The organism is Pseudomonas sp. GW821-FHT07G10 (genome assembly GCF_059418545.1).
Genome location: NZ_JBWKQB010000008.1, coordinates 1 through 57671, shown reverse-complemented (window position 1 = coordinate 57671; position 57671 = coordinate 1). Strand labels below are relative to the sequence as shown.

The 57671-nt window shown below is 59.8% G+C and carries 51 protein-coding genes and 4 pseudogenes (1 of these 55 running past the window's edge); 28 read left to right on the top strand and 27 right to left on the bottom strand.

Annotated features, from left to right (window positions below):
- On the bottom strand, positions 1 to 117 hold the 5' portion of the coding sequence (locus AC07O1_RS11900; RefSeq protein ID WP_495088892.1) for a DODA-type extradiol aromatic ring-opening family dioxygenase. The gene continues 726 nt to the left of window position 1, outside the view; the window shows 117 of its 843 coding nt (coding positions 1-117); it begins with the start codon at positions 115 to 117; its stop codon lies beyond the left edge, outside the window.
- A 70-nt stretch (positions 118 to 187) separates the two neighbouring features.
- Positions 188 to 277 (bottom strand): annotated as a pseudogene (locus AC07O1_RS11895) (NAD(P)-binding domain-containing protein); the annotation flags it as partial.
- A 109-nt stretch (positions 278 to 386) separates the two neighbouring features.
- Here AC07O1_RS11895 and AC07O1_RS11890 point away from each other — a divergent pair.
- The 4 genes from AC07O1_RS11890 (at position 387) to AC07O1_RS11875 (ending at position 4463) form a co-directional block, all read left to right on the top strand.
- Complete coding sequence (locus AC07O1_RS11890; RefSeq protein WP_495088891.1) at positions 387 to 1286, top strand: LysR family transcriptional regulator; 900 nt, start codon at positions 387 to 389, stop codon at positions 1284 to 1286.
- A 159-nt stretch (positions 1287 to 1445) separates the two neighbouring features.
- Positions 1446 to 1766 (top strand): chromate resistance protein ChrB domain-containing protein, encoded by a 321-nt coding sequence (locus AC07O1_RS11885; protein ID WP_494992884.1) that lies wholly within the window; start codon positions 1446 to 1448, stop codon positions 1764 to 1766.
- Complete coding sequence (locus AC07O1_RS11880) at positions 1763 to 2974, top strand: MFS transporter (protein WP_495088890.1); 1212 nt, start codon at positions 1763 to 1765, stop codon at positions 2972 to 2974. The genes AC07O1_RS11885 and AC07O1_RS11880 overlap by 4 nt, the downstream gene beginning before the upstream one ends.
- A gap of 229 nt (positions 2975 to 3203) precedes the next feature.
- Positions 3204 to 4463, top strand: coding sequence for an SH3 domain-containing protein (locus tag AC07O1_RS11875; RefSeq protein WP_495088889.1), 1260 nt, complete (start codon positions 3204 to 3206; stop codon positions 4461 to 4463).
- A gap of 172 nt (positions 4464 to 4635) precedes the next feature.
- On the opposite strand, the gene AC07O1_RS11870 is transcribed toward AC07O1_RS11875, so the two are convergent.
- The 4 genes and pseudogenes from AC07O1_RS11870 to AC07O1_RS11855 all read right to left on the bottom strand — a co-directional run bounded on the left by AC07O1_RS11870 (position 4636) and on the right by AC07O1_RS11855 (position 7348).
- Positions 4636 to 4953, bottom strand: a complete 318-nt coding sequence (locus AC07O1_RS11870) for a DUF7693 family protein (protein WP_495088888.1) — start codon at positions 4951 to 4953, stop codon at positions 4636 to 4638.
- Positions 4954 to 5115: 162 nt separating this feature from the next.
- Positions 5116 to 5318 (bottom strand): annotated as a pseudogene (locus tag AC07O1_RS11865) (IS3 family transposase); the annotation flags it as partial.
- Between the two features lie 194 nt (positions 5319 to 5512).
- Positions 5513 to 6271 (bottom strand): SDR family oxidoreductase, encoded by a 759-nt coding sequence (locus tag AC07O1_RS11860; protein ID WP_495012855.1) that lies wholly within the window; start codon positions 6269 to 6271, stop codon positions 5513 to 5515.
- 141 nt (positions 6272 to 6412) lie between these two features.
- Positions 6413 to 7348 (bottom strand): LysR family transcriptional regulator, encoded by a 936-nt coding sequence (locus AC07O1_RS11855; protein ID WP_495088887.1) that lies wholly within the window; start codon positions 7346 to 7348, stop codon positions 6413 to 6415.
- A 202-nt stretch (positions 7349 to 7550) separates the two neighbouring features.
- Here AC07O1_RS11855 and AC07O1_RS11850 point away from each other — a divergent pair, with 202 nt between their 5' ends.
- Positions 7551 to 7733 (top strand): hypothetical protein, encoded by a 183-nt coding sequence (locus AC07O1_RS11850; protein WP_495088886.1) that lies wholly within the window; start codon positions 7551 to 7553, stop codon positions 7731 to 7733.
- Between the two features lie 77 nt (positions 7734 to 7810).
- On the opposite strand, the gene AC07O1_RS11845 is transcribed toward AC07O1_RS11850, so the two are convergent.
- Positions 7811 to 9022: an MFS transporter gene (locus tag AC07O1_RS11845; protein ID WP_495088885.1), complete on the bottom strand. Its 1212-nt coding sequence runs from the start codon at positions 9020 to 9022 to the stop codon at positions 7811 to 7813.
- Between the two features lie 205 nt (positions 9023 to 9227).
- The gene (locus AC07O1_RS11840; protein ID WP_495088884.1) at positions 9228 to 10334 is read right to left on the bottom strand and encodes an alkene reductase; all 1107 of its coding nucleotides are present in this window, start codon (positions 10332 to 10334) and stop codon (positions 9228 to 9230) included.
- Between the two features lie 452 nt (positions 10335 to 10786).
- Between AC07O1_RS11840 and AC07O1_RS11835 the strand changes: the two genes are divergently transcribed.
- Entirely contained in the window at positions 10787 to 11674 is an 888-nt protein-coding gene (locus tag AC07O1_RS11835) for a LysR family transcriptional regulator (RefSeq protein WP_495088971.1), read from the top strand.
- Position 11675: 1 nt separating this feature from the next.
- Here the strand turns inward: AC07O1_RS11835 and AC07O1_RS11830 are convergent, their stop codons facing one another.
- Positions 11676 to 12896: an MFS transporter gene (locus tag AC07O1_RS11830; protein ID WP_495088883.1), complete on the bottom strand. Its 1221-nt coding sequence runs from the start codon at positions 12894 to 12896 to the stop codon at positions 11676 to 11678.
- Between the two features lie 227 nt (positions 12897 to 13123).
- Between AC07O1_RS11830 and AC07O1_RS11825 the strand changes: the two genes are divergently transcribed.
- Positions 13124 to 14236 carry a Gfo/Idh/MocA family protein gene (locus AC07O1_RS11825; protein ID WP_495088882.1) on the top strand — a complete coding sequence of 371 codons (1113 nt, stop codon included), beginning with the start codon at positions 13124 to 13126 and terminating at the stop codon, positions 14234 to 14236.
- A gap of 65 nt (positions 14237 to 14301) precedes the next feature.
- Here AC07O1_RS11825 and ahr read toward each other — a convergent pair whose 3' ends face one another.
- Positions 14302 to 15333 carry an NADPH-dependent aldehyde reductase Ahr gene (ahr, locus tag AC07O1_RS11820; protein WP_495088881.1) on the bottom strand — a complete coding sequence of 344 codons (1032 nt, stop codon included), beginning with the start codon at positions 15331 to 15333 and terminating at the stop codon, positions 14302 to 14304.
- 282 nt (positions 15334 to 15615) lie between these two features.
- Here ahr and AC07O1_RS11815 point away from each other — a divergent pair.
- Positions 15616 to 15807: pseudogene (locus tag AC07O1_RS11815) on the top strand (HvfA family oxazolone/thioamide-modified RiPP metallophore); the annotation flags it as partial.
- A 78-nt stretch (positions 15808 to 15885) separates the two neighbouring features.
- Here AC07O1_RS11815 and AC07O1_RS11810 read toward each other — a convergent pair.
- From AC07O1_RS11810 to idi, 8 genes are all read right to left on the bottom strand, one after another.
- Positions 15886 to 16914 carry a D-cysteine desulfhydrase family protein gene (locus tag AC07O1_RS11810; protein ID WP_495088880.1) on the bottom strand — a complete coding sequence of 343 codons (1029 nt, stop codon included), beginning with the start codon at positions 16912 to 16914 and terminating at the stop codon, positions 15886 to 15888.
- 42 nt (positions 16915 to 16956) lie between these two features.
- The gene (locus AC07O1_RS11805; RefSeq protein ID WP_495088879.1) at positions 16957 to 17430 is read right to left on the bottom strand and encodes a MaoC family dehydratase; all 474 of its coding nucleotides are present in this window, start codon (positions 17428 to 17430) and stop codon (positions 16957 to 16959) included.
- Positions 17431 to 17663: 233 nt separating this feature from the next.
- Positions 17664 to 17984: an EamA family transporter gene (locus AC07O1_RS11800; RefSeq protein ID WP_494992892.1), complete on the bottom strand. Its 321-nt coding sequence runs from the start codon at positions 17982 to 17984 to the stop codon at positions 17664 to 17666.
- A gap of 122 nt (positions 17985 to 18106) precedes the next feature.
- Positions 18107 to 20038, bottom strand: coding sequence for a 1-deoxy-D-xylulose-5-phosphate synthase (gene dxs / locus AC07O1_RS11795; RefSeq protein WP_495088878.1), 1932 nt, complete (start codon positions 20036 to 20038; stop codon positions 18107 to 18109).
- Between the two features lie 52 nt (positions 20039 to 20090).
- Complete coding sequence (ispA, locus tag AC07O1_RS11790; RefSeq protein WP_494992894.1) at positions 20091 to 20978, bottom strand: (2E,6E)-farnesyl diphosphate synthase; 888 nt, start codon at positions 20976 to 20978, stop codon at positions 20091 to 20093.
- A 287-nt stretch (positions 20979 to 21265) separates the two neighbouring features.
- Positions 21266 to 22393, bottom strand: coding sequence for a glycosyltransferase (locus tag AC07O1_RS11785; RefSeq protein WP_495088877.1), 1128 nt, complete (start codon positions 22391 to 22393; stop codon positions 21266 to 21268).
- Positions 22393 to 23526: an adenosyl-hopene transferase HpnH gene (gene hpnH / locus AC07O1_RS11780; protein WP_495088876.1), complete on the bottom strand. Its 1134-nt coding sequence runs from the start codon at positions 23524 to 23526 to the stop codon at positions 22393 to 22395. Before hpnH ends, AC07O1_RS11785 begins: the two co-directional genes overlap by 1 nt.
- A 42-nt stretch (positions 23527 to 23568) precedes the next feature.
- A complete protein-coding gene (idi, locus tag AC07O1_RS11775) occupies positions 23569 to 24222 on the bottom strand; it encodes an isopentenyl-diphosphate Delta-isomerase (RefSeq protein WP_494992897.1) in 654 nt (217 codons plus the stop codon).
- A 61-nt stretch (positions 24223 to 24283) separates the two neighbouring features.
- Here idi and hpnI point away from each other — a divergent pair, with 61 nt between their 5' ends.
- The 5 genes from hpnI to AC07O1_RS11750 all read left to right on the top strand — a co-directional run bounded on the left by hpnI (position 24284) and on the right by AC07O1_RS11750 (position 29712).
- Complete coding sequence (hpnI, locus tag AC07O1_RS11770) at positions 24284 to 25444, top strand: bacteriohopanetetrol glucosamine biosynthesis glycosyltransferase HpnI (RefSeq protein WP_494992898.1); 1161 nt, start codon at positions 24284 to 24286, stop codon at positions 25442 to 25444.
- Between the two features lie 74 nt (positions 25445 to 25518).
- On the top strand, positions 25519 to 26946 hold the full coding sequence (gene hpnJ / locus AC07O1_RS11765; RefSeq protein ID WP_494992899.1) for a hopanoid biosynthesis associated radical SAM protein HpnJ: 1428 nt from the start codon (positions 25519 to 25521) through the stop codon (positions 26944 to 26946).
- Positions 26947 to 26951: 5 nt separating this feature from the next.
- Complete coding sequence (gene hpnK / locus AC07O1_RS11760; RefSeq protein ID WP_495012904.1) at positions 26952 to 27776, top strand: hopanoid biosynthesis-associated protein HpnK; 825 nt, start codon at positions 26952 to 26954, stop codon at positions 27774 to 27776.
- Positions 27773 to 28774, top strand: coding sequence for a lysylphosphatidylglycerol synthase domain-containing protein (locus tag AC07O1_RS11755; protein ID WP_494992900.1), 1002 nt, complete (start codon positions 27773 to 27775; stop codon positions 28772 to 28774). The genes hpnK and AC07O1_RS11755 overlap by 4 nt, the downstream gene beginning before the upstream one ends.
- Positions 28775 to 28818: 44 nt before the next feature.
- Positions 28819 to 29712, top strand: a complete 894-nt coding sequence (locus tag AC07O1_RS11750) for a ferritin-like domain-containing protein (RefSeq protein WP_495088875.1) — start codon at positions 28819 to 28821, stop codon at positions 29710 to 29712.
- 3 nt (positions 29713 to 29715) lie between these two features.
- On the opposite strand, the gene hpnA is transcribed toward AC07O1_RS11750, so the two are convergent.
- Positions 29716 to 30768 (bottom strand): hopanoid-associated sugar epimerase, encoded by a 1053-nt coding sequence (gene hpnA / locus AC07O1_RS11745; protein ID WP_495088874.1) that lies wholly within the window; start codon positions 30766 to 30768, stop codon positions 29716 to 29718.
- A gap of 252 nt (positions 30769 to 31020) precedes the next feature.
- Between hpnA and AC07O1_RS11740 the strand changes: the two genes are divergently transcribed.
- The 5 genes from AC07O1_RS11740 (at position 31021) to AC07O1_RS11720 (ending at position 38415) form a co-directional block, all read left to right on the top strand.
- On the top strand, positions 31021 to 32193 hold the full coding sequence (locus AC07O1_RS11740) for a phytoene/squalene synthase family protein (protein ID WP_495088873.1): 1173 nt from the start codon (positions 31021 to 31023) through the stop codon (positions 32191 to 32193).
- Positions 32190 to 34169: a squalene--hopene cyclase gene (gene shc / locus AC07O1_RS11735; RefSeq protein ID WP_495088872.1), complete on the top strand. Its 1980-nt coding sequence runs from the start codon at positions 32190 to 32192 to the stop codon at positions 34167 to 34169. Before AC07O1_RS11740 ends, shc begins: the two co-directional genes overlap by 4 nt.
- Entirely contained in the window at positions 34166 to 34924 is a 759-nt protein-coding gene (locus tag AC07O1_RS11730; protein WP_495088871.1) for a phosphorylase family protein, read from the top strand. Before shc ends, AC07O1_RS11730 begins: the two co-directional genes overlap by 4 nt.
- Positions 34925 to 34973: 49 nt before the next feature.
- Complete coding sequence (locus tag AC07O1_RS11725; protein WP_495088870.1) at positions 34974 to 37583, top strand: MMPL family transporter; 2610 nt, start codon at positions 34974 to 34976, stop codon at positions 37581 to 37583.
- A gap of 130 nt (positions 37584 to 37713) precedes the next feature.
- On the top strand, positions 37714 to 38415 hold the full coding sequence (locus AC07O1_RS11720) for an MlaA family lipoprotein (protein WP_495088869.1): 702 nt from the start codon (positions 37714 to 37716) through the stop codon (positions 38413 to 38415).
- Between the two features lie 3 nt (positions 38416 to 38418).
- Here AC07O1_RS11720 and AC07O1_RS11715 read toward each other — a convergent pair whose 3' ends face one another.
- Together AC07O1_RS11715 and AC07O1_RS11710 are read right to left on the bottom strand one after the other, a co-directional pair.
- Positions 38419 to 38685 (bottom strand): hypothetical protein, encoded by a 267-nt coding sequence (locus tag AC07O1_RS11715; RefSeq protein WP_495088868.1) that lies wholly within the window; start codon positions 38683 to 38685, stop codon positions 38419 to 38421.
- Positions 38686 to 38925: 240 nt separating this feature from the next.
- A complete protein-coding gene (locus tag AC07O1_RS11710; protein WP_495088867.1) occupies positions 38926 to 39585 on the bottom strand; it encodes an MliC family protein in 660 nt (219 codons plus the stop codon).
- 274 nt (positions 39586 to 39859) lie between these two features.
- Here AC07O1_RS11710 and AC07O1_RS11705 point away from each other — a divergent pair.
- Positions 39860 to 39970 (top strand): annotated as a pseudogene (locus AC07O1_RS11705) (hypothetical protein); the annotation flags it as partial.
- Positions 39971 to 40033: 63 nt separating this feature from the next.
- On the top strand, positions 40034 to 40612 hold the full coding sequence (gfa, locus tag AC07O1_RS11700) for an S-(hydroxymethyl)glutathione synthase (RefSeq protein ID WP_495012869.1): 579 nt from the start codon (positions 40034 to 40036) through the stop codon (positions 40610 to 40612).
- 420 nt (positions 40613 to 41032) lie between these two features.
- Here gfa and AC07O1_RS11695 read toward each other — a convergent pair whose 3' ends face one another.
- The 5 genes from AC07O1_RS11695 to AC07O1_RS11675 all read right to left on the bottom strand — a co-directional run bounded on the left by AC07O1_RS11695 (position 41033) and on the right by AC07O1_RS11675 (position 48226).
- Positions 41033 to 41275, bottom strand: a complete 243-nt coding sequence (locus AC07O1_RS11695; RefSeq protein ID WP_494992912.1) for a hypothetical protein — start codon at positions 41273 to 41275, stop codon at positions 41033 to 41035.
- 765 nt (positions 41276 to 42040) lie between these two features.
- Positions 42041 to 43240, bottom strand: a complete 1200-nt coding sequence (fdhA, locus tag AC07O1_RS11690) for a formaldehyde dehydrogenase, glutathione-independent (RefSeq protein WP_494992913.1) — start codon at positions 43238 to 43240, stop codon at positions 42041 to 42043.
- Positions 43241 to 43900: 660 nt separating this feature from the next.
- Positions 43901 to 45481 (bottom strand): aldehyde dehydrogenase (NADP(+)), encoded by a 1581-nt coding sequence (locus tag AC07O1_RS11685; RefSeq protein ID WP_495088866.1) that lies wholly within the window; start codon positions 45479 to 45481, stop codon positions 43901 to 43903.
- 72 nt (positions 45482 to 45553) lie between these two features.
- Positions 45554 to 47101: a UxaA family hydrolase gene (locus tag AC07O1_RS11680; RefSeq protein ID WP_495088865.1), complete on the bottom strand. Its 1548-nt coding sequence runs from the start codon at positions 47099 to 47101 to the stop codon at positions 45554 to 45556.
- A gap of 165 nt (positions 47102 to 47266) precedes the next feature.
- Positions 47267 to 48226, bottom strand: a complete 960-nt coding sequence (locus AC07O1_RS11675; RefSeq protein ID WP_495088864.1) for a LysR family transcriptional regulator — start codon at positions 48224 to 48226, stop codon at positions 47267 to 47269.
- Positions 48227 to 48346: 120 nt separating this feature from the next.
- Between AC07O1_RS11675 and AC07O1_RS11670 the strand changes: the two genes are divergently transcribed.
- The 8 genes from AC07O1_RS11670 to AC07O1_RS11635 all read left to right on the top strand — a co-directional run bounded on the left by AC07O1_RS11670 (position 48347) and on the right by AC07O1_RS11635 (position 57271).
- Positions 48347 to 49543, top strand: coding sequence for a fumarylacetoacetate hydrolase family protein (locus AC07O1_RS11670; RefSeq protein WP_495088863.1), 1197 nt, complete (start codon positions 48347 to 48349; stop codon positions 49541 to 49543).
- A 67-nt stretch (positions 49544 to 49610) separates the two neighbouring features.
- Positions 49611 to 50978: an MFS transporter gene (locus AC07O1_RS11665; protein WP_495088862.1), complete on the top strand. Its 1368-nt coding sequence runs from the start codon at positions 49611 to 49613 to the stop codon at positions 50976 to 50978.
- A 375-nt stretch (positions 50979 to 51353) separates the two neighbouring features.
- Entirely contained in the window at positions 51354 to 52778 is a 1425-nt protein-coding gene (locus tag AC07O1_RS11660) for an APC family permease (protein ID WP_495088861.1), read from the top strand.
- 61 nt (positions 52779 to 52839) lie between these two features.
- Positions 52840 to 53796 carry an agmatinase gene (gene speB, locus AC07O1_RS11655; protein WP_495088860.1) on the top strand — a complete coding sequence of 319 codons (957 nt, stop codon included), beginning with the start codon at positions 52840 to 52842 and terminating at the stop codon, positions 53794 to 53796.
- Positions 53797 to 53809: 13 nt separating this feature from the next.
- Positions 53810 to 54640, top strand: coding sequence for a polysaccharide deacetylase family protein (locus AC07O1_RS11650; RefSeq protein WP_495088859.1), 831 nt, complete (start codon positions 53810 to 53812; stop codon positions 54638 to 54640).
- 9 nt (positions 54641 to 54649) lie between these two features.
- Positions 54650 to 55573 (top strand): NAD-dependent epimerase/dehydratase family protein, encoded by a 924-nt coding sequence (locus AC07O1_RS11645; protein WP_495088858.1) that lies wholly within the window; start codon positions 54650 to 54652, stop codon positions 55571 to 55573.
- Positions 55574 to 55597: 24 nt separating this feature from the next.
- Positions 55598 to 56323 (top strand): SDR family NAD(P)-dependent oxidoreductase, encoded by a 726-nt coding sequence (locus tag AC07O1_RS11640; RefSeq protein WP_495088857.1) that lies wholly within the window; start codon positions 55598 to 55600, stop codon positions 56321 to 56323.
- A gap of 36 nt (positions 56324 to 56359) precedes the next feature.
- Positions 56360 to 57271, top strand: a complete 912-nt coding sequence (locus tag AC07O1_RS11635) for a LysR family transcriptional regulator (protein ID WP_495088856.1) — start codon at positions 56360 to 56362, stop codon at positions 57269 to 57271.
- Positions 57272 to 57431: 160 nt separating this feature from the next.
- On the opposite strand, the gene AC07O1_RS11630 is transcribed toward AC07O1_RS11635, so the two are convergent.
- A complete protein-coding gene (locus tag AC07O1_RS11630; protein ID WP_494991706.1) occupies positions 57432 to 57641 on the bottom strand; it encodes a co-regulatory protein PtrA N-terminal domain-containing protein in 210 nt (69 codons plus the stop codon).
- Positions 57642 to 57671: the final 30 nt, after the last annotated feature.

The following is a 57671-nucleotide window of genomic DNA, read 5'->3' as shown; positions in this document are numbered from 1 at the left end:
ATCAGGTCGCGGCAGTTCGCGACCGAGCTCGGCCAGACGTTGACCCGCCAGACCGGGCTCGATGGCAAACATCGGAGCACCATGAGACACAAATAACAGGGGGAACGAAGTGTTCATGGTAGGGACTCCGAAATGATTACTTGTTAAGCCAGACCGGGGCGATGGAAGTGCCCAGGCCTGCGCCATAGCCGAGGATGCGAACGATATGTCCAGCAATGGACAACTGTTTTGCGAACGCCGAACCCATGTTCCCGGTACCAATTACTGTGATTTTCATAGCTACCTCGTTTGCGTTGATTTGCGTTTCGATGGGCTAAGTTTATAGGTTGAAAATTTGAGATAAATAAGGCCGAATGTGATTAATAGTTCCACTTAGTGAGACAGTTATGGATCGGGCGTTGGAGATGCAGGTCTTCTGCATGGTCGTCGACAAGGGCAGCTTCGTAGGGGCCGCTGAGCCGCTGGAGATGTCCAAGGCGGCCATTTCGCGCTATGTGAGTGGTCTCGAAGAGCGCTTGGGTGCGCGGTTACTGCACCGCACGACTCGCCGGCTTTCGTTGACAGAGGAGGGGCGGCAGTTCTACCACCAGGCGCGCGAGGTGTTGGCGCTGATGGATCAGGCGGAGGAGGCTGTTTCGTCGGCAGCGCCGGAGCCCAGTGGGGTGCTCAGGGTGAACGCCCCGGTCAGTTTTGGTGTGCTGCACCTGGCTCCGGTATGGGCTGACTTCATGAAGGCCTACCCCAAAGTCGAACTGGACATCAGCTTGAATGACCGGCTGGTAGATCTTGTAGAGGAGGGGTTCGATGCCGCTGTTCGCATTGCGCGTATGGAAAATTCTTCTCTGGTCGGGCGGCGTTTGGCCAGCACTCGGATGTGCCTGTGTGCCTCACCCGCGTATTTGGCTAGCCATGCTCCAGTCCGCACGTTGTCTGATCTGACAGAGCACGGCGTGATTGCCTATACAAACTTTGCCAGCGGAAATGAATGGCAATTCCAGGGCCCTGATGGCGGTGAAAGCGTGCGTACACGCTCGGTTGTTCGCTGCAACAATGGCGATACCTGTCGCAGCATTGCGTTAGCGGGGGGAGGGATTTCTTTGCAGCCCAGCTTCATGGTGGCCGATGATTTGCGCTCTGGCGACCTGGTAGAGATTCTGCCCGAGTACAAGTCCGTCGAATTGGGGATCTACGTGGTGTATCCCTCTCGCAAGCACCTGCCACCCAAGGTTCGTGTACTCATAAATTTTTTGGCGGAACGATTTGCCCGTCCTCATTGGGAGCAGTGACAGGCATGGCGATGCTAGCGCTGTTCCGCTTCAAATTGGGCATGATGATCACCCTGGCGGGCTGCTGTGCGGCTGGAATCATCCATTTCGCCAGGGTGCTCCAATGATCTCCAGACGGTGTCCAGTCAACCCGCAGCGTAACGAAAGAGAGGTTAATTCATGAAATGGATTACCCGTGAGCGGCCGAAAATTGACCGCAATGCTTACCCCTGGCTGATTGCACGCTTCATTGATCCGGTGCCGGAGTTTTTGTATGTGCCTGCCAATGATGTCGTCAAAGTAGCGGCCGAGATAGGCGCGACACCCTACGACATTCAGGTGAATCAGATGAAATCCATGATCATTGCAACCAGCCTTATCTGTGCCGCGTCCCATGCTCTCGCCGCAACGGAAAGTCTGGACGCAAACGTTGAGGGGCAGGCGCCTACCGGCTGGATCTGCGGCGCGGTCGGAAAAAGCCCTGCACGCTGGGTCAAGTGAACTCGCCGGTTCTTTCCCGTCTGCTATGCGTGCGAGGCTTGCGGGCATTCGCCGACGGTTACGTCAGCTTGCTGCTGCCACTTTATCTGCTGGCATTGGGCATGCAGCCGCTTGAAGTTGGGATGATCGCCACCGGCACGCTGTTAGGCTCAGGTGTATTGACGCTCCTGGTTGGCCTCTATGCTCATCGTTTTACCTACCGCCTGTTGTTGTTAATGGCCGCGCTGCTCATGACGGGAACCGGTTTTGGCTTTGCGGCTGTCACCGATTTCTGGCCTTTGCTGGTGATTGCCATAGTCGGGACATTGAATCCGTCCAGCGGCGACGTCAGCGTATTCTTGCCGCTAGAGCACGCTGTGCTTTCCGGTTTGGTAGACGAACGCCGGCGAACGGCGGTGTTTGCCCGCTATAGTCTGATCGCTGCGTTGGCTGCCGCATTTGGTGCGCTGTTCGCTGGTGCGCCTGATTGGATAGTCGCGACATCCGGGCTCGACAGGAAAAAAGCGCTACAAGCGATGTTTATCCTTTACGGCTTATTGGGACTGGCATCGGCGCTGATTTATTCCACGCTACCTCAGGAGATCGGCACAGACGAGCACAAGGCGCAGGCTGCACCATTACAAAAATCGAAGCGGGTCGTTTATACCCTTGCGGCCTTGTTCAGCCTGGATGCGTTCGGGGGTGGCTTTGTGGTGCAATCGATGATTGCGTTGTGGCTTTTCGAGAAGTTTCAGCTTTCCACCACGGTCGCTGGCGAGATTTTTTTCTGGACCGGAGTATTGACGGCGTTTTCATATCTGGCGGCAAACCGCATTGCCGATCGGTTTGGACTCGTGAATACGATGGTGTTTACGCACTTACCCTCTAGCCTGTTCTTGATCCTCATTCCACTGATGCCGACATTGAGCCTGGCAATTATCTTGCTGCTTGCGCGCAGCGCGTTGTCGCAAATGGATGTGCCGACTCGTAGCTCCTACATCATGGCAATCGTGCCGCCAGGGGAGCGCGCAGCTGCGGCCAGTATCACGACGGTCCCACGTAGCCTGGCGTCAGCTTTGAGCCCGCTGCTTGCTGGTTATTTGCTGGGCTTATCGACCTTTGGTTGGCCATTGGTGATCGCGGGCGGTTTGAAGATCACCTACGACTTACTGCTGCTTGGTATGTTTCGGAATGTACGACCACCAGAAGAAAGCGGCCAGAAGCGCTAGATAGGGGGGGGCGTGCCGAGATAAGGGGGAAATTCATTCATTTTGTTCATAACGTGTTGTTTTTTATAAGATTGTTCTCTCGGTTATATTCCTGATCAGAACTGGAGCTGCTTACTCTACAGCGCGTTTTATTGCGGTGTCCGACCTGGACAAGAGCGAGCTCGAAGCCTTCGGTCAACTGGTTGAAAAAGGGATGTAGAATGATTTCTCTGTACAGAGGGCCCGAGACATGAAATCGATTATCTACTTGATCATTGGAGTGCTTGCGTGCCTGTTCACTCCCGTGACCTTTGCTCAGGACCAGTTTGCCTACACCATTTCCAACAGCATCCTCAGGACCGGCCCGGACCTCGCCTATCCGCCCATCCTGACCGTACCTCGGGGCTCGATGGTGACGATCTATGGCTGCCTCGGCGACTGGCAGTGGTGCGATGTCAGCTGGCAGGGCGAACGCGGTTGGATAGCGGGCAACTTACTTGAGTACGATTACTACGGGCAGCGCGCGGTAATACCCTACTATGGCGCCCAGATAGGTATGCCCATTCTGATCTTCGGCTTCGACAGCTACTGGAACCGCCACTACCACAATCGGGACTGGTTCCGCCATCGTGCTCGCTGGCGTCACATTCACATGCATTCACGGCTACAGCAGCCGCAACAGAGACTGCTTCAACAGCAGCACCAGGCTGGACAGCTACCGCCTCAGCCGCAGCTAATGCCTCAGCCGCAGCTACAACCGCAGATGCTGCCGCAACAGAGACTGCCTCAACAGCAGCGCAAGGCTGGACAGCTACCGCCTCAGCCGCAGCTAATGCCTCAGCCGCAGCTACAACCGCAGCCGCTGCCGCAACAGAGACTGCCTCAACGGCAGCGCGAGTCGGGACAGCTACCGCCTCAGCCGCAGCTAATGCCTCAGCCGCAGCTACAACCGCAGCCGCAGCCGCAACAGAGACTGCCTCAACGGCAGCGCGAGTCGGGACAGCTACCGCATCAGCCGCAGCTAATGCCTCAGCCGCAGCTACAACCGCAGCCGCAGCCGCAGCCGCAACAGAGACTGCCCCAACAGCAGCGCGAGTCGGGACAGCTGCCGCATCATCTGCAGCAACAACCGCAGTCGCAGCCGCAACAGAGACTGCCTCAACAGCAGCACGAGGCTGGACAGCTGCCGCATCAGCTGCAGCAACAACCGCAGTCGCAGCCGCAACAGAGACTGCCCCAACAGCAGCACGAGGCTGGACAGATACTGCATCAGCCGCAGCTACAACCGCTGTCGCAGCCGCAACAGAGACTGCCTCAACAGCAGCATGAGGCTGGACAGCTAATGCATCAGCCGCAGCTACAACCGCAGCCGCTGCCGCAACAAAGACCGCCTCAACAGCAGCACGAGGCGGGACAGCTAATGCATCAGCCGCAGCAGCAACCGCAGCCGCAGCCGCAGCCGCAGCCGCAACAGAAATCGCAACGACAGCAGCAAGGGCCCCAGCAATGAAAATGGGGCGTCATCCATCGCTCGAACAAAGAGGGCCGGTTGCGTGCGAGCCCTCTTTGTCGATGCGGCCTCGCTTGTTTTCGGGAGACAGTCGTGCGAATGGGGCATCAACCCGAAGGTTAGATACGTGGTCGATGAGCTGATTCAATTAGGTGAGCATTGGCAGTAACGGTCAGAGCGCATTTAACAGCTGCTCAAGCTGCTCACGTTCCCAGCCACTCAATAGGTCGACAGGATCAGTGCCGTAGCGCTGCCAGGTTTCAAGAGTCCCGACTCGACCGTCTGGTGCCCTGCAATGCTCGCAGTAGTCCAACGCGTCGCAATCGTTGAAAAGCGTGAGATGCCAGCCGTCGACCTCAACGAACGTGGGGCCGGTGCAGATTTCATTCCAAGACTGACTGCAGGCTCTTTTCATGGAGCGCGTGCCAAGCGCAACGTCTCTTAGCACCTGGTAGACCTCGCGAGCATTGAGAGGGGAGGTTGTGTTCAAAATAGTCTTTCCTGCGGATATTCCATTGTTCGCCGCCTTTCCCGTTCACCCTATGCCGCTACTGCGGACGCTACAACGTCCTGCGAGGGTTTGAGCCGAGATAGCTTTACGCGTCAAGCCTCCACGCGGACTGCCACAAGCAGGCCAACACACCTGTAGTGGTCAGCTAATCCTGGACACGACGTTAAGTTTTTCCCCGGCCTGAGCTGGCGCCAGCCCACCGTTGAATTGATGGGGCCGAATCCAATTGTACCGATGCATCACTGACGGCTGCCATATTGCGAACCCTGATCCGGGTGAAACAGCTGCTCCTGAGGCCGCCCTCGCTGCTCGTAAGCCATATCCAGCGCCTTGATGAGCAGATCCGGATTGGAGATGAAGTGCCGGCCATCGGCGCTGCCTTCAGCGATGAGCCGGTTACCGCGTTTCGGCGTCCATCCCGACATTGGCGATCAGCGTCCCCCTGAAGATGGAGCGCAAGTGCCGGAGCATCGCGCCACCAGCGAGATGCTCCAGTGGTGTGTCAGCGTGGGCCTGGCCAGTTCTGACATCGTCGCGGTCAGCCCAAAGCCGGCCCGGCTGCGATCATGTCGTTGAACTGATTGACCCACGCATGCTCGTTCGGGCCGGGGTTGGCACGCATAGCCTCGGCTGGAGAGACGAGGATTTCGTCCACGCCGCTCTCGAACTGCTTGATCGCTTCAGTAATGAACTGGTCGAGAGAAATAGCGCGCTCTTCCTCGCTGCTATTGAGCAGCTCGGTGCGTACCCAAGGCGGCGCGATTTCGACCAGTTGGATGCCATGTCCGCGCAGCAGGTAGCGCTGTGACAACGTGTAGGAATGGAGCGCTGCCTTGGTCGCTGAATAGACCGCCGTCACCGCCATCGGCACGAAGCCGAGAACGGAGGAGACGTTGACGATCACCGCATCGGGCTGCGCCTTTAGATGCTCGACCAGTGCCGAGGTCATGCGGATCGGGCCGAGCAGGTTAGTGGTGACGGTCGACAGTGCGAGTGCATCGTCCACCGGCCCGTCCGCGTGATCCAGCAGCATGATGCCGGCATTGTTGATTAGCACATTCACGTCCGGGTAATTGGAAATGAGCTTCTGTGCTGCCGCCTGGATGCTGTGCGGGTCGGTAATGTCGAGTTCAATGGCGGCCATGCCGGGATTGGCGTCGAGCGTCTCCTGCAGCCGCTCCATACGCCGGCCAGAAATGATCACCTGATTGCCGAGTTTGTGGAAGGCTTCGGCCAAGCCTCGGCCAATGCCGGAGCCGCCGCCGGTGATGAAGATAGTATTGCCGGTCATACGCATGACACTTCTCCTCGATTGATGAAGTCAGGGGCGTCCAGCGCGCCGCTCGGGTGAAAAGGTCGACCGATGCGTCGTGCAGGATGACGGCACTAAATTGGCAGGTGCGGCGGGATCAGAGTAGCCACTCTGGCTTGCTATCTTCTATGTATGGGATGCATAGGTATTGCCGCGATGTGTTCCGAGCGTGTCGCAGCCCTCGCCAAGAAGGCTGGATACAAGATGCTCGATCAAGGCACGGCCGGCACTCCGGGTACGCGAGCCATGGGGGAAGTAGGCATGGACAGGTACGGATTCGGTCTCCCAATCGGTGAGCAGTGTGACGAGTTCACCACTTTCAAGCTCACGCCGGCACGCCCAGGCCGTTGTCGACGTGATCCCCAACCCAGCGGCTGCGGCGGCGACAGCTCCCTCATTTTCGTCGGTCGAGAAGTGAGCCTCGAGCTGAATCGTCCTGGTCTCTCCATTGCGCGTGAACATCCAGCCGCTCGGGACAGTCGAGGCTGGACCTGCAATGATTCGATGTGATTGCAGGTCCTCCGGTGTAGTCGGCTCTCCAGCGGCGCGCAAGTAGGAGGGTGAGGCGAGAATGAGCCTGGAGATGGTCATGATCTGACGGCTTGTTGCACTGGAATCCAATAGCCGCCCCAGCCTTATCGCAACATCGATATTTTCGCGGACCAGATCTTGCCAGTGATCGGCAAGCAGGACCTGGATATGCAGGTTGGGATGTATTGCCGCGAACGGAGCTATGCGCGGAATGATTTCCCTGACGCCGATGCTCGTTGGCATGCTGATCCGGACGACGCCACGCAGCTCTCCTCCTGCGCGAACGCTCTGCTCAGCTTCTTCCACCGCCGCAAGGATGGGCTCCATGCGCGACAGAAAATCCGCCCCCGCCTCAGTGGGTACCACTGCGCGTGTCGATCTCGCCAAAAGCAGGGTGCCGAGATCGGCTTCGAGTTCGGCAACAATCCTGGAGACCTGGGATTGAGACAGACCCATTTCGCGTGCAGCGGCCGAAAAACTGCCCAGTCGCGCCACCCTTGTGAAAAGCCTGTAGGTGAAAAGGTCCTTCATATGTTTAGACCTCCCATCAGCCAGAATGCACCTTGGGCCCGCCAGGCTCCGTTGCTGAGGTGAGTCAGGTTTCTGGACAGCTGGGGCACTATGGCCCCAGTTGCCAGCGGTGCGGATTGTCATGCCGCTTCGGTATGGAAAGGATAGTCCGTGTAACCCACCTCGGTGCCACCGAAGAAAGTCTCACGGTCGTACGGGTGCCATGCTGCGGTGCCGTGTTAAGCACTACCACCAAATCCACTTCTGGATGGTTCACCAGCGCTTCTACGGAATCGAGCGCAAAGCGGATGCCGTGGCGCTGCGCCAGTTGGGCGGCTTTGACTGGGTCGAGACTGTGGACTGCCGTCAGTTCGTCGTCGGGAAGCAGCTTGAGGCTGGTAAGTGACCGTACTCCGCCCAATTACCGACGCTAATGAGTCCCACTCGAATTTTAGATGGCATGATCATGCAAAGCCCCTGAGCTTAATTTGAAGGGTAAAGTTGCGGTGCTGGTCGGCGGCCGGAGGTATAGGCCAAGGTCAAGGCCGCCGCCGCGCAGAGGGCACTGACAAAGCCTAGGTTGGCCAACGAGCTGTAGCGCAAAGTCAGGGAGCCGAGACCCGCACCCAGTGAGAAACCGAGGTACATAAAGGAGGCATTGAGCGACAACACCACCGGCGCGCTCGCAACGCCCGCCACACCGACCAGAGTGGTTTGCTGGGCAGGATAAAAAGCCCAGTGCGCCACGCCCCAGGCAGCGATGGCGAGGACAATCGGCACAACCACAAACTGTTTGCCGACAAAGTGCGGCGCCAGTGACAAGACGATGAAGGCGGTAGTGGATGTCGCCAACGCCGGCAGGATCACTGCGCGCGGACCTTTGCGGTCTACCGCTGGGCCGCTGATGGCCAGGCCGATTGCGGCTGAAACACCCCAGCCAAACAGCACGAAACCTATCGCCGGACCATTTATGAGGGTGGTGGCTTCCAAAAGCGGAGCGAGGTAGGTGTAAGTGGTGTAGCTAGCCATCGCCCACAACGTAGTGATCAGCAGCGTACGCAATACTGCTGGCTGAGCCGCGGTTGAAACGCGTTGGCGGAGGCTGGCAGTGGCGAGTCCGGTTCCTATCTCGCGTGGAAGGCCTATTAACAAACCGGCAACGGCCAACGCGGAAATGATCGCGACGCTGCCGAACGTGGCGCGCCAGCCCATTGCCGCACCCAGCACGGTGCCCGCCGGAACACCGAGGGCGATGGCGAGCGACAGGCCGCCGTTGACGATGGCGATGGCGCGGCCACGCTGCTCGGGTGGAACGACCACGCTGGCCAGCGCATTCGCACCGGGTACATACACTGCCGCCGCGAGTGCTAACACCACCCGCGCGGCCATTAACGACCAATAGCCACTGGCCGTGAAGGCCAGCAGATTGGCCACCGCAAATAACGCCATGGCACCGATCAGCAGCCTGCGCCGATTCAGATTCCCCGTCAGCGCAGCCAGCACTGGAGAGCTCAGTGCATAGGCCAGTGCAAATACAGTGACCAACTGGCCCGCCACGCCGACGCTAACGTCAAGATCCTTCGCCATACCGGGAAGCAGGCCCGCAATCATGAAACTTTCGGTACCGACGGCAAACGTGCCTAAGGCCAGCCAATACAGCGGCCGTTTGCTTTTGATGAATGGGGTTGAGTTCATGGTATTCCAGCTGTGGAAATGTGATGGAACCCAGTGTAGGGATAGAGAGGGTCGGGAAAAATGCGTTAGAGGTCCGAACATTTCGGACGTAGAAGTCCGTAATCGGGCATCTCGGTCCGTCGATTGCGTGTACAAACCAAGAAGCCCCCGCGAGGGGGCTTCGTTTGGTCTCTGCGCTACAGCATTTTGCGTTCGGCGAAAGACGTTACGCAGTCGCTTCTTCTTTATAGAACTCGTAGTCGGTGTAGCCCACCTCGGTACCGCCAAAGAAGGTTGGACGGTCATAAGCGTTCAGCGGCAGATTGTGGCGCAGGCGTTCCGGCAAGTCCGGGTTGGCGATGAAGTGGCGACCGAAGGCCACCAGATCGGCGTCACCCGCTTGAAGAATGGCTTCTGCGTTTTCACCGTTGAAGCCACCGGCAGCGATGATCACGCCTTTGTAGTGTTTGCGCATCAACTGGGCAGCTACGGGGGCAGGGTTGGCATTTTCGTCCTCGATGTTGCCCAGGATGCGCGGCTCGATCAGGTGCAGGTAAGCAAGGTTCAGCGGCGCCAGTTGTTGCGCTACGTAGGTAAACAGGCCTTCTGGATCGCTGTCGCCCATGTCACCCCAGGTGCCGCTCGGGCCGACACGTACCGCCACGCGATCACTGCCCCACACTGAAATCAGCGCGTTGGTCACTTCCAGCAGGAAGCGTGCGCGGTTTTCGAACGAGCCGCCGTAAATGTCGGTGCGCTTGTTGCTGTTGTCCTGCAGGAACTGATCGACCAGATAACCGTTGGCGCCATGCAGTTCCACGCCGTCAAAACCGGCTTTCACGCCGCGTTCGGCAGCGGTGCGGAAGCTTTCTACCAGGTCTGCGATCTCTTCAATGGTCAGGGCGCGGTTCGGGGTATTGGGTACCCAACCTTCGGTGGTGTAAGCAACGCCGCCGTGCAGGACTTCTGATGGGCCGACTGGGATGCTGCCTTCAGGCTGCACGTCGACATTGGATTGGCGACCAGCATGATAGAGCTGCAGGAAGATCTTGCCGCCTTTGGCGTGTACGGTGTCAGTGACGTGTTTCCAGCCAGCGATCTGGCTGTCCTCGAACAGGCCAGGTGCGCCGAGATAACCGTTGCCGTTTGGCGCGGCGATGGTGGCTTCACCGATCAGGAAACCGCCTTCGGAAGTGCGCTGGGCGTAGTACTCGGCCATCAACGGGCCAGGGCGAGCGCCTTCTTCGGCACGCATGCGGGTCAGCGGTGCCAATACGACACGGTGGGCGAAGGTGAATGGGCCGACTTTAACTGGGGAGTGAAGTTTGGACATGATTGCCTCGATCTGAAGTGTAAGGGGAAGAGCCATTGAATATCTGCCCGGGTCGATAGCCATGTGGACTTTCGGGGTTGGGGCGCTTGGCGCTAGTAAATGCGATTTACCCCGGTGGATAAATGGGCCATGTTTCCCAACACTTCGGACTTTTCGGCTGTAATGCATGTCGATCATGAAGATCGAACCGTGGGATTGAGCTTGCTCGCGATTGAGGGGGAGGGCGGCCACAGCGTCGATGGGTGAAAGAACGCGATAGCGCGGCAATACCGTTATCATTGCCGTTCGCCGCAGGGAAGCGCTTAGTGCTGTACTCACGACCAACCCATTCAGGGAGGAGTGGGGCAGTCGGTCCGCGATGGCGGTGCCTCGGTTTCAACCCCCCTTTGCAAATCCACCACCCATCTCTACTCTGCGTTAACCCTCCTTCAGCATCGAGCATACCTCCCATGATGGACAACCTCAGCGGTATCACGGCCTTTATCCAGGTGGCCGAAACCCGCAGCTTCACCGAAGCAGGGCGTCTGCTGGAAATATCTTCCTCGGCCGTTGGCAAAAGCGTGGCGCGCATGGAAGAGCGTCTCGGCGTGCGCTTGTTCCATCGCAGCACCCGCAGCGTCACCCTGACCACCGAAGGAGAGCTGTTTCTGGACCGTTGCAAACGCATCCTCAGTGAAGTGGAAGCGGCGGAAATGGAGCTGCTGGAGTTGTCTGCCACACCGCGTGGCAAGGTGCGCATCAGCGTACCGATCCAGAACGTTCTGATCATGCCGGTGCTGGCCGGGTTCATGCGTGCCTATCCGGACATCGAGCTGGACGTGGATATGTCCGACCGCATGGTGGACGTGATCGAGGAGGGGTTCGATGCGGTGATCCGCACGGGTGCGCCGCAGGATTCGCGGCTGATGGCGCGCAAGCTCGGTGGCTATCAGTTGCAGTTGGTGGCGTCGCCGGCGTACCTGGAACGCAATGGCGACCCTGCACATCCGGACGATTTGATCCGTCACACTTGCCTGCTGCACAAATTTCCGGCCACCGGGATGATCGAGCGCTGGCCGCTGCGCGTGGACGACACGCACATCGAGCCGAACCTGGCGCGTGCATTGACCTGCACCACGATGGATCCGCTGACGTACCTGGCGATTGATGGGGTGGGGATTGCCTGCTTGCCGGATTTTTCAATCCGTCAGCCATTGGCGGACGGCAGGCTGAAGGTGGTGCTGGAGGATTACACCGACCACACCGGCAACCTGTGGATGCTATGGCCTGCGTCGAAGCAGGCGGCACCGAGGCTGCGAGTGTTGATCGATTTTTTCAAAGACAACATCTTGAAGGTTTGAATCAGCGTTGCAGGGCCTCGGCAATCGGGGCTTTGTTGACGCCGAAGCTGAGCATCACCGCCAGCCCGAGCAGACCGATGCCGGCACCCAGCCGCAGCGCCGAACTCACGCCAGCGTGATCGACCATCAAACCGCCAAACAGCGAACCCGACGCAATCGCGACCTGAAAGGTGGTGACCAACATCGCCGAACTCGCCTCAGGCAATTGCGGTGAAGTCAGTTGCATCCAACTGCTGACACCGAGCGGAATGGCGCCGTAAGCCATGCCCCATACCAATACCGCCAAGGTCACTCCCCAGCCCTGCAACTGCGGCAAGGTCAATTGCGCAATCACCATCAGCAACACCACCGCGCCCAGCGACGCACGCAGGTGTGTGGTGATGGTCCCGGCCATGGCGAAATTCGCCAGCATACCGACCAGGCCAAACCCGAGCAGAATCGCGGTGATCGCGCCCGGAGAGAAACCGGCGTCCTGCCCCAGGAACGGCGCAATGTAGGTGTACGCCGTGAAGTGCGCCGCCACCACCGTGCCCAACAAGAGCATGCTGCGTCGAGCGTTGCTGCGGGAGAGAAACGCCAACAACGCACGCATCTTCAAACCCTCTCTGGAGGGCAACGATGGCAAGGTCAATGCCTGCGCGGTCAGCGCCAGCAAGGCCAACCCAGCGGTTACCGCGAACGACATGCGCCATGAAAACAGCGTGCTGACAAATGTCCCGAACGGCACACCGAACACCGTCGCCAAGGTGATCCCGGCGAAGATCAATGCCGTCGCTTTCGCCGCTTTTGATTCGCTGACCAGGCGCCCGGCCGCCGCAATCGCCACCGCCCAGAAACCACCCAGCGCCACACCCAGCAACCCTCGGCCCAGCAGCATGATCGCCAGGGTGGGCGCCACGGCCGACACCAGATTGGAAACCACCAACAACAACGTCAATAACAGCAGCAAATGCCGCCGATTCATCCGTCCGGCGCCGAGCATGATCGCCGGCGCCGACACCGCCGCGACAACGCCCGGCACGGTCACCATCAACCCCGCCACCCCATCGGTGATGCCCAGGTTATTGGCGATTTGCGGCAGGACGCCGACCGGCAAATATTCAGTGGTGACAAACGCAAAGGCGCCAAGCGCCACCGAGTACACCGACAGCCAGTCGCGCCAGGAAGAAGGCGCCTCCTGCGCGAGAGCAGCTGTCGCCGGTAAAGCGTGTAAATCGTTCATGGGAAAGCTCCACAGTAAAGAGTGGAGCCATGCTAGGGATCTTCTCCCTCGGGAAAAACGGGGCGCGGGTCCGATCACTGTGGATCAATCACTCCACAATCAAACCGCTCTGGCCGGAGGATTAGCGCCGTCCGTGTCCGCAGTGTTCGGCCCTTTGGCCAGTTTTTCCTTAGGGGCGCGCTCCCTAGACTTGACCTCGTCAACCATCACCTTGCGAGGACTCACCCATGACAACCCCACACTCCCCGATTCGCGTCGGCATCATCGGCGTCGGCAACTGGGCCCGCCACGGTCATCTGCGCGTGCTTGATCTGCTGCCGCAATATCACTTGCAGGCGGTGTACAGCGAAAATCGCGACCGCGCCGAAGCGGCAGCCGGTGAATACGACATCATGCAAGTGGCGGATTCCGTCGACGGGCTGGTCAACAACCCCGAAGTCGACCTCGTCCTGGTCCTCAACACCGCGCCCCAACACGAAAAAACCGTGCGCGCCGCCATCGCCGCCGGCAAAGACGTCTATTGCGAATGGCCGCTGACCACCACCACTGCTGACTCCGAGAACTTGCTGCAACTGGCGAACGATGCCGGCGTGCGTCACATCGTCGGCTTGCAACGCCGCCATGCGCCGCACAACCGCTATCTGCAAGACCTGCTGCAACAAGGCTACGTCGGCAAAGTGCGCTCGGTGCGGATGCACGTCAGCATGAACTACTTTCAGGCCCTGCGCCCCAACGCCCTGCGCTGGACCGCCCCTGAGGAAAACTTCTCCAGCGTGATCGCGATCTATGCCGGGCACTTCCTCGACATGCTCTTCACCGCCACAGATTGGCCGAGCAGTGTCTCGGGGTTGATGGTCAATCAGTTCCCCAAGATCACCATCAAGGAAACTGGCGAAGTGCTGGAGAGCAGCGCTCCAGACCAACTGGTGCTCAGTGGCCTGCTGGAAGACGGCGCAGTCATTTCGGTCCACATTGAAGGCGGCAAGCGCAACGGCTCGGGCGTGCAGATCGATATCACCGGCGACCAGGGCGACCTGAAAATCACAAACCGCTCCGCCTTTGGTGATGTCGGCGATGATTACGTGATTGAGGGTGCCCACGGCGACAATCTCGCGCTGCAATTACTCCCGCTGCCTGAGTGCTACCAGCGCCTGCCGGCCTCTTCATTGCCATCGGCCGTACTGGAATTGGCGGAGCTGTATCACGTGTATGCGCAAGACGTGGCCGAAGGCACCCATGCGGCGGCGACATTTAAGGATGCGCTGCGCTTGCATCAGTTGCTGGATGCGGCAAAAAGCGGGATTCAGTCGCCACTTAGCCTGCTCCGCTCAAGCCGGTGAAGGGGGCTGCTGTAGTAGCGGCGGTAGAAGAAGGCGCGTGCGGCGTTACCCGACGCGCCAGTCTGTCATTTGCCGGCGTCAAGCACGACGCGGTAGCGCGCCTTGCCACTGCGTAAGTGATCGATGGCTTCATTGACCCGGCTCATGGGAAAGTGCTCGACCTGCGGCAGGATCTGATGACGAGCGCAGAATTCCAGCATGGTCGCCGTGGTACTGGGCGAACCCACCGGCGAGGCAGATAAGGTCTTCTGTTGCGCAAGCAGGTCGAACACGTGCACTGGAATAGCGCCGGGCACTGCGCCAACAAAATGCAGGCGTCCCTTGCCGCGCAGGGTTGCGAGCATGGCCGGCCAGTCAAGGTCGGCGTTGGCGGTGACCAAGAGAAAATCCAGGGTGCCGGCAATGGATTTCAGCGCATTGCTGTCGGTCGAGGCGACTACTTTGTGCGCGCCCAGGCGTCTGGCTTCGTCCTGCTTGCTCAACGACGAGGTAAAGGCCGTGACTTCGCAGCCCCAGGCGTTAAGGAAGCGCAGTGCCAGATGACCGAGGCCACCGATGCCCACCACACCGACCCGGTCGGTGGGCTTGACGTCGAATTCCACAAGCGAGTTGAACACCGTCGAACCGGCGCAGAACAGAGGGCCGGCCATGGCCGGGTCGAGTCCATCCGGTATCGCAAGAGCCCAGGCCCAGTGCGAACGCAGGCGGTCGGCGAAGCCTCCGTTGCTGCCGATGATGGTGGGTTGGACTGTGCCACATAGGTGATGGGAGCCTCCGATACACGAGGAGCAATGCATGCAACTGCCCTTGTACCAACCAATACCCACCCGTTGTCCCACTTCAAGACCGCGTACTTGAGCGCCCGCTCGCACGATACTGCCGACCGCCTCGTGGCCGGGGATAAAGGGGTAGTGGCTAATGCCCCATTCGTTATCGATCAGTGACTGGTCGGAGTGACAGACGCCGCAATACTCCACGGCGACTTCCACCTCCTCGTCCCCCAATGGACCGGGATCGTAGCTATAGCGTTCCAGTGGAGCACCGGCCGCCGTTGCGGCCCAGCCGGTGAAGGAAGTGAGTTCGGTACTATCGCTCATTGGATACCTCCAGATCAGGAGACAGGGGCTTTGGCAGCTCAGGTGCCGCGGCGGAGCCAGGGGAGTGTAGCGTGTCGCTTGTCGTCGTCTCTGTTGCCGATATCTTGGTCAACCATTGCATTCATCGGTTGAATCCAATGCCGAAAGCGGGCATTTCAGCTCATTCACGTTTGGCTGAATAGAGTACGTCTGAACTGCCTGTCACCGTTGTAGCGCGGCGGGTTGAGGCCGCAGCAACGCTGATCAGTGCCCAAGGCGTGATTGAGTCTAGCACCCCGGTACGGCCGTGCTTCGCTCAAGGAACTCCTGACCGTGGCCCCGAAGGGCGGTGAGGAATTCTAAGCCATGGACACCAACAAAGACGGTTACCTCTCCGAAGCCGAGGTCTACACGTTCAGGACCAACCAGTACACCTTCAACGGCAAGAAAATGCTCATTGAACTGTTCACTCGCATGAGCCAGGCGAAGGGCTGATACGTCTCTGTTGTTCCAACCTCCCGGTGCTCGCCTGCAGGGAGGGTTTTACGACCGCTGGAGAACGCCCATGACCGGTCAGCTGAAGGCAGCACGGTAGGCGAAAATGCCCGGTATTCCTCCAGTCATCAGAAAGAGCAAATTGCTGCCGGCCGGGAATTCGCCACGGCGGACGGATGCCAGCAATCCGGCGAATGCCTTGCCGCCGTATACGGGATCAATGAGCAACCCTTCATGGGAAGCCAGTAGACGGGTAGCCTCCAGCATGGCTTCGGTCGGGGCGCCATAGGCGTCGCCACGCTGGCTGCCATCCACGCTGAGCGCGCTTTCAGCCAGTATGGTGGACGGGTCAAGGAGGTGTAGAACTTGTCGGGTTTTTTCCAGGGTTATACCGAAAGCTTGTTCTTCTGTTCCAAGTACGGTGTATCCGATAATTCGCGTTGATGCTCGGGCCAGGGTGACGCCGGCCAGCAAGCCCGAGTGGGTCCCGCTACTGCCATTGGGGACGACTATACGGTCGAGATGGAGTCCCAGAGCATCCGCCTGGCGAAGAACCTCGGCTGCGCATGCGGTATAGCCCAGACAACCTCTGGGACTTGAACCGCCCAACGGCATGACAAAGGGCCTTTTACCCTGTCGCTTGAGCTTCTCGACCAGCTCTGCTGCATAGGTGTCGGGAACAGCCCCGAGGGGTAGCCGATGGATCGCAGCGCCAAAAAGAGCGTCCAGCAGGACGTTGCCGTTAAGGCGATAGTCATCATCTGTGCGCACGCCAGATTGGGTCAGAATCAGTTCGCAGGTCAGGCCTTGGCGGGCGGCTACTGCAGCGGTCAACCGAGCGTGATTGGATTGAAGACCGCCCCAGGTCACCAGGGTGTCGGCGCCCTCGGCGAGTGCCTCGCCGAGCAAAAACTCCAACTTACGCAGTTTGTTTCCACCCCCGCCGAGGCCAGTCAGGTCATCTCGCTTTACGTAGAGATTGCATCCGTTCAGCTCGGGCATTTGGCTCAATCGAGACAGTTTCTGGATCGGTGTGGGGCCTTCCAGCAGCGCCACCCGGGGGTAGGCCGCAAGCGCGGTGTCAAGGTGACTCAGGTCGTGAGGCATGGAGGTTCTCTCGCGAACACGTAGCTTTTTAGTTGAAACGCTTCAGTGGGCCGCGGAGGTGCTGCGGCGAAAGATCAGCAATTTGGCGACTGAGCGTTGACGCAACTCACCGTGCTGGTTGAGCGTGTCAGTCTGGAACGTAACAAGACCGCGATCAAGCCTGGACTTCGAAGGATTGATGGCCAGGACGGAGGTCTCGATGTGCAGTTCGTCTCCAGGACGAGTAGCGGTAGGCCAGCTCAGCTCGCTGCCAGCGCCGATAAGACCCGCATCCAAAGGCAGGCATGAGACAAGTAAGCGCATGGTGATGGCGGCCGTATGCCAGCCGCTTGCAGCGAGCCCGGCAAAAAAAGTTTGCTCAGCCTCCTGATTGTCCAGATGAAAAGGTTGGGGGTCGAATTGCTGTGCAAAACTCTTTATTTGCTGCTCATCGATCAGGTATGTGCCGCTGCGGAACGTGTCGCCGATTGATAAGTCGTCCAGGAACAGCTTGTGAAGGGGGGTTGCATCATTCATGGGATCAACTCCGATAGGCCTGATTTTTTTGCGCTTCATCAACAATATTACAGCAATAATATGCTTTGGCAGTTTGCATGCTGCAAGTCTCTATTTTTGTGGCGTAGAAAAACCGGACGGATGGTGGAGGGGAGGAGGGCTAACGAACCCTCTGGTACACCAAACCAGAGGTGTCAGTGACTGCGATTACGCTCCAGGCCTGGCCCGTTCTGAGAAGGGAGCACCAGTGCCTGTCACCGTCCGACTTGCACAACGTACACGCCACCAAGAATTGCTGCGATGGCTAGAAGATCAATCACATGTACTGGCTCCCGGGCCACGAAAAATCCGATCAGCAACGCCACAACCGGTGGAATGTAAGTCACCGAGGCCGCTGCAAGCGCACCAAGGCGTTGCACAATGAAATAATAAAGAATGTACGCAAATCCAGTACCAAGAAGGCCAAGACCAAGAGATACGCCAAGAAAAGCCCGGCGATCTTCAGCCAACCGTGGCGACGGGATTAACAATCCTCGCAGCCTCGCTTCGAATTCAGGGGGATTACAAGCAGTCACGTGCAGCCTTGTTCAGGGCGCTGAGGCCAAACGGCGACGCTAACGGGGCTCGCTGATATAAGGACACCTTGCTGCCAGCCGCAGCCTTTTCAGGCGAGGGCAAAGTTTAATGTGTTTGACCCTTACGGGAGAACCCCTTGTTTCTGCCCGTCGTCAGCCCAGTGCAACAGTGCCAGGCGCCCGAGCACCGCAGCTTCGATGCCGGCGGCGTCGAGCCCGCATTCGGCGAGCATTTCGGCGGGCTGGGCGGGTTCCAGGTAGCGATCCGGCAGGCCCAGATGAAGGATCGGCTGGACCAGGTTCTCGTTGGCGAGGAATGTGGCCACCGCGCTGCCGGCACCGCCCATGATGCTATTTTCCTCGATGGTGACCAAGAGTTCGTGGCTGGAGGCCAACTTGCGTATCAAGGCCTCGTCCAGCGGTTTGACGAAGCGCATGTCAGCCACCGTGGCATCCAGCTCTTCGGCGACCTTGAACGCTTCCGGCAACTGCGTGCCAAACACCAGCAGGGCGACTTGCTTGCCGCGGCGACGAAGCACGCCCTTGCCGATTTCCAGGGGTTCCAGGCCAGGTTCGATGGCCGCGTTCGGCCCACATCCACGGGGATAGCGCACCGCCGCCGGGCCTGGGTAGCGGAAGCCGGTGGTGAGCATGCGGCGCAATTCGTTCTCGTCGCTGGGGGTCATCACCAGCATTCCGGGAATGCAGCGCAGATAGGAGAGGTCGAAGCTGCCCGCGTGGGTCGGACCGTCCTCACCGACCACACCGGCGCGGTCGATAGCAAACAGCACGTCGAGATTTTGCACCGCGACGTCGTGGATCAACTGATCGTAGGCGCGCTGGAGGAAGGTTGAATAGATCGCCACAACCGGCTTCAGGCCAGAGCAGGCCATGCCGGCGGCAAGGGTCACGGCGTGCTGCTCGGCGATGGCGACGTCGAAATAGCGATCCGGGTAGCGTTCGCTGAAGGCGATCAGGTCGGAGCCCTCTTTCATGGCCGGAGTTATGCCGGTCAGGCGCGAATCGGTGGCGGCCATGTCGCACAGCCACTGGCCGAAGACATTAGAGTATTTCGGTCCGCTCGCCTTCTTCGGCGGCTGCGCACCGGCGGGCTCCAGCTCCAGTTTGGTGATGGCGTGATAGCCGATCGGATTGACCTCGGCAGGGGAAAACCCCTTACCCTTCTTGGTGACCACGTGGAGGAACTGCGGCCCCCTGAGGTCGCTCAGGTTGCGCAGGGTGGCGAGGAGGGTCGGCAGATCGTGGCCGTCGATCGGGCCGATGTAGTTCCAGCCGAGTTCCTCGAACAGGGCGCCGGGCACCAGTATGGCCTTGGCGCATTCTTCGGTGCGGCGAGCAATCTCCCAGGCGCCGGGCAGGCGCGACAAGATTTTCTTGCTGCCCTCGCGCACGCTGGCATAGGTGCGGCTGGAGAGGATCTTCGCCAGATAGTTGGACAGGCCGCCGACGTTATTGGAGATCGACATGTCGTTGTCATTCAGGATCACCAGCATGTCGGCCTTCACATCCGACGCGTGGCTGAGCGCCTCGAAGGCCATCCCGGCCGTCAGTGCACCATCGCCGATCACGGCAATGGATTTGTGTCTCTCACCCTTGAGGCGCGAGGCGATGGCCATACCCAGGGCGGCGCTGATTGAGGTACTGGAATGACCGACGCCAAAGGTGTCGTACTCGCTCTCGATGCGGCGCGGGAACGGGCCTATGCCACCCTTCTGGCGTAGGGTGTGCATCCTCCCCCGGCGACCGGTGAGGATCTTGTGTGGGTAGGCCTGGTGGCCGACGTCCCATACCAGGCGGTCGTTGGGCGTGTCGAAGACATAATGGAGGGCAATGGTGAGTTCGATCACACCGAGCCCGGCGCCGAAGTGGCCGCCCGTCTGACCGACGATGTAGAACAGCTCCTGACGCAACTCATCGGCCAGTATTTCCAGCTCCGCCTCGCTGAGCAGACGCAGTCGGTCCGGCGTCGCGGCGCGGTCCAGCAGTGGAGTGGCGGGGCGCATGCGGGGGATCTCATGGAACGTCTTGGACATCGGAGGATCCTTTAGCGGACTTGGCCAATGGTCGCAGGTGACGCCGGTTGGCTCAGTGGCGCCGTTCGACGATATAGCAGGCCAGGGCGCGCAGCGGCTCGGCGCCGACGCCGAACGGATGCAGAGCGGAAAGGGCCTGGTCGTGCAAACTGCGGGCGTAGGTCTTGGCCGCATCGAGACCGAGCAGGGCCGGGTAGGTCGGCTTGTCGTGGGCAATGTCGGCGCCCTGGCGTTTGCCGAGGGTGGCGGTATCGCTCTCCACGTCGAGAATGTCGTCCTGCACCTGGAAGGCCAGGCCGATGGCCCGAGCATAGTCGCGCAGGGCTCGTAGCGAGGCTTCGTCTGCGTTACCGCTGGCCAGCGCGCCAAGCTGCACGCAGGCTTCGATCAATGCGCCAGTCTTGTGTCGATGCATGGTTTCCAGAGCGTTCTGATCGAGCTGGTGACCAACCGCCTCGAGATCGATGGCTTGGCCACCGACCAGGCCGGCAGGGCCGACGGCACGCGCCAGGATACCGCACATTTCCAGGCGAACTTCGGCACTCTGAGGGTTGTGCCGGGGATCGGCGAGCACCTCGAAGGCCAGCGCCTGCAGGCCATCGCCTGCGAGGATCGCGCAGGCCTCGTCGAACGCCTTGTGGGTGGTCGGCTGGCCGCGACGCAGGTCGTCGTCATCCATCGCTGGCAGATCGTCGTGAACCAGCGAATAAGCGTGGATCAGCTCCACTGCGCAGGCGGCGCCTTTGGCCTGTTCCGCCGCGCCGTCGAGGGCTTCGCAAGCGGTATAGACCAGCATCGGGCGGACCCGCTTACCGCCGTTGACGACGCTGTAGCGCATCGCCTGGTACAGGCGTTGCAGTTCGTCGCGTGGAGGTAGCAGGAGTTCTTCCAGAGCGGCATCGACGCGCGCCTGGCATTGTTTTTGGTAGGTCGCGATCATGCTTGAGTGTCCACGCCGAAGGGCGCTGTTCGAGGAGCACGCCGTGCTTGAGGAGGTTCTGCACACTCTGCTCGGTCTGTATCAGGGGCAACCGGCTGCCACGGTTTTAGGGGAGGACTTTCGAAATCGACGGTGGCTTTCTTGGGGGCCATGGGCAGAAACCAGTGTCGGCAGCGGTTCAAAAAACAACTCAATACTGACACTAGCAGAGCGATTGCTCTGCGGCAAACGCTACAACCGGCGCGTCGTCGAAGGGCGAATGACGCCAAGGATCAATGCCCCGTGAATCAGGCACTATAGACTCGTCCCTTCCAATGAGAACGGACTCCACGCCAGTAGCGGATCGCCGAACTCCAGGTCATGCCAAGGTAAAACGCTGCGCCCAGTGGCAGCAACAAGGCCCAGAACGGAGACATCCGGTAGTAGCGTAATATCGGCAGATAGCTCAGCGTCATGGCCCCCCAGGCAGTCAGCGCCCACGGTCGAGCAAGTGGCAAACTCAGCAAGGCGAACGGTGCCGCATAGGCGACGACAAACATCACCGTCACGGTCAGCAGTATCCATATGGAGTAGCCGAGCTGGGTAAAAGCTGAACGCGCGACCATATCGTGGATAGAGATCAGGGTGCCGTAAGGGCGCCGGCTAATCACCCCACGGCTAAGGCCCAGCCAGGTACGATAGCCAGCGTTTTTGACCTGTCGTGCCAACGAGCAATCGTCGATCAATGCATCCCGCAGGCAGGTAAAGGCACCGATACTTTGCAGGACCTCGGTATCGACCAGTACACAGCCGCCCGCTGCCGCGGCCACGTACCGATGGCGAGAATTGGACAGGGCAAACGGATACAGCAATTTGAAGTAATAGACGAACGCCGGCAACAACAGATGATCCCAAAAGCTGGTGCGGCGCAGGTCTGCCATCAACGAAACAAACTGCTTCCCCTCACGCTGTTTGAACGCCCGCAGCGCCGACAGCAGGCCAGGCTGCAACTGGATGTCGGCGTCGAGCAACAGCGTCATGGGCGTACGCACGTGGGACTTTCCCTGCTCCAATGCCCACAGTTTTCCGGCCCAGCCCTCCGGTAATGGCTGGCCGCTGACGACGCGAGTGTCAGGAAAGGCGCTAGCAATAGTGGCCGTGGCGTCGCTGGACTGGTCGTCGATGACCACCACCTGCAACCCTGTGCCCTGTGCCTGCAAGGCGGTCAGGGTAACGCCGAGCGTGTCGGCTTCGTTGCGTGCCGGAATCAACACGGTAATGTCGCTGAGATCAGTCTTACCGCCGGTGTGTGAGTCGGCCTCAAGCCGTTCGCGGGTGCTCCACGGCCGCCATGGCGCCACGAGCAGGCCGACCCAGATCACGGCAGGGAGAAGTGTAAGCGCCCAGCCGTACGCGGACAGGGTCAATGTCGCCACTAGCCTTTACCGGGATCCGCACCGGTGGGGTCGACGATGCGAACCGGGATGCGTGCGGAGGGGGGCTCGACACGTTCGCTGTAGAGCACAGGTAGCGCGGGCGCCATGACGCCATCGGTGCGGGGGCCGAACAGGGCCACACGCATCGCTTTCAGTGGATGGTCGAAGGTGTCGTTGACGGCGCTGCCTTCGAAGCCGCAGTGGGCCATACAGTTGTCGCACTTGGGGTTAATACCGACGCCATAGTTTTCCCACTGGGTTTCTTCCATCAATGCCTTGTAGGTCGGCGCGTAACCCTCATCGACCAGCAAGTAGCAAGGCTTCTGCCAGCCAAAAATATTGAAGGTCGGGTTGGACCACGGCGTGCACTGGTAGCGTTGGTTGCCGGCGAGAAAGTCGAGGAACATCGAGGACTGATTGAACACCCATTTGCTCTTGCGTTCCTTGCCGCGCTTGAACACCTCGCGGAACAGGGTGCTGCTCTCGGTGCGGCCAAGGAACACGTCTTGACGCGGTGCGTGCTCGTAGCTGAAACCGGGTGACACGGTGATGCCCTCGATGCCCAGGGACATGGCGTAGTCGAAGAAATCAGCGATGTTGTCCGGCGGCTCTTGATTGAACAAGGTGCAATTGATGGTCACCCGATAGCCGCGAGAAAGCGCTAGCTTGATCGCCTCAACGGCTTTGTCGAACACGCCTTCCATACACACAGAATCATCGTGGCGCTGCTGTAAACCATCCAGATGGATAGACCAGGTGAAGTAGGGGGACGGTTCGTATTCATCGATGTGCTTGGTCAGCAGAATCGCGTTGGTGCACAGATAAACGAACTTCTTGCGGGCAATAATGCCCCGCACGATCTGCGGCATTTCCTTGTGAATAAGGGGCTCGCCACCGGGAATGGAGACCACGGGCGCGTCGCATTCGTCCACGGCGCGCAAGGCATCCTCGACGCTCAGGCGCTTGCGCAGGATGTCCTTGGGGTGGTCGATCTTGCCGCAACCTGCGCAGGCCAAATTACACTGGAACAGGGGCTCCAGCATCATCGCCAGTGGATAGCGGTGCTGGCCTCTCAGCTTCTTGCCGAGGATGTAGCGTGCAATCCTGGCCTGTTGAATAAGGGGAATGCCCAAGGAAGTCTCCGCGATTTCTGTCTGCCATCTACCATCGGGAACTTAAGAAAGCGGCGTGAACAGGTCGGCATGTTCTCGACGCAGGCGCTCCCACTCGATCTTGAACCAAGGCGTAAAATGGTGTGGTTGTTCCGCCAGTTCCGTGTCCAGCGTTTCCGGAGAAATATACCGCAGCGCCGAGACTTCGTTGAGGTTGAGCGTGGGCACTTCGTCGCTGCGCCCGGCATACACCCAGCACAACTCATGCTCGGCGCCTTCTGTGTCGAACTGTGCCTGGTATTCGAATTTGAAGAGAAACTGTAGCGAGCATTGCATGCCCAGTTCTTCACCGAGACGTCGTTCAATGGCTACGTCCAGCGTCTCGCCACGCCGTGGATGGCTGCAGCAGGTGTTGGACCAGAAGCCCGGCCACAGGCGCTTACCCGCTGCCCGTTGCTGCAACAGCAACTCGCCTTTGCGATTAAATACCAACAGCGAAAAGGCCCGGTGCAGCAAGCCTTGCCCCTGATGCGCGGAGGCCTTGTCGAGAAACCCGATTTCCTGATCGAACCTGTCGACAAGAACCAGCTGCTCGTCATTAAAGGAAACCACGTCCGTCGATTCACGCCACTGGCGACATTCCTGTTCCTGGCTAGCCAAAATCAACCTCCTCGAGAGATCCCGTTTTGGCAGTGTAGCGTAGCGCAGAATCTCCATTGCGCAGATTTCGATCTAACGTCGATTGCTATCAACGAGCAATTGTTGTAATCAACCCCACATGCCGACCCCTTACTTCGTCAGCACGTTCGCCACCTGGTTGGGCAGCGGATTGGTCGTTGCCGCCGCCGGCTATGCCGTCGTCGCCTTGGGCGCTGTGCTCAAGCACCTTCGCGCACCGACTCCTCTGGCGGGCGTCGGTGGGCGGGCGCACCCGGTGTCTGTGCTCAAGCCCTTGCATGGCGCCGAACCGCGGCTGTACGAAAACTTGCGCGGATTCTGTCAGCAGATCCGCTCGGGTGATCAATTGATATTCGGTGTGCGCGAGCCTCAGGACCCCGCCATTGCTGTGGTGCAGAGGTTGTGCGCGGAATTCCCGCAGCTGGCCATTGACCTGGTCGTCGATCCCCGCGTGCAGGGCGTCAATCTGAAAGTCAGCAACCTGCTGAACATGATGCCGCTGGTCCGTCACGACTGGCTGGTGCTGGCCGACAGCGATATCAGTGTGCCTGCGGATTATTTGTCGCGGGTGACGGCGCCGTTGGCGGACCCAAGTGTGGGAATCGTCACCTGCCTATATCACGGAGTCCCGCAGGGCGGGTTCTGGTCGCGTCTGGGCTGCCTTTTCATTGACGACTGGTTTGCACCTTCGGTCTGCCTGGCGCATGCCTTCGGCTCCAGGCGTTTCGCGTTCGGCTCGACGATCGCGCTGCGCCGCGAAACGTTGCAAGCCGTCGGCGGCTTCGAGGTGTTGCGCGATACCTTGGCCGATGATTTCTGGTTGGGCCAGCTGACTCGGGAAGCCGGGTTACGGACCGTGCTGTCGGAGGTATGGGTGGGCACTGAAGTCAGCGAAACCCGCCTGAGCGAGCTATGGATGCACGAACTGCGTTGGCTGCGGACCATCCGTGCCATCTCGCCAGGCGGCTTTGCGATGAGCGTTGTCTGTTTCACCTGGCCGGTGTCGCTGGTGGGTCTTACGCTGGCGCCTTCGACGCTGAACGTCTGCCTGGCGGTGGTCGCGGGTGTTGCGCGGGTTGCGCAGTTTTTTCTCGGGCGCAACGTCAGACGCCTATCGACACCTTGGTATTGCGTGCCGTTTACCCCCTTGCGCGACCTGCTGCTATTAATGGAGTGGGCAGTGGCCCTGACCGGTCGGCGGGTGAAGTGGCGCGGCAACGTTCTGCATGCGCGCAAGGGCGGACCCATACGCTATAGTTGACCGTGATTTTCTGTAGTGCGTTCGCAGGCGGTTGGCAAATCTCGGTCCAGTGACCGTTGGAGCTAATAATTCCTATGAAGACGCTTTTTCTGCAGGCGCCGTCCTTCGACGGTTTTGACGGTGGTGCTGGTTCACGTTATCAGGCCAAACGCGAGATCAAGAGCTTTTGGTACCCCACCTGGCTGGCCCAGCCCGCCGCGCTGGTGCCCGGCTCACGTTTGCTGGATGCGCCGGTGGAAGAGCTCACGGTGGAGGAATCGCTGACGATTGCCGCCGAATATGAGCTGGTGATCATCCATACCAGCACACCTTCGTTCCCCACCGATGCCAAATTCGCCGAACTGCTGAAGGCGCGCCGTCCCGAGATCCTGATCGGCATGGTCGGCGCCAAAGTGGCGGTCGATCCCTCTGATTCACTGACTGCCTCGCCGGCGATCGATTTCGTGGCGCGCGAGGAGTTTGACTTCACCTGCAAGGAAATTGCCGAGGGCCGGGCGTTCAAGGACGTCACCGGCATCAGCTACAAGCTCGCCGACGGCAGTGTGCAGCACAACCCGCCGCGGGTAATAATCGAGAACATGGACGAATTGCCGTTCGTGGCGCCCGTCTACCAACGCGACCTGAAGATCGACCGCTACTTCATCGGCTATCTGAAACACCCTTACGTGTCCATTTACACCGGCCGCGGCTGCCGCTCCAAGTGCACGTTCTGCCTCTGGCCACAGACCGTCGGCGGCCATCGCTACCGCGTTCGCTCGGCCGCCAACGTGATCGCCGAGGCGAAGTGGATCAAGGAGAACATGCGCGAAGTCAAGGAGCTGATGTTCGACGACGACACCTTCACCGACAGTTCCAACATGGACCGCGTGCACGAGATTGCCCGGGGCCTGCACGCGTTGGGTTGGACCTGGAGTTGCAACGCCAAGGCCAACGTACCTTACTCCTCGCTGAAGATCATGAAGGACAACGGCCTGCGTTTGCTGCTGGTTGGCTACGAGTCCGGCGACGACCAGATACTGCACAACATCAAAAAGGGCCTGCGGACCGATATCGCGCGGACCTTCACTGAAAACTGTCGCAAGCTGGGCATTCAGGTGCACGGTACCTTCATCCTTGGCCTGCCCGGCGAGACCAAGGAAACCATCGCCAAGACCATCGCCTTCGCCAAAGAGATCAATCCGCACACCGTCCAGGTGTCGCTGGCGGCACCGTACCCTGGCACCACGCTGTACAAGCAGGCGGTGGAGAACGGTTGGTTGCAACCCAACCGGGACATGAACCTGGTCAACGAGAAAGGCGTACAGCTGGCGCTGATCAGTTACCCGCACCTGTCCAAAGAAGATATTTTCCACGGCATCGAGACCTTCTACCGAAGCTTCTACTTCCGGCCCTCGAAGATCTGGGAGATCGTTAAAGAAATGCTGGGTAGCTGGGACATGACGAAGCGCCGCCTGCGTGAGGGGGTGGAGTTCTTCCGCTTCCTGCGCGAGCACGAGGCTTGAGCGCGATGCGTGTCGGGCGGCCGCGCCTGATCGTCACCGCGGACGACTTTGGGCTGCACGCGGCGGTCAACGAGGCTGTCGAACAGGCGTATCGAGAAGGGGTGTTGCGGGCCGCCAGCTTGATGGTGGCGGCGCCCGCAGCGGCCGATGCCGTCGACCGTGCCCGACGTATGCCCGGTCTTGCCATTGGCCTGCACTTGGTACTGGCTGACGGCAAGGCCATGCTGCCAACGGCGAGTATTCCTGATCTGGTGAATGCCCAAGGCTGGTTCGACAGCGCCATGGTGCGCAACGGCTTCCGGTTTTTTTTCCTGCCCCGTGTACGGCGCCAACTGGCCGCCGAGATCCGCGCCCAGTTCGAGGCCTTCGCGGCGACCGGCTTGACGCTAGACCACGTCAATGCGCACAAGCATTTCCATCTGCATCCGACCGTCTTATCACTGTTGCTCTCTATTGGCCGAGACTTCGGACTGCACGCCGTGCGGCTGCCCGCCGAGCCAGGCATGGGACCGTGGCTGCGCCCTTGGCTGGGCTTGATGCGCCAGCGCCTGGAGCGGGCCGGGGTGATCTATAACGATCATGTCTTTGGCCTTCGGCACACCGGCGGCATGGACGAGGGCGTGCTGCTGGAGATGTTGCAGCAGTTGCCCAGCGGTCTTTCGGAATTGTATTTGCACCCGGCGGTTCACGGCGGGTTGACGGCCGGCATGGCCGACTACCGCCATGCCGACGAACTGGCGGCGCTGTTGTCACCACGGGTGCGCAGCGCCATCGAAGGTTGCTGCCAGTTGTGCCACGGTTTCTGCGATCCGGCGGCGGCTGCAGCATGAAGCGGCTCAGCTACCTTGCCGGGCTGCTCGGGCTGGCGGCAATCATTTATATGGTGGTGCATGAGGACGGGGCCGCCATTCTCGGTGCCCTCGACCATGCCGGCTGGGCCTTGCTGTGGCTGCTGCCTTTTCATGCATTGCCGTTGCTGCTGGATGTACTGGGCTGGCGCATGCTGCTGGCACCGCGTGACCCGCAACGACGCGCCGGTGTCTGGGCCCTGTTCTGGATCGCCGCCATTCGCGAAGCCTGTAACCGACTCTTGCCGGTGGTTAACATCGGCGGCGAGATCGTCGGCATCCGGCTGGTCAAATGGCGCGGCATCGACGGTGCAGCCGCCACCGCCAGCATCGTCATCGAAGTCTTGCTGACCCTGGTCAACCAGTACCTATTCACCGCGCTGGGCATCGTGTTGCTGATTGCGTTGACCCATCAGGTGGGCGCGCTGGACTCGCTGTTGATTGCCTTGGCCGCCAGCTTGCCGCTGCCGTTCGGGTTGTTCATGTTGCTGCGCCACGGCCAGGTGTTCTCGCGTCTGGAGGGGGTGGCGGAGAAAGTCCTTGGCGGTCGCAATCGCCTGACCGAACTGATCGACGGTTCTAATCTGGACCAGGATATTCGCGCGCTTTGTGCCAGCCCGATGCGGCTGATCGGCGCCGGTGCCTGGCAGTTTGCCGGGTTCTTGCTGGGCAGCGTCGAGACCTGGCTGGCGCTGCACCTGCTGGGTTATTCGATCAGCGTTTGGGATGCCATCGCCATCGAAGCGGTGACCCAGGCCCTGCGCCACATCATCTTCATCGTGCCCGCCGGTCTGGGGGTGCAGGAGGGCGGTCTGATCCTGTTCGGCAGCATGATAGGAGTTCCGCCTGATGTCAGTCTGGCGCTGTCACTGGTCAAGCGCATGCGCGAGGTGGGGGTTGGCGTGCCGGCGCTGATTTACTGGCACTGGATGGAAGTGCGCCGTCAGGCAGGACGGCAGTGCGATCAAGCTGCGCAATGATGCCCGACTGTTTATAGCGTTGAGTGACGAGAGGAGAATGTCCGATGCTCAGCAATGCCCTCACAGACGCTGCCGATCACGCCATGCGCCACTGGCGGGGCGAGGAGCCCGGCCGGATCAGGATCGGCTCCGAGGCGCATAAGCGATTGTTCTGTCGCATGCTGCTGGACACCCACAATCCCTACAAGCCCGCGGTAATGGTCTGGCCCGAACTGAGCCCCGACGTGTTGCAGCGCATTACGTCACTGCCGATCTGGGACATCGCCGTGCAGACCGAGGGGCGCGCGCAGCTGCAAGTGCAGACCTACTCCAATACGGTGAAGGACCTGCTGCTGCGTGAGGCGCTGAACATGGATGGCGGCGAAGAAGCGCGCCACAAGGTGGTGCTCAGCAAACTGGTCGAGGCCTACGGCATTCCCCTGGAGCCGGAACCGGACTATCTGGTGCCCAAGGACCCCGAATGGGGGTGGCTGGTGACCGGCTACAGCGAGTGCATCGACAGTTTCTTTGCCTTTGGCCTGTTCGAGTCGGCCAAGCTGACCGGTTACTTTCCGGCGGAACTGGTGGACACCTTCGAACCGGTGATCCAGGAGGAGGCCCGGCACATCCTGTTTTTCGCCAACTGGGTCGCCTGGTACCGGCGTCAGTTGCCGTGGTGGCGACGCGTGGCCTTTGAGTTCAAGGTTGCTCGCGTCTGGGCTTTCCTGATCTGGGAGCGCATCGGCATCGCCAAGGGGCTGGACAGCAACGACGAAATGCAGGACGCCAACTTCACCCTCACCGGGCATCAGCAGATCGGCCTGGATCTCAAGTTGCCCGAGTTGCTGGACCTGTGTCTAGCCGAGGATCGGCGGCGGATGGACGGCTACGACAAGCGCTTGCTGCGTCCGACCTTTGTACCGGGGCTCGCGCGTCTGGCACGCCGGTTCATGCGTTGATGGCTACCGGTGCTGCTCGAACCACCTGACCGCATCTTCCAGTGCCAGGCGGGCAGGGCCCGGGGCATAACCGAGCTCGCGCTCGGCCTTGGCGCTGGAGAAGAACATGCGTTTTTTGGACATGCGAACTTCCTCCACGGTGGCAATCGGCTGGGTGCCGGTCAGCCGTGCCCAGGCTTCTGCCAGATGAGCCACCGGCATGACCACGGCATGCGGCAATCGCCAGCGCGGCGGAGCCCGCCCGGCAATGTCGGCGATCTCGATCAACAGGTCGCGCAGGCTGAGATTATGGCCACCCAGGATATAGCGCTCGCCCACCACGCCACGCTGGAACGCCAGCCAGTGGCCCTCCGCGACATCGTCCACATGCACGACGTTGAGGCCGGTATCGACGTAGGCGGGCAAGCGCCCCGCGATGGCGTCGCGCACGATCCGGCCGGTGGGGGTGGGTTTGATGTCGCGCGGTCCGATCGGGGACGAGGGGTTGACGATCACCACCGGCAGCCCCTCGGCGGCAAGCTCCCGGACCAGCGCCTCGGCGAGGAACTTGGAACGCTTGTAGTGTCCGATCATGTCGCCCAGTGTCACCGCGGTGTTCTCGTCACCGGGGCGGCCATCCCCGGGATTGCCAAGGGTGGCGACGCTACTGGTATAGACGATACGTGGCACACCAGCCAGCCTGGCCGCTTCGAGTATTGCCCGCGTGCCGTCGACGTTGGTCTGATAGAGCTGCGCGGGAATTGGCGCCCACAGTCGGTAATCGGCCGCCACGTGGAACAGAGCGTCGCAGTCATCACAGGCGCGCTGCAGCGAAGTCGGTTGGGTGAGATCCCCTTCGATGACTTGCACATTCAGATTGTGCAGGTTGCGACGATCCGAGGTCGCCCGCACCAGCACCCGAACATGGTGGTCATCTCGCAGGAGGCGTCGCACTACGGCCGAGCCGACAAAGCCAGTGGCTCCGCTCACCAGTATTTTCACGGCACTTCCATCGGTAAATAATCCTTGAGTTCTCTGCCAGAGCTTGCTGTGGGAAGAGGATACTGAAATTTCCAAACAGTTCGTTTTTCAGTATGGACCAAATTTTCCTACTATATTGTTGCCAGAGGATTGTGCGAAAAGAGAGCCCTGAGCAACAGGGTTCAGGCGCGTCTGCCAGGCAGGCAAACGCCTCGCATCGCATCCTTCGGGGTAGAACACTGATTTCGGAAGCGTGACATTGGCCGCGTCTGATAGGCGCGCCCTTGTTTTTCGGTCGGGGGCTATTTCCGACCGTCCCTAACTCTACAAAAAGAGGAAGGCTAAGGCATGCCTATGATCGAATCCCAGCCGGCCACTGAGGCCACCGAAAGCGCTGCCGACGCATACCAAAACGCCATTCTGCCCAAAGTATCCAGAACCTTTGCACTCACCATTCCCCAATTGCCGCCGGCCTTACGCCGTGCAGTCACCAATGCGTACCTGCTATGCCGTGTCGCCGACACCATCGAAGACGAGCCGGCCCTGTCTGCCGAGCAGAAGTTGCGTTACGAGGATGGGTTCATCGATGCCGTCACTGGCCGCATCGACCCGCAGCGCTTCGCGGCCGAACTGGCGCCGCTGTTTTCACAGGAGACCTTGCTGGCCGAGCGCGAGCTGGTCAGCCAGTTGCCGCTGGTGCTGCAAGTCACTCAGGACTTGAAGCCAGCGCAGCGCCTGGCGATTATCAAATGCCTGAAAATCATGTCCCACGGCATGCGCGACTTTCAGTGCTGCGTGGGGCAGCAAGGACTGGAAACGCTGCGCGATCTGGATTGCTACTGCTACTGCGTGGCCGGCGTGGTGGGCGAAATGCTCACCGAGTTGCTCATCGATTTCGATCCTTCCGTGGCCAGCCAACGGGAGCGGCTGATGCGTCTGGCGGTGTCCTTCGGCCAGGGCCTGCAGATGACCAATATCCTCAAGGACCAATGGGAAGACTACAGCCATGGCGTGTGCTGGCTGCCACAGGATGTCTTCGCCCGGTATGGCGTGCATCTGGCAGACATGCAGGCGGGTCAGGAGGGTCAGGAGGGTCAGAAGGGGGCGATGTCCGAATTGATCGGCGTGGCCCATGCCCACCTGCGCAACGCGCTGGAGTACACGCTGGCCATTCCGATCGAGCAGGCGGGGTTCCGCCGTTTTTGCCTGTGGAGCATCGGCCTGGCCGTCATGACGCTGCGCAAGTTGCAGCAAAACCTCAATTTTCGCGCCGGTGAGCAAGTCAAGATCTCACACAAAACGGTGGCCAGTATCATCGCGCTCACCCGATTGAGTGGGAACTCCAACAGCGGTTTGCGCTGGCTGTTCGAAACGGCCGCCCGCAAGCTTCCATTGACACTGCTGTCTGCGGAGTGGAATGCCCCCTCGGAGGGGAAAATCAATTGGCCGAAAAGTGCCATTCCCTATTGCACCGAAACGATCTGGTGCACCTCCACCGACACCGATGATGTGCAGCCATGAGGGAGTGTTCCGCCTCTATTGACGCTGTCGTTGCCAACAGCGCGCGGGTACCCGAAACCACTGTGTTGGATTCGGCCATTGCCCGTGCGCGTGCTGCGCTGTTGGCACGTCAACGTGCTGATGGCCACTGGTGTTTCGAGCTGGAGTCCGACTGCACGATCACCGCCGAATACATCCTGATGATGCATTTCACGGATGAGATCGACGAGGTATTGCAGGAACAGATGGCCCGCTACCTGCGTTCGACTCAGGTCCTCGAGGGCCATGGCGGGTGGCCGCAGTATGTGGGCGGTGCGATCGATCTGTCGTGCACGGTCAAGGCGTATTACGCACTCAAGGTCGCTGGCGACGCGCTCGATACGCCACACCTGTGCCGTGCCCGGGAAGCGGTACTGGCGCTGGGTGGCGCCGCCAAAACCAATGTGTTTACGCGCATCCTGCTGGCAATGTTCGAGCAGGTGCCCTGGCGCGCGGTCCCTTATTTGCCGGTCGAGATCATGTTGTTTCCGCGCTGGGCGCCTCTGCACATCGAGAAGACCTCGTACTGGGCACGGACGACCCTGGTGCCCTTGACCATCCTCTGTTCGCTCAAGGCCCGTGCGATCAATCCCGGGCGAGTCAGTATTCGTGAGCTGTTCGTTACTCCGCCGGAACAGGAGCGTAACTATTTTCTCCGTGGTGGCCTGTTGAACCGGCTGTTCCTCGGGCTGGACAAGCTGGGGCGCGGACTCGATCGCTGGATGCCGGGGGGGCTGCGCCGGCGTGCAATCCGCAAGGCGGAAGCCTGGTTCCTGCCGCGCTTGAATGGCGAGGATGGCCTCGGGGGCATTTTTCCGCCGATGGTCAATAGCTACGAAGCGATGATCCTGCTCGGCTACCCCAAGGATCACCCGGCCCGGCATACGTGTTTGCGTTCGATCCAAAAACTGGTCGTCCATCGCGCCGACGGATCAGCGTATTGCCAGCCATGCGTTTCGCCGGTGTGGGATACCGGCTGGAGTGCAATGGCCTTGATTCACAGCGACGACAACACGGCGACCGAGGCGGCCATCGTGCGGGCCTGCGACTGGCTGGTGCAGCGACAGGAGCTGGAATGCAAGGGCGACTGGGTGGCGCGTTCACCCCGGGCGGCGCCGGGTGGCTGGGCCTTTCAGTACGCCAACGCCTACTACCCCGACATTGACGACACCGCGTTGGTGGCGGCGTTGTTGCACGTGCTGGATCGCCGCCGGGGTCAGCCCGGACACCATCGCCAGAGCATCGATCGGGCCACGGACTGGATGCTGGCCTTGCAGTCGAAGAACGGTGGCTTTGCGGCCTTCGACGCAGACAACACGTATTACTACCTCAACGCGATTCCCTTCGCCGACCATGGCGCACTGCTTGACCCGCCGACCGAGGATGTCTCTGGCCGTGTGGCCGCGTGCCTCGGCGTGCTGGGGCGCGATCAGGACCGTGGCGGCCTGCGTCGCTGCGTCGATTATCTGCGCGCCACCCAGCGGGCCGACGGCAGTTGGTGGGGGCGGTGGGGCAACAATTACATCTACGGCACCTGGAGCGCGCTGTCTGGACTGGCGCTGGCAGGTGAGGATCTCCAGCAACCTTATTTGCGCAAGTCCGTGGAATGGCTGCGCACGCGGCAGCACGATGACGGCGGGTGGGGCGAGAGCAATGACAGCTACATCGACCCGAGCCTGGCCGGCACCAACGGTGGCGTCAGTACACCTCACTCGACCGCGTGGGCGGTGTTGGCCCAGCTGGCGATGGGCGAGGTCAAGTCCGATTCGGTGCGCAGCGGCATCCAATGGCTGCTCGCCTGCCAGCAGCATGAAGGACTCTGGTCTCATCCCTCGCACAACGCACCCGGTTTTCCACGGGTGTATTACCTCAAATATCACGGCTACGCTGCGTATTTCCCGCTGTACGCGTTGGCCCGTTTTCGACACCTGCTCAGCCAGTCAAGGGCGCAAAGGTGAGACTGCACTCGCTGGGTATCGTGGTGGCATTGAAGGCTGAAGCGGCTGCGTTGACGACCCAGACAGTACACCCCGACTGCATCGTGCCCCTGTCAGAGGGCTGCGGTCTGTGGCTCAGCGGCATGGGGCAGGACGCTGCTCGCAAGGCGGCGCTGGCCTTGGCCGATGCCGGGGCTCAGGCGCTGGCGACGTTCGGTGTTGCCGGTGCTCTGAATGGCAGCTTGCGCACCGGCATGTTGCTCTGTCCGCACAGCGTACTCGACGAGCAGGGGCATATTTACCCGGTGGATCCTGTTTGGCGCGACCGATTGCAGCGGCGACTGACCGACGCGGCGTTGCCGACGGTGTTTGATGTCACCTTGCTCAGCCTGCCCGGACCGCTCTCCACCGCCGCGGCAAAAATGGCCGCGCAGCAGCGCTACACCGCAGCGGCGGTGGATATGGAAAGCGCGGCGGTGGCGGCGGTGGCGGCGAGTCGCGATCTGCCATTCATCGTGCTCAGGGCCGTCATCGATGAACGCGATGATGAACTCCCCGAGGCGTTGCAGGCTGTGATTGATCCTTGGGGTCGACCCCGCGTGCCGCAACTGATCGCGACCTTGGCCCGCCGCCCCTGGTTGCTGGCTGGTTTGCCCGGACTCTCATCACGCATGAACAGGGCCATCGGTGCATTGCGCGCAGCCGCGACGGCAGCCCGAACCTGGAAGCGCGAACCTCCTTGCGGTGTACAACAGCATGATAAAAGCCGTCGCTGAATCCTCCGCGTCCGTCAGCCGCACTCGGCGTCTACGCAATAAGCTGGTCATGACCAGCATCGCGCAGCGCTGCATCGTGTGGCTGGTGGATGCCAGTGGTCGTCACCCGGTTATTGTCCTGCTGTTGGCGATAGTGCTGGCGGCGGCGAGTCTGACGGGCGCCACCACGCGCCTAAGTATCGATACGGATTCTGATCACCTGTTTTCCGCAGACCTGCCGTGGCGTCAGCAGAGCCTGGTGTTCGCCGGCCTGTTCCCGCAGTTCAGCGATACCCTCATCACCGTCGTGCATGCACCAACGGTGGAGGAGGCGCGAGAAAATGCCCTCACATTGGCCAATGGTCTGGCGGCCGACCCGCGCCACATACGCTCGGTGTCCACGCCAGGCATCAGCCCATTCTTCGACCGCGAAGGCTTGATGCTGCAGTCGTCCAGCGATTTATTCGATGTCCTCGACAGCATGGTGCAGGGCAGTCAGCTACTGGATCCGCTGGCCAGCGATCCCTCCGCCCGTGGCCTGCTCAAGGGCCTGAATATGCTGGTCGAAGGCGTGAGCTACGGCATGGGCGACTACCTCTCAACCTACGATTCCGCGCTGGGCAACATTGCCAAGACTCTGGACGACAGCCTGAATGGGCAGGCTTCGCCGTTGTCCTGGCAGGCGTTGTTGACACCCCAGCTGGTTGGTCATAGCGGCGGTCTGGAACTGGTGCTGATCCAACCGGTGCTCGACCACGATGCCCTCGAACCTGGCCAGGACGCCACTCAGGCGATGCTGAACATCGTTGCCAACCTGCCCGATGTGAAAGCAGGGCGGGTCCGAGTGAATTACACCGGTTCGGTGCCATTGTCCGATGAGGAGTTTCGCTCCCTGACCGACCGAGCGGCACCCATCACCATCGGCAGTGCGCTATTGGTGATTTTCTGGCTGGTATTGGCCCTGCGTTCCTGGCGACTGATTGTGCCGGTGTTGCTGACCCTGGTCGTGGGCCTGGTCTACACGTTGGGCTTCGCCGCGTTCGCGGTTGGCCGCCTGAACCTGGTCTCGGTTGCCTTCGCGGTGCTGTTCATTGGCCTTGCTGTCGATTTTGGCATCCAGTTCGGTGTGCGCTTTCAGGCACTGCAGTGCGGCGACCGAGATTTCGCCGACACCCTGCACCTAACGGGCCTTCAGGTCGGCGGGCAAATCGGCCTGGCCGCGTCGGCAACCGCCTGCGGTTTCCTGGCCTTCGCACCGACCCCTTTCAGCGGCATGGCCGAACTGGGCATCATCGCCGGCGTCGGCATGCTGTTGGCGCTGGTGTGTACCTTGACGGTATTGCCCGCGCTGCTGGGCCTGCTGGCAAAGGGACCGCAGCACACTGACGTCGTGCTGCCCGGTGGCACGGCGGCCGATAGCTGGTTGGCACATCGCCGGATGCCGGTGCTGGTGGTTTTCGCGTTGCTGGCGGTGGCCGGCCTGTGGAGCACCGTCAGCATGCCCTTCGACGCCAATCCGCTGCATACCAAGCGCGCGGACAGCGAGGCCATGCAGACCTTGAGCGCGCTGATGAACGACCCGAACACCAACCCGTTCACCCTGAACGTGCTGGCGGCGGATCTACCGACCGCTCGCCGTCTAAGTGAACGTCTCGGTGCGCTGCCCGAAGTCGCGCAGGTGGTTTCAGGCTCGGACTTCGTTCCCGAGGGCCAGGACGACAAGCTCGAACAGATCAAGCAGGCGTCGGACCTGATGTATTCGGTACTGAGTCCCCACGCGCTGAGACCGCCCGCCACGGTCGCCGAGTTGCGCGCCACTGCACGTGACACCAACGCCGCGATTACCAGTGTCTCCGGCGACGTGCCGCCACATGCGCCGTTGCTGCACATTGGTCAGTCACTGGGCCGGTTGGCGCAGGCACCGGACAGCGTTCTGCTGACGGCCAACCAATCACTGGCGCGGTTTTTGCCGCAGACGTTCAAGGCGCTGAATGACTCGCTTTCCGCTCAACGCATCACCCTGCAGCGGCTGCCGGACGAACTCAAACGTGACTGGTTTACTGCCGACGGTCGGGTGCGGATACAACTGACGCCGGGCGATCAGGCGCAAACGACCGCCGGGCTACGCCGGTTCGTCGAGGCGGTTCATGCGGTGGCACCCCTGGCCGTCGGCTCGGCGTTCGATACCGTCAAGTCGGCCGACACGGTCCTGGAGGCGTTTAAGCAAGCCGCTGTCTATGCCACGCTGGCCATCGCTGTGGTGCTGATGGTGGTCCTGCGGCGGGTCCGCGACACCGTTCTGGTGATGGTTACCTTGTTGATGTCGGCCTTGCTGACGGCACTGCTGGTACGCTTGCTCGGCCTGTCGATCAACTTCGCCAACATCATTGCATTGCCGTTGTTGCTGGGCGTCGGCGTGTCCTTCAACGTCTATTTCGTGATGAACTGGCGCAGTGGCATGCGCCAGTTCCTGGGATCGCCCACCGCGCACGCGATCTTGTTTTCGGCGCTGACCACCGGCACTGCGTTCGGCTGCCTGGCCATCGCCCGCCATCCTGGTACAGCCAGCATGGGCCTGGTGTTGCTGCTGAGCCTGTTCGCCGTGCTGCTGTCGACCTTCGTGTTTCTGCCGGCCTTGTTGTATAGCCTATCCGGGCCTGACCGGTCACAGCCTCAATGACGTATAGAGCGTTTAAGGGGAGGGGTACGAGTATTTTCAGCCCAATACTTTGCCTGAGATCCTGACAGAAGGCCTTATACTCGCTCGAGTCGCTGAGCATAGCGTCCCCCATTTCGCAGGAGTTCCGGCTATGCCCGTGACCGGCGCACGCCTTACCAATCGTCTGACCCAGCTGTGCTTCGTTGCCGGGGCCGCTCTGGTTCCCATCGCCGCTCACGCGGCTGATGACGACCCGTGGGAAGACGTCAATCGCGCTATCTACCGCTTCAACGACACCCTCGACACCTACACACTGAAGCCGTTGGCGAAGGGGTATCAGTTCATCACGCCGCAGTTTCTGGAGGACGGCATCCATAACATGTTCAGGAACATCGGCGACATTGGTAACTTTGCCAACGATGTTTTGCAGGGCAAAGCTCATGCCGCAGGTGTCGACACCGCTCGTTTGCTGTTGAACACCACGCTGGGTGTGGCGGGCTTCTTCGACGTCGGTACCAAGATGGGCTTGCAGCGCAATGATGAGGACTTTGGCTTGACCCTCGGGCACTGGGGTGTACCGAGCGGTCCGTACGTGATGCTGCCGTTACTGGGGCCTAGCACGGTGCGCGATGGCATCGCCAAGTACCCGGAAACCTACACCGCACCGTACCGCTACATGAACGATATCCCTGCCCGTAATACCATCTTCGCGGTCGAGACCGTCGACACCCGCGCCAGTTACCTGTCGGGCGAGAAAGTGATCACCGGCGATAAATACACCTTCATCCGCAACGCCTTCTTGCAGAGCCGCGAGTTCAAGGTCAAGAACGGTAAGGTGGAGGACGACTTCTAGGCATCAAACTCCCTGTCCGGTATCCATAACGCTGACATCAAGCGATCGGGATATCGGATAGGTAACCTGCGCTCGATGGCGCGTAGGCGTTGTCTTAAACCAGGTTCTCTCGAATCCTCGAATCCAGCGGTCAACATTTGTTACTTCGATATCCTGCCGGGCATTGAACGACAGTGCCTGATCCCAGGCGACGCCATTGCCTTCGGCAAACACCACGCGATATTTCTTGATGGCGTCGGTGGGGGCTTGAGCCAATTCAGCCTTCAGCATCGGAATACCCAGCCTTTATCGATCAATACGCGCGAGATTGTTCTTGATTCGCAAACACTGAAGTCGCTGAGAATGGAATTGTTGGGGTAGTGACGGGCTTGTAGCCTGCATTACGCCGAACGCTACGATTTGCCAAGGATCGAGTGGAGCCCAAGCCAGGGCCCATCAAGACAGACACCTTCTTGTCATACCTTGTTTTCGGACTTTTGCCCTTTCGGGGGTTTGGCTCCTAATAAAAATTCAGCCGACCGGCTCGGCCGTACAACTCATTTCCCCAGAGCCTGGTTTCTGGAAAAATACCACGTTGCCGCTTTGCCAGAAGCTGTAATTCCCCTGGTAATCCTTGCCGGTGTAATGGGTTCCCGAATCACTCTGCACCTGGCTCAGGGTGATCGAGGTGTTCGCCCATTTCAGGTACACGACGCCAGGCTGCGTGCTAAAGAAGGTGGCGGCAATCAGCGCGTTAAACCCTGTACAACGAAAAGCCAGGGGGCCTTCGGTGAGTCTGTCTGGATCCTTGGTTCTCACAATTGCCGAGCCTTGGCGTAGCTGGTGCGCGCGCTCGGCATAACTTCGGATCGTGCACGCCTTGGGCGCAGGCTCGGAGGCACACTGATTGCGGGCATCGATCCAGAACTGCTGGTCGATCATGACCTTGTCTGGACGCGGTACTGAATGTTCATCCGTGAGCGCCAGGCGATAAAGACGCGTCAGTTCGATATCCATCTGGGCCAGTTGGGGATCGCGACAGATAAGCTTTTCGACGGATGCCCTTGCCTTGGCGCAGTCGAAGCTGGTCTTGAAGATTCGCGAAGGGGACGCAGCATTTGCACAGGTGCTCGTCCCCGCGCACACGCTGGCAGCGAGCAGACAGGTGACAAGGGCCATGACCGTTTTCATGTTGGCTTCACCCAGATCATTACGTGATGCCCGGATTACCGTGGGACCTATCGATCCGTTAAACAGTCATTCGTTCGCATTGGGTGCATCCGCAGTGTAAGTCAGTGCTCAAAACTTGTCACACCGCCCGGCGGCCGACACGCTGGAGAAGCAACTGACGCAGCTTCGTCGGGCTCCCGTCGCCAAGCGCAAGAGGCGGGTCGGAAAACCCACGGCGTCGAAGAGCGCTCCCTGAGGGTGTTCCTTCTAAAACAGGCGCTGATACAGAACGCGCGAAATCAGTCTGGCTCCCTTCGTCACTCATACCATGCCACTTGAACGTATCAATGAGGGCTTCAATCTGATGCATGAAGGTAAATCGGTCCGCACCGTTGTCAAATACTGATGTGTGCCCTGGAGCTCAGGCTCCAGATACAGTTCGAATACTCCCTGATACTGGAGGTTTATCGTGAGCAACTTGAAGCTTCATCCTTCACTGGATAACGGAATAGAGCCAAGCGCTGCAAACTTCTCTGGAGGTACCCTGCAATGCCTGTGTCCGACCGATAAGGTTGAAATCAGGATTGACGCCCAGACCCTGCACAATCACGCCTGTGGCTGCAGCAAATGCTGGAAGCCCGCAGGTGCGAAATTCGCGGTCATTGCAGTTGTTCCACGCGATAAAGTCAGCGTCACCGCGAACGCTGAGAAGCTGGTCATCGTCGACGAGCGCGCGACTATTCAACGACATGCCTGCAAAGAGTGCCATGCACATATGTACGGCCGCATCGAAAATAAAGACCACGCGTTCTATGGCCTGGACTTCGTGCATACCGAGCTTTCTCCGCAAAAAGGTTGGGCTGCACCGGGCTTTGCAGCCTTCGTTTCGTCGATCATCGAAACCGGCACCCCGCCGGAGGACATGAAGGAAATTCGCGAAAAACTGCGCGCGCTCGGTTTGGAACCTTATGATTGCTTGTCGCCAGATCTGATGGACGTATTGGCTACGCAAGTGGCGAAGTTGAATGGTGTTTTGGCATCCAGTTAAACCCCATTTGCCGAATGTACTATTTGGCACGAGCCACCTTGGCTGAACCATTAGTGCAACGCCCTTCACCCATATCCGTTTCAGGTGAAGGGCGTTGCGTTCAAGCACCATCTTTCCGGAAAAGGGCGGTGTTTTGATGGGCATGATGGCGAGGAATCATCATTAATAAGATGATGAGTATGCAAGGAATTCCCATTGCTCCGGCGAGCAATATTCACATTCGTAATGCTGGGTATGGGAGGCGAGGGGGACGCAGCATTTGCACAGGTGCTCGTCGCCGCGCACACGCTGGCAGCGAGCAGACAGGTGAAAAGGGCCGTGACCGTTTTCATGTTGGCTTCACCCAAATCATTACCGCCCGGCGGCGGCTGGGTTGGAGGAGGGAGCTGTAACGCACAACAAATTATTTGTCATTCGCGCTCACGCGGGCTTCACTTTCTCCTCTATCTGCCGCACCGCCTCCGCATCAGCCCGGAGAAGCTTTAACTTCAGTTTTTCGAAGTCTTCGCTGTTCACCCAATCAATACGCCATAGCATGTACAGCATGCCCTGAGCCTTGTACAACGCTTCCAGGCGCTCGGCATGATTGTCAGTTCGGCGTATGTCATCTGTCGCTTCCTCCAGGTCATCCAGGGCCTGCGCTCTGTTCTTGCCATAGCTCATGATGGGACTCCTGATATGTTGTATTGCTCACCGCCTTGGTCACGATAATACGGTCGCCTCCCGGATTATTCTGGCCACCGCATGGCTTATGCAATGTTACGTACAAATCCCTGGTACAGCGCTGCATGACCTCATCGAACGACACAACCACTTGTTCATAATCATAGCGCCGGTCATGGGCAGCCGGCTCGCCAATGACGGGTGAGGAAGGTGAAGTCAGTCATTCAGACGCCTCGAGAAAGCAGTACCCGGAAGTAATTTTCCGAAACGGGGAACAATTTCCCGGTTTCGCATAATTAGTTCCTCGAATTTCGGAAAATTACTTCCGGGTACTGCAGCGGGCGAGTGAGACTACCGAACTGCTGCCGCACAGGTGAGCGCCGGTTTAACCATGAAAGGTGTGTTGGCCGGACGCTTGGTGCGCCAGTTAAAGCTGGCGGAGGATCGTCGATGAAAGTTCGATACTGGTAAGCAATGGCGAATCAACCAGACCCCGAGTCATGCATGTTGCACCGTGAGGTACAGGGTGAAGCGTTGACAGGGGAAACCGATGGGCCAGCCATTGAGCCGCGTAATCAGGAATCCGGGATGCCGATGCTGTTAAGCGAAGCAGAAGGCAATACGGAGCATGGCGTTATACGCCAGTCATGCTCTGATCCCGCGCGGTCGGAGACCCTGTGCATGAGCTATTGGCGCAGAGCTTAATGCCAGTCAGCTTAACTGACTGGCATTAAGCTCAAAGCTGCCGTTTTCCCAACCTACTCCTTAGGCCGCGCTAAACAGCTTGTGCGGATCCATGACGAATTTCTTCGGCACCCCGGCATCGAACTCGTGGTAGCCGCGCGGCGCGTCGTCCAGGCTGATCACCTGCACGCCGACGACCTCGGCAATGTTGATCCGGTCCCACATGATCGCCTGCATCAGCTGACGGTTGTACTTCATCGTCGGGGTCTGGCCGGTGTGGAAGCTGTGGGACTTGGCCCAGCCGAGGCCGAAACGGATGTTCAGGCTGCCATGCTTGGCGGCTTTGTTGACCGCACCCGGGTCTTCGGTAACATACAGGCCGGGGATACCGATACTGCCGGCGACCCGCACCACGCCCATAAGCGCGTTGAGCACGTCGGCCGGGGCTTCGTGCTGCGCGCCGTCATGGCCGTGGCCACGGGCTTCGAAGCCGACCGCATCGACCGCACAATCGACTTCCGGCTCACCGAGCAGGTTGGCAATTTGCTCGTGCAGCGGAGTGTCCTGGGTCAGGTCGGCGATCTCGAAGCCCTGAGCCTTGGCATGCGCCAGACGCAGCGGATTGACGTCGCCGACTATCACCACCGCCGCACCAAGCAGACGGGCGGAGGCGGCAGCAGCCATTCCGACCGGACCGGCACCGGCGATATACACCGTGCTGCCAGGGCCGACACCGGCGGTCACCGCGCCGTGGTAGCCGGTCGGCAGGATATCGGAGAGGCAGGTCAGGTCGCGGATTTTCTCCATGGCCTTGTCGCGGTCGGGCAGCTTCAGCAGGTTGAAGTCGGCATACGGCACCAGCACATATTCGGCCTGGCCGCCAACCCAATCGCCCATGTCCACATAGCCATAGGCACCGCCGGGGCGCGCCGGGTTGACCGTCAGGCAGACGCCGGTGTGCTGTTCCTTGCAACTGCGACAACGGCCGCAGGCGACGTTGAACGGCACCGAGACCAGGTCACCGATCTGCACGTTTTCCACGTCACGGCCCTTCTCGATCACCTCACCGGTGATCTCATGGCCAAGCACCAGTCCGACCTGGGCCGTGGTCCGACCACGCACCATATGCTGGTCGGAGCCGCAGATATTGGTTGAAACCACGCGTAGGATCACGCCATGGTCGATGCGCTTGCCGCGCGGGTCTTCCATTTTCGGATAGGGGATGGTCTGCACCTCGACCTTGCCTGCGCCGAGATACACGACACCACGATTACCAGACATGCTTTCACCTCGCTTTTGTTGTTGTGAGAACACGGCCCTTGTACTGCGAAGGGGCGCGCGGCCTTACAGTGCAGCGGTATATGTCTTGCGTTTGCGCGTGAATGCCGATTGGTTGGAAGTGACCTTCCAACGACGCGTGATTAGCAGTCATCACAATAATCCTACGCCTGGTATCAGCACCCTGCGAGAGCATTTAGCAGCCAATCACCACCAGTTTCTGGACTCTCAACTGCCAGCCTTGCTGGAGTGGGCTGAAGCCACTGGCCCAGCAACTCACCTCTACGTACAACGCAATTTGGAAGGACGACGAGACTTTGCGACAAGGGGCCACTGGGTGGCGCGGGCCCGATCGCCAGCGATACTGCGCGGCTCATGATTCCCTGAGATTGGTGTTCCAGCATGTAGAGTTCCTTCAGGAGTCTTGATCATCCGAGGGCTTGGTGCTGGCGTGAAGGTGGTCGGAGCGATTGGGGGGAATGTTGGATGATGTCGGATATTTAGCTCTGGCGATCGACTGCGCCGGGCATAAAACGCCTGCACAACGCAGAACAGATGTACTAGCAAGCTTGCTTGCGATAGCGGCGTGACAGACACATGGATGCTGAATGTGCCGCCATCATCGCAAGCAGGCTTGCTCCTGCAGAGGACAGTGCTCGACCGTCAGAGGGCGTCGCGGGAGGGCTGGCCGTCCACCAGCCGCTGAATGCGCAGTGGATTGGCGTTCTTCAATGGCTCCGGCAACAGTCTATCGGGGTAGTTCTGGAAGCACACCGGGCGCAGGAAGCGATCGATGGCCAGCGTGCCCACCGACGTACCGCGCGCATCGGACGTCGCCGGATACGGCCCGCCGTGGACCATCGAATCACACACCTCCACACCGGTTGGATAGCCGTTAAGCAGGATCCGTCCGACCTTCTGTTCCAGCACCGCCGTCAGTTCACCGAACTGTTCGAAGTCTGCCGATTCGCCAATGATCGTCGCCGTCAGCTGCCCATGCAGGCCCTGCAGTGCGGCACTCAATTGCACCTGATCCGCCACTTCGACAAACACCGTAGTCGGGCCGAAGACTTCTTCCTGCAGCACTTCATCGCCCTCGATCAACAGGCTGACATCGGCTTTGAACAACTGCGGCTGGGCCTGGTTGCCCTGTTGCGCCTGGCCGGCCAGATGCTCGATGCCCGGATGTGCGAGGAGTTTTTGCAGGCCCTTGCCATAGCTGCTCAGCGTCCCGGCATTGAGCATGGTCTGCGCCGGCTGATCGCCGATGAAAACCGCGACCTGCTGCACGAACGCACTGAACTGCGGTGAGCGAATGCCGATCACCAAACCGGGGTTGGTGCAGAACTGGCCGCAGCCCTGAACCACCGAAGCGGTCAGGTCACGGGCGACCGATTCTGACCGTGCTTGCAACGCCTGCGGCAGCACGATCACCGGGTTGATGCTCGACATCTCCGCGAACACCGGGATGGGTTGAAGACGGGCTGCAGCCATGTCGCACAACGCCCGTCCGCCTTTGAGCGAACCGGTAAAACCGACCGCCTGAATCGCCGGATGCTTGACCAGCGCTTCACCGACGCCACCACCATAGATCATGTTGAATACACCGGCCGGCATCCCGGTTCTTTCCGCGGCGCGGATGATCGCATCGGCAACGAGTTCGGCCGTGGCCATGTGGCCACTGTGGGCCTTGAACACCACCGGGCAGCCAGCCGCCAATGCCGAGGCGGTGTCGCCGCCGGCGGTGGAAAACGCCAAGGGAAAGTTGCTCGCACCAAACACCGCAACCGGGCCGAGGCCGATGCGGTACTGGCGCAGGTCCGGACGCGGCAACGGCAGGCGGTCCGGTAACGCCCGATCGATCCGCGCACCGTAGAAATCCCCGCGACGCAGGACCTTGGCGAACAGGCGCATCTGGCCGCTGGTGCGACCGCGCTCGCCTTGAATGCGGGCGGCGGGCAGCGCGGTTTCGCGGCTGACCAGCGCCACAAAATCATCGCCCAATGCATCCAGCTCATCGGCAATGGCATCGAGAAACTGCGCGCGACGTTCGGCGCTCAGGCTGCGATACGCCGGGTAAGCGGCAGCGGCGAAATTGGCAGCGGCGTCGACTTCTTCAAGGGTGGCCTGGTGGAAACTGTAAGGCAGGTTATCGCCGGTGTTGGCATCAACGCTGTTGACGATGACAGTGCCAGTAGCGCTGCGCTGACCACCGATGTAGTTGTGGCCGATAATCGTGGACATTTCTGGCTCCAGAAAAGGATGTTCGAATCCCCTTGCGGGGATTTCAGGGCTATAGGGGAGGAGGGCAGGGATTCAGGTAACGGCGCCGATCTGCCAGGGCACGAATTCGTTCTGCCCGTAACCGTGCTGCTCGCTCATGCTGCGTTCACCCGAAGCGATGCGCAGCATGAGTTTGAAGATGGCTTCACCGCATTCTTCGATGGTCATGGTGTCTTCAGCGATCTCGCCGCAGTTGATGTCCATGTCTTCGCGTTGGCGGTTCCACAACGCGGTATTGGTTGCCAGTTTGATCGATGGGGAGGGGGCGCAACCGTAGGCCGAGCCACGTCCGGTGGTGAAGGCAATCAGATTGGCGCCACCGGCGACCTGGCCTGTGGCCGATACAGGGTCATAGCCAGGGGTGTCCATGAACACCAGGCCTTTGGCGCTGACTATCTGGGCATATTCATAAACATCGACCAGGTTGCTGGACCCTGCTTTAGCAACAGCACCCAGTGACTTCTCCAGGATGGTGGTCAAGCCTCCGACCTTGTTGCCGGCCGAAGGGTTGTTGTTCAGTTCTGCACCCATGCGCTCGCAATACGCCTCCCACCAATGAATCCGTGCAATGAGTTTCTCACCCACTGCGCGGTTGATTGCCCGGCGGGTCAGCAGGTGTTCGGCGCCATAGATTTCCGGCGTTTCAGAAAGGATTGCCGTGCCGCCACAGGCGACCAGTCGGTCCACCGCATTACCCAGCGCAGGGTTGGCGGTGATGCCGGAATAACCATCCGAGCCACCGCATTGCAGGCCAATGATCAGGTGCCTGGCACTGACGAGTTCCCGTTTGACCTGGTTAGCCTCCTCAAGCAACGCCTTGACCTGAGCGATGCCGCTGGCGACCGCTTTGGATGTGCCGCCGCTATCCTGGATGCTGAAAGTGCGCAGCGTATCGCTGCGGCTCAGCCCCTGGGTGCTGAGCAGCCCTTCGATCTGGTTGGTTTCGCAGCCCAGCCCGATCACCAGCACAGCGGCGAAGTTGGCATGGGTCGCGTAGCCCGCCAATGTACGGCGCAGCAACGCCAGGCCTTCGCCGGCGGGGTCTACGGCGCAACCGGCGGAGTGGGTCAGGGCGACCACGCCATCGACGTTGGGGTATGCCAGCAATGCGCCGGGGTTAATGTCCCGTCGGAAGTGGTCGGCTATGGCACGGGCGACGGTGGCCGAGCAATTCACAGAGGTCAGGATGCCAATATAGTTTCGGGTAGCCACGCGACCGTCCGGGCGCACGATCCCCATGAACACAGGCTCGCTGTTCAAGGGCTTGTCGGGTTTCACATCGAGGCTGAACGCATAATCACGGGCGAAATCGCCCATGGTCAGGTTGTGCACATGCACGTGGTCACCGGCCTCGATAACCTCGGTGGAAAAACCGATGATCTGCCCATAGCGACGCAGGGCCTGGCCTGCATCAATGCGACGTGCGGCGATCTTGTGACCGGCGGGTACAGGTTGACGTACGGTCACGCCTTCCTGTTCGAGGGCTTCACCCGGTATCAACGGCCGACGGGCGATCAGCACATCGTCCAGAGGATTGAGGCGCAGGACGGCGGCTGCACCGGTTTTCATGATCAATTCCATCGGAAACTCTCTGGCTATGAAGCGTGGGAGGTCGCTGGCAAACAGGCCGCGCCATGCCTTTGTTGCTGCACTATAAGAGCCCCCGGATGCTGCTGCCTAATGAGACCTTTGGATTGATCGATAACTTTTTCTCATCTTATTTGCCGTTATTGACAAAAAAATTCCTCAGTGATCGGCAGTTTCCCGTCGCAGCCTGGCGAATTCCAGCAAGGTGTCGGCGAATTCGCGGGCCGCTTCGGTCAGTGGTTCGTCCTTGCGCGTGATGATGCCGTAGTCCTGAGGTTCGACCTTGAACGGAGTGTTGAGCACTTTAAGCAAGCCACTCTGAACCTGCGACTGCACCATGGATTCGGGCAACATCGCGAGCATCGGCCCCGATTGCAGGAGTTGCAGGAAGGTGGGCATCGAGATGGTTTCGACGGTGTTGGTGGGCGTGCGCATGTTGAATTCGATGAAGGCGCTTTCCATCCGGCGCCGTATGGGCGCATTGAAGGGGTACATCACCCAGGGCCAATCGCTCAGTTGCTCGGTAGCCACTTCGTCGAACTGCGCGAGGGGATGACGACTGTTGACCACCAGACAAAAGGGTTCAGGTCCGAGTGCACGGAAGTCGAACGGTTGCTGATAACGCTCATCCGTGAAGCGGGCAATGATCAAATCGAGCTTCTTGTGCTCAAGCATTTCCAGCAGTTGATTGCTGGTTTGCTCAATCACTTCGATGGACAGCATGGGGCGGTCCAGCTTGATCCGGGTGATCGCCTCGGGCAGCACGACCGAAGTCGCGGCGAAAATCGCGCCGACTTTCAAATGACCATGTCCACCTTTGCGCAATTTATTGAGCTGATCGACGAATGACTGCGTGTCGTCGAGCGTCATCCGGGCATAGCGGACCACGAACTCGCCAAGTTCGGTCAGGGCCATGCTGCGGGTTTGCCGTTCGAACAACGCAAAACCGAGTAACAGCTCGACGTCGCGCAACATCTTGCTGATGGCTGGCTGTGTCAGATTCATCAGTTCGGCAGTGGTGTGCATGTTGCGGGTCTTGGCCAAAGTGTCGACCAATATCAAATGCTTGATCTTCAGCCATTTGCTCACGCTGGCGAATGAAATCTCGTCGTTTTCCATAAAGAGGCTCGATCTGGTTGATAACGAAACGATATCAAACACTGAAAATATGTCATTGGGATTTATCAGACAAGTCCACTAGTTTTGCCGGGTCGTCATCGAATTGACCTGGACCTATATATGCCCCATCTGAAATTGACCTGTAAAAACACCCTGCCGATCGATGGGCTGGAAGGCACTCTGATCGGTCGTGCCTGGGTGCCTGGAGAGGCCGCTGGCCCCTCGCCGGTAGTGCTGCGCGCCGACGGTGTGTTTGATTTGTCGAAGGTGTTCCCGACATTGAGTGATCTGCTGGAAAGCGCTTCACCGCTTGAGGCTGTTCGTAGCACTCGCGGTGAATACATCGGGAGTCTTGAGGCATTGTTGGCCAATACGGGCCCCGGGGCCGATACCGCCAAGGCTTTTCTGTTGCCGCCGGCTGACCTGCAGGTGATCAAGGCTGCCGGTGTGACATTCGCCGCTAGCATGATTGAACGCGTGATTGAAGAGCAGGCGGGCGGTGATGCAGTCAAGGCCGAAAGTGTACGCAGCCTCGTCAAAGCGGCTATCGGCGACAACCTGAGTTCGATCAAACCGGGTTCAACCGAAGCCGCCCGGCTGAAGGCCTTGTTGATCGAGCAGGGGCTTTGGTCACAATACCTGGAAGTCGGCATCGGCCCTGATGCCGAGATATTCACCAAGGCCCCCGTCCTCGCTTCCGTCGGCAGCGGTAATGAGGTGGGTATTCATCCCAAATCGAAATGGAACAACCCTGAGCCGGAAATAGTCCTGGCGGTAAACAGCCGTGGCCGGATACAAGGCGTAACCTTGGGCAACGACGTCAATCTGCGCGACTTCGAAGGCCGTAGCGCATTGCTGTTGAGCAAAGCCAAGGACAACAATGCGTCATGTGCGATCGGCCCGTTTATTCGCCTGTTCGACGAAGGCTTTTCTCTGGATGATGTGCGCCGCTGCGTGGTCGATCTGGTCGTTGAGGGTGATGACGGTTTTATCATGCGCGGCAGCAGTTCGATGGAGCAGATCAGTCGCGACCCGCTTGAGTTGGTCGCGCAGACTGTGGGCAGCGATCACCAGTACCCGGACGGTTTCATGCTGTTTCTCGGCACGCTGTTCGCCCCGACACAAGACCGTGAAGAGCCGGGCAGTGGCTTCACTCACAAGCCGGGCGATAGCGTTAGCATCGGGAGCCCGTTGTTGGGCACGCTTCACAATCGCGTCACCTACAGCAATGAAGCCACACCCTGGACGTTTGGCCTGCGTGCATTGATGGGCAACCTGGCCGCTCGGGGTCTGGTGGCAGGTAAATCACTCCACTGATTTGCCTGCCAGAGGTTCCTGGCAGATAAAAACAGTGGTCGCTGGACAATAATAATAAGGCACACAAATGATGACCAAAAACACCACAAGACCGGATCACGCGGCAGCCATCGAGAGCGCCATTGCCAAGTGTCGATGGAAGTTGTTGCCGTTCCTCGCTTTAATGTTTGCCCTGGCAATGATCGATCGCTCCAACGTCGGTTTCGCCAAGGCGGCACTGCAGACCGATATCGGCTTGAGCAATGCGGCCTTCGCCCTGGGTGCGGGTATTTTCTTTATCGGTTATGCCATCTTCGAAGTGCCGAGTAATCTGATGTTGCACCGCGTCGGCGCGAGAGTCTGGCTCAGCCGGATCATGATCACCTGGGGGCTGGTGTCCGCCGCCATGATGTTCACCCGGGATGAAACAACGTTTTACGTGCTGCGCTTTCTGCTCGGCGTGGCCGAAGCGGGTTTTTCCCCGGGTGTGATCCTGTACCTGACCTACTGGTTTCCGGCCCAGCGTCGCGGCCAGGCTATCGGCATCTACTATTTCGGCTTGCCAATGGCCTTGATGCTGGGCAGTCCAATGTCGGGCTGGTTGCTGGAAATGCATGACATGTTCAACCTGACCAACTGGCAATGGATGTTCCTGGTGGAAGGCCTGGCGGCGGTCGTCGTAGGGATCATTGCGCTGTTCTACCTCAAGAGTAAGCCACAGCATGCCCCTTGGCTCACCCGCGAAGATAAAGCGGCCCTGAGCCAGGAGATCGAGGCTGAAGACAAGCTGAAACTGGCCCATGGCCCGACCAACCTGCTGAGTCTGATGCGCAACAAGCGGGTGCTGAAGTTCATCCTGATCTACTTCAGCGTTCAGGTCAGTGTGTACGGGGTCATCTTCTATCTGCCGACCCGAATTTCGGAGCTGCTGGGGACCAAGGTCGGCTTAGAGGTGGGTATGTTCATTTCATTACCATGGCTGTGCGCTGCCATCGCCATGTACTTTGTGACGCGTTATGCCGACCGGCATGGGGCTCATCTCAAGATGGCGATGTGCATGCTGGGCATGGCTGCCCTGGGTATTGCGGCCTCGGCCTTGCTCAACAGTTTTGCACCGGTACTGCTGGCTTTCTGTTTCGCAGCCGTCGGTTTCGTGACCGTTCAACCGCTGTTCTGGACGCTGCCGACCGGCTACCTCGGTGGGGTTGCCGCGGCCGGTGGTATTGCCCTGATTGGATCGATGGGCAACATCGGCGGCTTTGTTGCGCCAATGCTCAAGGCCAATATGGAGGTCTGGTTCACCGATCCACGGGCTGGGATGTTGTCGCTGTCGGCAGCGGGGTTGGTGGGAGTTTACCTGCTATGGACATTGCGCGCGCCAAAGGGGCAACTGCAGGTCAATCAAGGTCCGCTGGACAGGGTGGCGAGTAGCGCCCGGGTACCTTCGAATCCTTGAAATCACAATAGACCGTCTAGTCCTGAAATAGGTTTACACCTGTTTCACCCTAACGCTCGATGACGCTGAACTCGCCTTACGCGACGTTCATGGTCTTGATCGTTCCCACGCAGAGCGTGGGAACGATCAACCGATAAAAATAGCCGATGCCTTTTAAGGGCTTCGGCTTTTTTTTGTCGATAAATCCTGCCGGCGTCCGGCATCCGTGCGGTTTTGTGCAAGTCAGCTTTCGTCTTTGGTAATTGGTGCCTCGCAGCCATCCCCCTATCTTGAGTTGGCGATAACACCCGGCAACGATCGGGTGTTGCTCAAGAGCTCTGTCCTACAAGAAGCGTTTTCGCTACCTGCCAATAAAAAACGAGCCTGGGAACAATCATGAAACTCTACGAACTTTTCGGTTACGACCGTCACGGTGCAATCAGCGAGCTCGACACGGCGCTCAACAAAGGAAAGCTCAACACCAAGGACGTCAGTTTTTCCGCGTTGGGGTTCAACGCACCGGCCTGGGTGGCCGCCTCGTCGATGTCGATCCTCTATTCGATCTCCGGTCACCAGGCACCCCTGGCGATCCTGATTGCGTTTTTCTTTCCCATGTTGGTGCTGGCCGTGTGCATGGTTTCGCTGACACGTCAGGCACCGTCGGCAGGGGGCATCTTCACCTTTTGCTCGCGTTTTCTGCACCCGGATATTGGTTGCATCCTGGGTTGGACCTATGCCGTTGCCTGCATCGCCGTCACGCCGATGTGTGCGTTGATCGGCTCCGAGTACATCCAGGCGCTGATTCCTTCGCTTGCTGGCGAACTCAACGCGAAGATCATCAGTACGTTGTTGATCGTGACCTTCTTTGCTGTGTCGGTGCGCGGGGTCGGAGTGACCGCGAAGCTTGCCAGTACCTTTCTGGTTTTCGAAATAGCCGTGGTCGCCGGGCTAGGTTTCATGGGGTTCATCCATCCTCAGGTCGAGAACCTGTCGTTTGCCTCGATGTATTCGCTGCAAGGCGCCGGTGGTCTGGCGGCGATTGGCCCGGGAGTGCTGTTTGGTGTGTGGATGCTGGCGAACTTCGATTCGGCCATTAACTACATCGAAGAGGCACGCGTACCGGTTCGCACCGTGCAGCGTTCACTGTTGATCGTGCTGACCTCGGCCTTCGTGATCTACAGTCTGGCGGCCATCGGCTGGCAATACGCGGTTCCGGTGGAGCAGTTGGCTGCCATTGTTGAAAACGGCAACGGCGGGCCGATCGCCGCTGTCGCCAATGTCTACCTGCCACCGGCCATGGCCTGGCTGGCGTTGTTCGTAGTGATTACCTCGGCGTGCGCCGGCTTGCAGATTTCCTCCAATTCGTCGGCGCGCACGCTGTATCGGATGAGTGAGGAGGGGCATCTGCCGGGTGCGTTTAGCGCTGTCAATCGCTTCAAGGCGCCGTGGTTCACCCTGGGGCTAGTGTCGCTCGCCGGCATTGCCTTGCTCTGGTGGAAACCGCTGGACAAGATCGTTTGGTATTACGACGTGGTCACCATCACCCTGGTGATGTCCTACATCTCGGCGCTGGCGGCCTTCATGGCCATGACCTGGAAACAACACAAGGCACTCACTGCAACACTACTGTCGATCCCCGCATTGCTGGCGCTCTTTGTACTCGCCTACATCGGTTACACCGCAGGCGCCAACCCGGTCTCCCCGGACGATCTCTATACCGCCTGGTATTTGGGAGCACTGTCGCTGGTGAGTGGCGCGCTGATCGTGCTCTCGGGTAAACGCCGGCGCAGAGGTGCCAGTGCGATGCCGGCGAAGGCGTGATACGTCCTGAACATCCCTTTTTTATCGTCAATTCATCTGCTGATACCCAGGAGTAATCTTGATGGCCAATGACTTTCCGCAACCTCTGGACGCCGCCGTCATCCCCCGTTTTGCAGGCATACCGAGCTTTATGCGCCTGCCGATATTCACCGATCCGGCAGACGTCCAGATCGCCTTGCTGGGTATCCCCTGGGATGGCGGCACCACCAACCGCGCGGGCGCCCGGCATGGTCCACGGGAGGTGCGCAACCAGTCGAGCATGATGCGCAAGGTTCACCACGTCAGCCATATCGCACCCTATGATCTGGTGCGGGTCGGCGACCTGGGCGACGCGCCGGTCAATCCAATTGATCTGCTCGATTCCCTCAAGCGAATTGAAGCGTTCTATCGGCAGGTCCATGAGGTCGGTACGGTGCCGCTGTCCGTCGGTGGCGATCATCTGGTGACGCTGCCGATTTTCCGCGCCATCGCCCGGGACCGGCCTATCGGCATGGTCCATTTCGATGCTCACTCCGACACCAATGACCGTTACTTCGGCGACAACCTCTACACCCATGGCACACCTTTTCGCCGTGCGATCGAGGAGGGGCTGCTGGACCCCACGCGCACGGTACAGATTGGTATTCGCGGTTCGATCTATTCGGCAGAAGACGAAGACTTCGCCAAGGACTGCGGTATCCGGGTGATCCATATGGAGGAGTTCGCCGACATCGGCGTTGCCGCGACGATTGCCGAGACGCGACGCATCGTGGGCGACGAGCCGACCTACGTCACCTTCGATGTCGATGTCCTGGACCCGGCGTTTGCCCCGGGCACCGGCACACCCGAGATAGGCGGCATCACCACGTTGCAGGCGCAGCAACTGATCCGGGGCCTGCAAGGCCTGAACCTGATCGGTGCCGATGTGGTGGAAGTGTCGCCGCCCTTTGATGTGGGCGGGGCCACGGCGCTGGTGGGCGCGACCATGATGTTCGAGTTGCTGTGCATTCTCGCCGACTCAATCAAGCGTCGCTCGTAGAAGGAATCCATTGATGACTGCCTGGCCTGAGAACAAACGTTTTGCTGTGACCTTGAGTTTTGACCTGGATGCAGAAAGCGCCTGGGAGCCATCCAGCCTCGACGGGCGCCGGCTCTCGCTGCTGTCGATGGGCGCCTATGGACGCCGCGTTGGCGTGCCGCGCCTGCTGGAATTGCTGGCCCGCTACGGCCTTCGGGCGCAGTTCTACATTCCCGCTCGCGTGGCCGAGATCGACCCGGAGGTGGTACGCAGCATCGCAGCTGCCGGCCACGGGATTGGTTGCCACGGTTACTTCCATGAGCGTGTCGATGAACAGACGCCCGAACAGAATCTGCAGATTCTCAAGGACTCCAAGGCGCTGCTCGAAACCCTCCTGGATCGGCCGGTCACCCATTACCGCGCACCGTTGTGGGAGCTGACACCGGACGTCGTTGACTCGCTCATTGCCCTGGGCTTTCACAGCGATAGCAGCTTGATGGGCGATGACCGGCCGTACCGCGTCGGCAGCGCTGAAAAGAGTCTGCTCGAGTTGCCCGTCAGTTGGTTGCTGGACGACTGGGAGCAGTTCGCCTATTCAGCAGAGCCTGCGCTGGGCAGTGTGATCGAAGACCCGGAAAAGGTCTTTCGACTCTGGTCGGCGGAGCTGGAAGGAATGCGTCACTACGGCAGCCATTTCATCCTGACCATGCACCCGCAATTGATCGGCCGCGCGTCACGCATTGCGATGCTGGAGCGGCTGATCCAACAGATTCAACGCTATGACGATGTCTGGATCTGCACGCCTGACGATGTCTACTCACGCTGGCAGGCGGGCGATTTGACACTGCCGCTGCATCCTTACTGAGGACGGATCATGAACATACTGGTAACCGGGGCCAACGGATTTCTTGGCCAGGAAGTGGTGCGTCAGTTACTGGCTCAGGGTAACGAAGTGGTGGGCTACGACCGCAGCCTGGTGTGCGCCATCGAGCACGCTGCGTATCGTTACATACAAGGTGATCTGGCTGACCTGGCGAGTTTGCTGGAGAGCTGCCGGAGCCGTCCGCTCAACGCGATCGTTCATACCGCGGCGATCTCGCACCCGGTGGACTCTCGGCGTATTCCCCTGCAAACGGTGCTGACCAATGCACTGGGCACCACCCATGTGTTTGAGTGCGCCCGGCTCAGCGGTATTTCTCGGGTGGTCAATCTCAGTTCCGAATGCGCCTACGGGCCCAACCGGGAAATGGATGTGGTCGATGAGCGCGCGCCCCTTGAACCGACCACGCCGTATGGCTGTACCAAGGTGTTCACCGAAAAGCTCGGTCAGGTTTACAGCGACCTGTACCAGGTCAGCGTGGTGTCTTTGCGACCGGGCTGGATCTATGGTCCTGGCCAGTTCATGCAGTGCTACCTCAAGAGCATGCTCAGAAGCGCGATCGATAACGAGCCGTGGCATGAGGAGGAGGGCGGCGATTACCGCTTTCAGTACGTGCACGTCGTGGATGTTGCCCACGCTTGTGTACTGGCGGCCACTGTTCAGGAAGAGCGGTTGCAACAACGGGTGTTCAATGTGACGGCTGGTGAGCAGGGCAGTTACCGGGCGGTCGCGGCGCGGATTCGCAAGGTCTACCCCCATGCCCAGCTCAGCATCGGCCCCGGTACTTTGAGCGTACTGGATGAAAATGCGTGCTTCGACATTTCGGCGGCGGGCGAACAACTGGGCTACCGGCCCCGGTTCGACCTTCATGAAGGCATTGCCATGTATGCGCAGTGGCTGGAACAGCATCCTTACTAAATTCTCTGAAGGCTGAGGTCATTCATGAAAACCTATTTGGTAACCGGTGCTGCACAGGGCATCGGCCATGCGGTCGCGCTTGCTCTTGGCGAGCAAGGCAGTCTTGCCGTTCTCAATGATTTGCAGGAAAGCCCGGTGCTGCTGGCCTTGGCCGATGAGCTGCAGGCGCGGGGCGTGGAGGTGCGTCTTGCGCTGGGTGATGTCTCGGACCCCGCAACAGCAGAGCGTGCATTTGCCGGGCTGCAACGCCTGGATGTGCTGGTCAACAACGCGGGGTTCTTGCAGGAGGCGCCGCTGAACGAACTCAGTGTCGAGGCCTGGGACCGGATGATCCGTGTTCATCTCTATGGGACGTTCTTTTTCTGCAAACCGGCGGCGGCCCTGATGACCCGCCAGGGCAGCGGCACCATCGTCAATATCGCCTCTGACCTTGGGCAGCTCGGGTGCGCCAATCTCTGCCATTACTCGGCTGCAAAAGGTGGAATCATTGCGCTGACCAAGTCGTTGGCGCGAGAGTTGGCGGCCCATGGTATACGGGTAAACGGGGTTGCCCCCGGCGGCACGTTGACGCCAATGGTCGAACGCCTGGGCGAGGCTTATATTCGCGAAGAAGCGCTGCGTTACCCGATGCTGCGACTGGGAACGGCACAGGAAATTGCCGCCGCGGTGATCTTCCTGGCCTCGGAGCAGGCCAGTTTCATGACCGGGCAGATACTGGGCGTCAATGGCGGCGGTGTAATGAACGGCTGATTGCGGTCGCAAGCAAACACACGAGGAGAGGGCGGCATGCTGGTGAATTTGACGGATGTGGATCTGCGCATGCTGCGGATCTTCTGTGCGATCGTGGATGCCGGTGGTTTTACGGCTGCACAGGTCCCGTTGAACACCAGTCTGTCGCGCCTCAGCGTGCTCGTTCGAGACCTTGAAGTCAGGCTCGGCTACTCGTTGTGCAAACGCGGGAAAAGCGGTTTCCAGTTGACCGAAGAAGGCGAAGAAACCTACGCGGCAGCCCAGGAGCTGTTCGCCAACATCGGACATTTCCGCCAGCGCACGGCGGTGCTCAGCGGGCGCCATCGGGAGTTGTTGCGCATCGGCACGGTCGACAGCCTGATCACCCTCGAGCACAGCCCTGTACCGGCGGCCATTGCCCAGTTACGTGCTGCGCAACCCGGTGTCCATATCGATTTGCAAGTCATGCGTCCCGACGAACTTGAACAGGCGGTCCTTGAAGAGCGCATCCAGGTCGCCGTCGGCGCCTTCCACCACCGATTGTCGGGGCTTCATTATCAGGCGCTGTTCGAAGAGGAGCAGCACCTGTATTGCGGCAACGGGCATCCGTTTTTCCAGCGCCCTGATCAGGACCTGACGTATGAAGATTTAAGCGCAGCGGACTATGTCGACAGAGGCTATGTCGCCGAAAACAAACGACCGTGTGAGCTCAGGTTCGCCAGCGCGGTCAGCGCGTTTTCGATGGAGGCCATTGCGCTGCTGGTCTTTTCCGACACCTACATCGGTTACCTGCCCACCCACTACGCCGCGAGCTGGGTCGAGCGAGGCAGGCTTCGATCGATCATGCCGCAACGCCTGGCTTATCGTTCTGCCTTTCATTGCATTACCCGTCAAGGGGTAGAGCAAAAGAGTACGGTAAGCCGGTTTCTAGATAAGCTCACCGCTCATGCGAGGCTTCATCTGCCTTAGATCCCAAGGGGCAAAGCCGGCTGGAAGTCGGCGCAACATCCCTCGAAAACGCCAGGATTGAAACGACTGCCGGGCAAGAAGCACAGAGGCTGAACCTTGGGTGCTGCATTTGAAGCTTGAAACCGCACATGTCTGTCAGATCGGGGACGCGCCAGACAGATCAGGAGTTGGAGTGATCGGCCGCCTTGGCTTTGCTTTGAGCTACAGCGGCTTCAGCCTTCTGTTTCTGTGCAACCTGGTAGGCTTCCATCGAGACTTTCCGGGCTTTCTCCATGCGTGCGATGGTCCGGTCACCACCGCCACCTGTGGCCATAGCCAGAGAGGAAACGGTCAGAGCGGCGACGACGAAGAGAGCTTTCATGGATTTCATTTGGGTATCCTCAAGTGAGATTGGGTTAAC

Coding starts and splice junctions, on each gene's coding strand:
- AC07O1_RS11890 (WP_495088891.1), top strand. CDS start 387: ATGGATCGGGCGTTGGAGATGCAGGTCTTCTGCATGGTCGTCGACAAG.
- AC07O1_RS11885 (WP_494992884.1), top strand. CDS start 1,446: ATGAAATGGATTACCCGTGAGCGGCCGAAAATTGACCGCAATGCTTAC.
- AC07O1_RS11875 (WP_495088889.1), top strand. CDS start 3,204: ATGAAATCGATTATCTACTTGATCATTGGAGTGCTTGCGTGCCTGTTC.
- AC07O1_RS11860 (WP_495012855.1), bottom strand. CDS start 6,271: ATGCGTATGACCGGCAATACTATCTTCATCACCGGCGGCGGCTCCGGC.
- AC07O1_RS11855 (WP_495088887.1), bottom strand. CDS start 7,348: ATGAAGGACCTTTTCACCTACAGGCTTTTCACAAGGGTGGCGCGACTG.
- AC07O1_RS11850 (WP_495088886.1), top strand. CDS start 7,551: ATGCTGCGGTGCCGTGTTAAGCACTACCACCAAATCCACTTCTGGATG.
- AC07O1_RS11845 (WP_495088885.1), bottom strand. CDS start 9,022: ATGAACTCAACCCCATTCATCAAAAGCAAACGGCCGCTGTATTGGCTG.
- AC07O1_RS11840 (WP_495088884.1), bottom strand. CDS start 10,334: ATGTCCAAACTTCACTCCCCAGTTAAAGTCGGCCCATTCACCTTCGCC.
- AC07O1_RS11835 (WP_495088971.1), top strand. CDS start 10,787: ATGGACAACCTCAGCGGTATCACGGCCTTTATCCAGGTGGCCGAAACC.
- AC07O1_RS11830 (WP_495088883.1), bottom strand. CDS start 12,896: ATGAACGATTTACACGCTTTACCGGCGACAGCTGCTCTCGCGCAGGAG.
- AC07O1_RS11825 (WP_495088882.1), top strand. CDS start 13,124: ATGACAACCCCACACTCCCCGATTCGCGTCGGCATCATCGGCGTCGGC.
- ahr (WP_495088881.1), bottom strand. CDS start 15,333: ATGAGCGATAGTACCGAACTCACTTCCTTCACCGGCTGGGCCGCAACG.
- AC07O1_RS11810 (WP_495088880.1), bottom strand. CDS start 16,914: ATGCCTCACGACCTGAGTCACCTTGACACCGCGCTTGCGGCCTACCCC.
- AC07O1_RS11805 (WP_495088879.1), bottom strand. CDS start 17,430: ATGAATGATGCAACCCCCCTTCACAAGCTGTTCCTGGACGACTTATCA.
- dxs (WP_495088878.1), bottom strand. CDS start 20,038: ATGTCCAAGACGTTCCATGAGATCCCCCGCATGCGCCCCGCCACTCCA.
- ispA (WP_494992894.1), bottom strand. CDS start 20,978: ATGATCGCGACCTACCAAAAACAATGCCAGGCGCGCGTCGATGCCGCT.
- idi (WP_494992897.1), bottom strand. CDS start 24,222: ATGGAGATTCTGCGCTACGCTACACTGCCAAAACGGGATCTCTCGAGG.
- hpnI (WP_494992898.1), top strand. CDS start 24,284: ATGCCGACCCCTTACTTCGTCAGCACGTTCGCCACCTGGTTGGGCAGC.
- hpnJ (WP_494992899.1), top strand. CDS start 25,519: ATGAAGACGCTTTTTCTGCAGGCGCCGTCCTTCGACGGTTTTGACGGT.
- hpnK (WP_495012904.1), top strand. CDS start 26,952: ATGCGTGTCGGGCGGCCGCGCCTGATCGTCACCGCGGACGACTTTGGG.
- AC07O1_RS11755 (WP_494992900.1), top strand. CDS start 27,773: ATGAAGCGGCTCAGCTACCTTGCCGGGCTGCTCGGGCTGGCGGCAATC.
- AC07O1_RS11750 (WP_495088875.1), top strand. CDS start 28,819: ATGCTCAGCAATGCCCTCACAGACGCTGCCGATCACGCCATGCGCCAC.
- AC07O1_RS11740 (WP_495088873.1), top strand. CDS start 31,021: ATGCCTATGATCGAATCCCAGCCGGCCACTGAGGCCACCGAAAGCGCT.
- shc (WP_495088872.1), top strand. CDS start 32,190: ATGAGGGAGTGTTCCGCCTCTATTGACGCTGTCGTTGCCAACAGCGCG.
- AC07O1_RS11725 (WP_495088870.1), top strand. CDS start 34,974: ATGACCAGCATCGCGCAGCGCTGCATCGTGTGGCTGGTGGATGCCAGT.
- AC07O1_RS11720 (WP_495088869.1), top strand. CDS start 37,714: ATGCCCGTGACCGGCGCACGCCTTACCAATCGTCTGACCCAGCTGTGC.
- AC07O1_RS11715 (WP_495088868.1), bottom strand. CDS start 38,685: ATGCTGAAGGCTGAATTGGCTCAAGCCCCCACCGACGCCATCAAGAAA.
- AC07O1_RS11710 (WP_495088867.1), bottom strand. CDS start 39,585: ATGAAAACGGTCATGGCCCTTGTCACCTGTCTGCTCGCTGCCAGCGTG.
- AC07O1_RS11695 (WP_494992912.1), bottom strand. CDS start 41,275: ATGAGCTATGGCAAGAACAGAGCGCAGGCCCTGGATGACCTGGAGGAA.
- fdhA (WP_494992913.1), bottom strand. CDS start 43,240: ATGTCTGGTAATCGTGGTGTCGTGTATCTCGGCGCAGGCAAGGTCGAG.
- AC07O1_RS11685 (WP_495088866.1), bottom strand. CDS start 45,481: ATGTCCACGATTATCGGCCACAACTACATCGGTGGTCAGCGCAGCGCT.
- AC07O1_RS11680 (WP_495088865.1), bottom strand. CDS start 47,101: ATGGAATTGATCATGAAAACCGGTGCAGCCGCCGTCCTGCGCCTCAAT.
- AC07O1_RS11675 (WP_495088864.1), bottom strand. CDS start 48,226: ATGGAAAACGACGAGATTTCATTCGCCAGCGTGAGCAAATGGCTGAAG.
- AC07O1_RS11670 (WP_495088863.1), top strand. CDS start 48,347: ATGCCCCATCTGAAATTGACCTGTAAAAACACCCTGCCGATCGATGGG.
- AC07O1_RS11665 (WP_495088862.1), top strand. CDS start 49,611: ATGATGACCAAAAACACCACAAGACCGGATCACGCGGCAGCCATCGAG.
- AC07O1_RS11660 (WP_495088861.1), top strand. CDS start 51,354: ATGAAACTCTACGAACTTTTCGGTTACGACCGTCACGGTGCAATCAGC.
- speB (WP_495088860.1), top strand. CDS start 52,840: ATGGCCAATGACTTTCCGCAACCTCTGGACGCCGCCGTCATCCCCCGT.
- AC07O1_RS11650 (WP_495088859.1), top strand. CDS start 53,810: ATGACTGCCTGGCCTGAGAACAAACGTTTTGCTGTGACCTTGAGTTTT.
- AC07O1_RS11645 (WP_495088858.1), top strand. CDS start 54,650: ATGAACATACTGGTAACCGGGGCCAACGGATTTCTTGGCCAGGAAGTG.
- AC07O1_RS11640 (WP_495088857.1), top strand. CDS start 55,598: ATGAAAACCTATTTGGTAACCGGTGCTGCACAGGGCATCGGCCATGCG.
- AC07O1_RS11635 (WP_495088856.1), top strand. CDS start 56,360: ATGCTGGTGAATTTGACGGATGTGGATCTGCGCATGCTGCGGATCTTC.
- AC07O1_RS11630 (WP_494991706.1), bottom strand. CDS start 57,641: ATGAAATCCATGAAAGCTCTCTTCGTCGTCGCCGCTCTGACCGTTTCC.